Source organism: Opitutales bacterium (genome assembly GCA_013215165.1).
Classification (GTDB): Bacteria; Verrucomicrobiota; Verrucomicrobiia; order Opitutales; family JABSRG01; genus JABSRG01.
Genome location: JABSRG010000008.1, coordinates 1 through 57,382 on the forward strand (window position 1 = coordinate 1; position 57,382 = coordinate 57,382).

Below are 57,382 nucleotides of genomic sequence, written 5' to 3' on the forward strand. Positions count from 1 at the left end.
ATAAGCTTTTCCTTTTCGATCAGGTGGAGGGTGAGCTCTTCGATTTTGGCCATTTGGAGGGTGACGAGTTCGGAGAGTTTGGCGCCGTTTTGCTCGATCTCGGTGGCGGACGGGATGCCGGGGAGGTGGCCGTGGGCGGTGATGTGGGCTTCAACTTCGGCGAGCGGGGCCAGGCGGTAGTCGTCTTCAAAAACGTAGTCGGACCAGCCGGATTCGACGATGACTTCTTTGGCACGGATGGTGCCGTTGACGGATAGTTTGTGAGAAGGCCCCAGTGTTCCAATTCCGACGTTGCCAGAATTATTAATTATCATGCGCTTCGTTAGGTTCGACGCCCCGCCTACCGAGGTTCCTGAACCTGTGGAAAAAACTAAATGCCCTGCGGCATCACCAGAAACAGATGTGGGTCTCGCGCTAGACAAATTTTTCCAAGCGCCTCCTTCATAATATGTTTGGAATCCGATTACTTTATTACCGCCATCGTGAAATGCAAAGCCGTTGCCGACCTGTAGTTTTTCCTTTGGGTTGGTGGTGCCGACACCTACTTTGCCGTCAAAAGTAAAAGCGGCATCGTTTCCTACTTCAAAAAACAGAACTTTAGAGTCTAGGAAGTCGACTCTCATATCTGGATGGCTGAGAAATGATGCTATTTTGTTTCCTTCGTTTGTTCTAATATGGGACCACTTGCTACCTACATGGGAATCTAATGCCAGAGCAGTCCATCCAGAATATCCAAGTTGCTTGAATGACCATGGGCGATCTGTTCCGAATCTTAATAGTTCTTCTCCGTCACCTCTACCCGCAATTTCTAATGGAGCGTTTGGAGAAGTTGTTCCGATACCAATATTGCCGCTACGTTCAATCGTCATTTGCGTTATTGAGCTGCTATCTATCGCACCATCTATATTCGATCCCTGAATTCGTAATTGTTGATCTTCGCCTCTGTATTCAAACCTCATTCCATCATTCGATAATTCCGATCCTAGTGATATTTGAGTAGACGCCGGTGAGACTGACGTAATCTCAGCGACTGGATTCATTGTTCCGATACCTATCCTTTTTTGATCTCCTCTTACCACAAACGCGTCATGTGAGAAATAAGCATCTCTACCTTCGAAAAACAGTGGCCAAGGGGACTCCCCGCTCCAATTGCCGCTATCATCATCATCCCATAGAAAATAGAGCCTGTTCGATTGAGCATGGATCCAATAGTCATCAGCTCCAGAGTCGGAGTCTATAAATCCAATCGTTGGTGAACCTTCTATGATATTGATGTCGGAAGTGAAATTTTGTGCGGATAGGCTCGATGCTAGGACGGTTATGTAGAGTGATATGGAACGTTGTATCTTCATAGCTAAATATAGAAATTCGCGCGGAGGTAATTGCAGGGATAAAAGTTGAGATTAGTATCGGCAATTTGGGGTGCCGAGCTGGGGCTCGGCGTTCCTTGAGCTGAACTTGGCTGCGAAAGACGCAGAATTATTTATTTAAATCGTTGTCGATCTGGGGCTTAGGTTGGTCTGGGAGTTCGGGGTATTTCGATCCGCTAATGGACGCGAATGGACGCGAATGTCTTCTACCTAGGCTGTAAAGGTGGGTGCAGAATGGATCGTGTCTGTGAGCATGCATAGACCTGAAGTGACAGCGTGTTTATTGGGCCGATTGGAATGAACGGGACTGGTTTTGGGGACCGGAGGGAATGGTTTCACCGGAGTGTGAAGACATAAGTCGCAGGCCTTCCCGGGAGTGTTGGCTGTGTGCTTTTCCTCGAGAAGGCAATGCGCTCCGGTTGGTGTGACTCGTGCTCGGGGGTAACATGTTTTGTGAGAATTGTTGGAACTGTATTTAGGAACAGAATTAGGAGAATTGGTGATGAGAAAGCATTCTCGGTAAGGTAGGTCAAGTGTTGTTTGTAAAAATTAAGTAACGCAAATTTCGTGATCTTTTGGCCCGCGAATTTATTCGAATTCATTAGTCCGAGCTGGAGCACAGCGTCCCCAGAAAGAGATGGTGTTTTTGCCGCGGATGGCGCAGAATAGATGCGGAAGGTGATTGTTTTCGTTGTCGTGTTCGAAAGCGACTTTTTTTTTACATTGGGACATTATGATAAAACAAACTGCAGCACCTGTCATTGAAACGCCTCTCGGGGAGAAAATCTATGAGCTTTTGGGCCACGAGACTGGAGCGGATGCTCCAAAACACTCAATTGCCCGCGTTAAGATCGTGCCCGGTGGCATGTCTCTGCGTCATTACCATCCAGTGGTCGAGGAAAGCTACTGGATCACCGCGGGGAATGGGACTCTGGAAGTCGGGGAGGAGACCATGGAGGTCGCCGCGGGCGATATGATTCAAATCCCTATCGGGTCACCGCACAAAATTTCCAATACCGGAAGTGAAGTGTTGGAGATGACGGTCTGTTGTGCACCCGCCTGGACACCCGATTGCAGTGTCTTTTTAGAGGGACCCGACGCGTGAGGGCATTCTACGTCATACTGTGTGTCCTGGGGGTGATTCTGCCTTACTCGGTTATCGTGCCCTGGTCACTTGAGCAGGGCGTCAATTTGGCGCAATTTTGGTCAGAGCTTACTGCGAACAGGATCAGTATCTTCGCGTGGCTTGATGTTTCCTTAGCTGCGGTGGTCTTAGTGGCGTTCATCATCACAGAGGGCCGCCGCCTCGGAATGACTCGACTCTGGCTACCCATCGCCAGCATCTTTACTGTCGGCGTCTGTTTGGGCTTCCCACTCTTTCTGCTCATGAGGCATAAGTATGTGTCTCAAGAAATGAATTTAGCCCGTGAAATTTGACCAAGTAGGGTGATCGCGACAGCGATTGCCCTAGGGTGGGTGGTGATTCAGGGCAGGCAACGGCTGTCACCGTCATCCTACGAAACGGCTCTGTCTCTGGTAGGATCGCCTCGGGGCTGTTTAGTGTAGATTTCTAAAAAAAGGACGTCGGTCCAAGGTGCTGTAAGCCGGATTATGTCGTGGGCATCTATTTATCTAGGCCGCCGAGGCGACCTCCTCGCCGAGGCGAGGTGCGGCTTACCCGAGATCTACTGACGGGCTATCAAGATCTCCTATTTAGCCTTGCACCGCAATGGGTTTATCCTGCCACGCCGGTTACCCGAACGCGCGGTGGGCTCTTACTCCACCTTTTCACCCTTACCCCAAGCGAACTCGGGGCGGTATATTTTCTGTGACACTAGCCGTCACTCCCGAAGGAGTGCCCCTACTTTCGTAAGGAATGCTGCCCTATGGTGTCCGGACTTTCCTCTAATCGACGAGCAATCAGCAGATGCCTACACCTTGGACCGACGAAATTGCATGCTGTCGAAACTACCCGTCATAATCCAGAAAATTCGTTGGAAAGCTGGAAGGCTTTGAGCTGTGACTGACCTATGGAGCCGACTTCTTCTTCCGACACCCAGCCCCCCCATCCTCTGTTGTGGCAGGCTTTGATCCCTGTGGTATTCTTGGTGGCTGTCTTAGCAGTTGTTGTCATTTGGATGGAAGGCGATGTTCGAGTTCCGATCATTTTAGCGACTGTGGTAGCCGCGTTCGTTGGTTTGGCGCAGGGTGTGCGCTGGCTGGATATGCAGCACGGTATTGTGCAGGGAATCGTGATCGGGCTGCCTTCGATTTTGATTTTGATGCTCGTGGGCTCCTTGATTGGGACTTGGATCGCAGGAGGCATTGTGCCGCTTATGATCTACGCGGGCTTGGAGGTATTTTCGCCCCAAGGATTTTTGCCCGCTGCCGCTTTTCTATGCGCGATCGTGTCGTTGGCGACGGGGAGTAGCTGGACAACGGCGGGTTCGGTGGGTGTGGCCCTTGTAGGCGTGGGGACCGGGTTGGGAGTGAATCCTGCGATGACGGCAGGGGCTATTGTATCCGGGGCCTATTTCGGTGATAAAATGTCACCCCTTTCTGACAGCACCAATCTTGCTCCCGCGGTGGCTGGGGCTGACCTCTTTGCACACATTCGGCATATGTTTTTCACGACGGGGCCGAGTTTTCTAATCGCATTGGCTGGATTTGCGATACTCGGATTGGCAGGGGCAGGTGGCGGTGCAGACTTGGCAGAAGTGGCAGCGATCCAATCGGCGCTGAAGGAGAATTTTTCATTGAGTCCCTGGCTATGGTTGGTGCCCATGGCGGTGTTGGTGATGGTGAGTTTTAAAGTGCCGGCTATGCCCGCTCTTTTTGTAGGTTCGGTTCTCGGGGCACTATCGGCCTTGTTTATCGAGGGGCGGTCTTTCGAGTTGGTCATGGGTGTGATCAATTCAGGCTTTGTTTCGGAGACTGGCCAGGCGATGGTGGATAAACTTCTTAGCAATGGCGGTATCGATAGTATGATGTGGACGATCTCGCTTATTTTGTGCGCCTTGAGCTTTGGTGGCGTGATGGAGCGCACGGGGCAACTCCGTGCTATTGGTGTCTCCATTTTGGCGTTCGCGAAAGGGCGCGGGTCTTTAGTTGCTTCGACGGGAGTGACCTCGATTATTACTAACTTCTTGGCTGCCGACCAATATCTCGCCCTCATATTTCCCGGTCGAATGTTCAAGGGTGCCTACGAGAAGATGAAGCTCGCCCCGGTTAATCTTTCTCGGGCGCTTGAAGATATGGGGACGCTCAGCTCTCCTTTGATTCCTTGGAATACCTGCGGTGTAACGATGGCTGGCGTGCTGGGGGTAGCGACGGGAGAATATTGGATCTTTGCACTCTTCAATCTGATCAATCCAGTAGTTTCAATCCTCTACGGGTTCACGGGCTGGACTATGAAGCCTGCAGAAGCACCGAAGGAAAAGCTGCCGGTTTGAACCTGCTTTTGGGTGGGATTTCAAATAATACCCGAAAGTTACCTTCGTTGGTGTCCGTTATTTAAGGGATGTCAGAGTTCGAAGCGAATGCCGCAAAAAAGCCTCTAGTCGCGATGGCGGGGGCGAGTGGTTTTGTAGGAAGCCATTTGAGACATTTTTTGAGTGAGCACTATAGCTTTCGCGCACTAACGCGCAGCGCTGCCGTGGCGTCGACTGCATCGAAAACGGATACCGAATGGCGGGAGTGTGATCTGTATTCGCTGCCCAAGGTGACCGATGCCCTAGAGGGCTGTAAAATTGGGATCTACTTGGTTCACTCGATGGCGCCTTCGAGTCGACTGATGCAAGCGAATTTCGAAGACACGGATGTGCTTTTAGCAGATAATTTCGTGCGCGCAGCTGAAGCTGTGGGCATCGAGCACATCGTCTATCTCAGCGGTTTGATGCCTGAAGGCGTAGAGGACATTTCCCCGCATCTACGCAGTCGACGGGAGGTCGAAGATGTATTGAGGAGCCGCAGTGTGCCGGTGACGGTGTTGCGAGCTGGCTTGATCTTTGGACCGGGTGGGTCGTCTTTTTCGATGCTTATTAACCTGGTGCGACGTTTGCCGGTGATGGTATTACCCGCCTGGGCGACATCTAAAACCCAGGCGATCGATATCGACGACATTTGTCGTGCTTTTCAGCACGTGATGACTGCGCCAGGTTATCGAGGGAATTGTTACGATGTCGCCGGACACGCTGTGATGAGTTACAGCGAATTGATTCGTGAGACTGCTCGGCATTTGAAGACGCGCAGTCGGCATATCAATTTTCCATTGAATTGCTTTGCTCTATCGCGGCGTTGGGTGAGTCTGTTTGGTGGGGTGCCCGAAGAGTTGGTCGGACCGCTCCTGGAAAGTCTCCAATATGATCTTTCTGCGCGCCCCAATGATTTGTTGACTTGGCTAGAGCAAACGGGAACGCGCAACTTTCAGGAGTCTCTGGATCGGTCGGTTGACGCTAATGGTAACCCTAAGCCGAATCCAAGGAGCGAGACGCGTATAGCCGATGCTCAAGCGATTCGAACGGCACGCCGGGTGCGTTCAGTGCAGCGGATGCCTTTGCCTGAGGGGATGGACGCCCAGGATATCGCTAAAGAATATGGGCAATGGGTAACCGAGAATTTGGGCGGAATCGTTCAGGCGCGTCGGGATGATGAGGGTGTATTGCGGTTTCAGCTCTTGAAGCGATGGACACTGCTGGAGCTCACGCCGACCCCTTTCTCAAAGAGACACCCATTTCGCTGTGCGTTCTACATAACTGGAGGTGCCCTGGCACGGGAGGTTTTGCCGCCTGGACGTTTTGAGTTTCGGATTTTCCCTGGCATTCGCTCAGTTATTGCATCGATACATGGGTTTTCTCCGACGTTGCCTTGGTATGTTTACGCGTACACACAAGCGATTGCACACCTTTGGGTGATGCGCTGGTTTTCACGTCATCTCGGAGGGTTGATGCATCGTCCGTCGGACTCTTAGGCGATTTATGCTTACATCGTTTGGAAGCTCGTCGCCACGAAGTTCTGCAACGGGAGTGAGTGAGAGCGACTCACATTCAGAGTAAACCAGGAACTCTCTCTAAAATCGTATGAGCATCCTTGGGATTCCTAAGCATTATTTGCATTCCCGCGCTCAGGCCTTCTTTCAGCAAGATTGGAACGGTCAATACGGGTAGGCCGGCGAGACTGGCTGGAGTAGTTAAATCGAGGAGGTTTGAACGAAATGTGGCGGTGAGTTGCTCTGATCTGGGCGCGCCCGTGTGTGTAGCTGGGAGCGCGATCGCGCCAAATTCTGCGAGCAATTTATGTAAGAAGTTTGTCACCGATACGCGTTTTTGCTGGGCCCACTCGAGATCTTTGTCCGACCAGCGGCGTCCGCGGTCGATAAGGGGCCATACTTTGGGGTCATATTGATCTTTGTGGCTATCGATCCACGATCGATGCACCTGAAAAGCCTCGTAGCTTTGAATGATAGAAAAAGCTCGGGAGGCGTCATGGCACGTCGCTTCAAAGTTACGCTGCGCGTCAGCCTCTAAAACAAAGCCAATGGATTGTGCAGTATTGGTGCAAGCTGTCTGTATTTCCACACTGCATTGCCCGGTCCCAATATAGATACCCGGGGGTGACTTGGGAGGACTTATGGACGTTTCAGATATCAGAGCCTGAATCGCAGTCGCCATGTCGTCGGCGTTCCGCGTCATCCAACCTACTGTGTCGAATGACGGAGATAGGGGGAAGGTCGCTGAGTCGATGAATTCACCGGGTTGTAGGCGCAGGCCATAGAGTCCGCAATATGCCGAAGGCACGCGAATAGAGCCGCCTGTGTCAGTCCCGATAGCGATGGGAAGTAGGCCGCTTCCGACGACCCATGCTGAGCCGCTACTGGAACCGCCACTGAGAAGATTTGGGAAGGTCGGGTGGGGGCAATCGCCGAAGTGGGCATTCTGTCCTGACAACCCATAAGCAAATTCGTTGAGTGTCGTCTTGGCGGCAGGAATGGCGCCGGAATCTATAAAGCGCTGGATGATGTTAGAAGGCTGGTTTTTCGACTTGCGCAATGAAGGCAAGAATTGGCTGCTAGCCGTTGTGGGAGAGCCAGGTAAATCAAACAAGTCTTTGATGCCGAAAGGAATGCCACGCAAGGGACCGTTAGAGACCGCGGCTGCCTCAAAGAATTTTCGAAGCTCTTCCTCCTTTGGAATCCAGCATATTGCAGACGATGGGGCGCGATGGAGAGATCTGTATAAAGTGCGTGCGGCGTGGTCGCTGCCATCTTTAAGGAGAGTTAACCAGTCTGAGAAATTCATGAAAGATTGATCGTCTGTGAAAAGGGATTCACGACTGGGTGAATAAATTATCTTTAAATCGGGACGAGCAGAAATTAATCCCTAGACCGAATCTCACGGCTATTGAAGGCACAAAATATTAAGTACTCATTTGTTACCGCAGTTTACGATTGTCATGATATGACGCGGATCTTTCTGCGTAGTTTCGTGCAGACGGTAGGGTTGCCCCAAGGTAGTTTTGAGATCTTGCTGGTTGATGATTGTAGTCGAGAGTCGGCAGAAATGTTTGTGAAAGAATTTTCAGAATTGCCCATACGCTATTTGCGCAACGATGAGAACTGTGGCTTTGGAGAGTCGAATAATCGAGGGGCGTCAGAGGCCAATGGCGAGTTCCTTATTTTGCTCAACAATGACCTGAAGCTGAAGCCAGGTTGGCTTGAGCCGATGCTAGGTGTCTTCGATAATGCAGAGCATCGCGCGGGCGCTGTGGGGAACATACAGATAAATACCCGGACGCGCTTAATCGATCATGCTGGCGTGGCCTTTGGGTCTGATGGCGTCCCGTTCCACGCGCGAAAAAATCGCTTAATGTACCCCAAGGGAAACATCGCGGAATGGCCTGCCGTTACAGCCGCTTGTATGTTGATCCGTCGGACAGTGTTTTGGGAAGTCGGTGGTTTTGATACTGCTTATCGCAACGGATCGGAAGATATAGATCTCTGTATGCGGCTGCGTGTAGCGGGATATCACAATTACGTGTCAAATAGCAGCCGCGTGTATCACCATATAAGCAGCTCTCCTGGACGTCATGAGTTCAATGAACAAAATCTAGAGATTTTTATGGAGCGCTGGCGTCGGGAGGGGGAGGCGCTTGGATCGGAGATGTGGCCGAGGGAATACCTATTCCGTTATGCACGTCACTGGTGGAAGCTGTCTCCCATTAAATTTTTCCAGGCCTGTGTTTTGCTCTGTTTTCGTCGAACGAAGTTGGGTTCGTAATTTTCCAGAGAATGGCTCACCTGTAATACCATGGGACTCCTATCGTCACTTGTCCGGGGACAACAAAACCCGATTTTAAAGCGCATCCAGAAAGATCAGCTTACCAAGTTGCGTCTGAAATATGATCCCTATTACCGGGTGTTTGATGACCAGCAGGGGTCGCGTGTATTTCATAAAGGTAAAGAGCTCGTGATGCTGGCCAGCAACGATTACCTGGGTCTAAGCGAGCACCCGAAGGTGATTGAAGCGGGTCACCGTGCTTTGGATAAATGGGGAAGTAGCACAACTGGGGCACGTGTGTGTAACGGAAGTCGTTCCTACCATGTCGAGCTAGAGGAGGCTTTAGCGGAGTTTTTGGGTAAAGAGGCCTGTCATGTTCACTCTGCTGGGTATTTGTCATGCGCTTCATCCATTCAGCCCTTTGCTGGGCGTGGAGATGTTATATTGGTCGATAAGAACGTTCATTCCTCGCTGTGGAGTGGTATCATGCTCTCAGGAGCTCGCTATGAAAAGTTTTCCCATAATAACCCAGAAAGCCTAAAGGAGGCCCTCACTTATGAGAAGCCCGAGACACCGAAGTTACTGATTTTCGAGGGCGTCTATTCCATGGAAGGTCATCGAGCTCCGGTCGATGCCTTTGCTCAGGTCGCGGAGGAACATCAACTGTTCTCGATTATGGACGATGCTCATGGCTTCGGCGTGATGGGACCAGGGGGGCGCGGTACGGCTCATCACTTTGGCGTGTCCGACAAAATTGACATTCTCTGCGGTAGTTTCTCTAAGGCACTTTCCAGTTTGGGCGGCTTCGTGGCTGGTAGTCGCGAAGCGATCGATTACTTGCGGACCCATTCAAAACAAACCCTCTTCAGTGCTGCGCTCAGCCCTGTGCAGGCCGCTTGCGCTCTGGCAGCTCTTGAGATATTAAAAACAGACCCCGAGCCGCTGGAGCGTCTATGGGATAATACGCGCTGGTATCGCGGCCTGCTAGAAGACTTAGAAATTGATACTTGGGGCAGCGAGTCGCCCGCGATCCCCGTTGTATTGGGATCAAAGGAACGAACATTCTTCTTCGAGCGCACCCTCTACGAAAACGGTGTGTTCGGATTAATCACCCTGGCTCCAGCGGTGCCCCCAGGCAAGGACCTGATCCGTACATCTATTTCAGCCCGGCATACAGCAGATGACCGTGCGGTAATCGAAAAGGCCTTCCGCAAGGCTGCTAAGAAGAAGTAAGTATACGTGGGTATATACTTGATTATCTTTACGGGGAAAACATATTTAACGTATGCCGCAGTTGAACCTCTATCTCGATCCAGAAACTCAAAAACGAGCAAAGGAAGCAGCGAGTCGTAGTGGACTGTCGCTCTCGGGTTGGGTGCGGAACCAGATCTCAGAGGTGCTTGATTCAGATACCAAATGGCCCGATGGGTATGCAGGACTATTTGGTTCGTTGAAACACCTTGAAGTGGATTCGATCAGACAAGATGCTAAGACAGTGGATATCCCAAGGGAACCGTTGTGAAATTTTGCCTCGATACTAACACAATTATATATGCCCTTAATGGGAGGTATCCGGTCGTTCGTAGACGCATGCTCAGTCTGGAACCTGGACAGATCTTCGTTCCTGAGATTGTGCGAGCCGAGCTCTTATTTGGAGCGTTGAAGAGTAATAACCCCAAAGAGACTACCGAGCGTGTAAATTCTTTTTTGCGTCCGCTCAATTTTTTGGCTTTTCAGGATGAAGTCGTTTCGGCTTATGCCCGGATCAGACACGAACTCGAAAAAATCGGAATGCCCATTGGACCTAATGATCTATTGATTGCAGCAACAGCTTTGGCCCATGATCTGATCTTAGTGACACACAATGTCCGTGAGTTTAGCCGAGTGAGCGGACTAGAAACCGAAGATTGGTGTCAGTAAATCAGTCGTTAGTCGATTGCTTTGATTTGCAGATGTTGAGAAGGCCTTCCTCAAGGCAGCTAAGAAGAAGTAAATTAGAGCTGGTTTGGTTTCAGAAATCCTGATGCTTTTGTCAGAATTATGACTGAATCCGAACATTCCCTTCCCACGCCCTTGCAAGTTTACCCCAACGTATATTATACAGAACAACGGGCTGACAGACAAAATTTTGACCTTTACAGTCCACTTGATTCTGAAGGACCGAGGCCCATCATTCTTTGAATACACGGTGGAGGGTGGCAAAGGGGCGATAAGGGTGCGTTGAATGATAAGATTCAGTATGTTGAAGCAGGTTTCAGTTTCGCGCGTCTCAACTATCGCTACGCTACGGAAGCCCCCTACCCAGCGCAACTCGATGACGTAAAGGCAGCTCTGCTCCTAATTTGTGAAGAGGCTGAATACTTTAACATAGATAAAAATAATATATTTCTCGCGGGCCATTCGGCTGGGGCACACCTTGCGGCATGTTTAGGACATGCCATGGTGGATAGTGCTTTTCCCGTTTCCGCTATCGCTTGCGATGCGGGTCCAATGAATTTTATTTCCTTGTGGGAGTACCGGCTTCTCAGGCTCAACGGTAATCCAGGAGGCATGGAGATATTACTCGGCCATTCCGTTGATGCAGATCCTGAGTCTGCAAAGCGAGCGAGTCCTTATCACCTCATCACGGATCGTTCGCCCGCTCACTTTTTATCCTATGGATCGGAGGACGTGGTCGTTCCACCACAACAAGGCGAAATTTACGCAGAAGCTTTAGATCAAGCGGGTATCGACGCCTCGCTAACAATTTACGAGGGTGCGGGTCATGGATCGCCTTGTTTTTTTGATTCGAGCCACAATGAGGCGGTAATTGAATTCTTCACAAAGCATTTGAGCTGACTCCACGGTTGCGAGGTGCCCTCATTTAGTGCTCCCCTAAATCAGGTCTGGAGAGGATCTAAACGGATGTTTGCCTTCTCACAACAACGTGAGGTTTTTAGGTGAGATTGGCTTGGCTCCCGCAACGCCCCCAGGGAAGGACTTGATCCGCACTTCTATTTCTGCCCGGCATACGGCCGAGGATCGTGTGGTAATAGAAAAGGCCTTCCGCAAGGCGGCTAAGAAGAAGTAGATTAGAGCTGGTTTGGGTTCAGAAATCCTGATGTGCTGATCAGAATGATGACTGATTCCGAACCTTCCCTCCCCAAGCCTTTGCAGGTATTCCCTAATGTATATTATACGGATCAACGGGCCAAGAGACAGAATTTCGACCTTTACAGCCCACGTGATCCTGAAGGACCGAGCCCCATCATTCTCTGGATACACGGTGGAGCGTGGCAAAAAGGCGATAAAGGTGCGCTGAATGATAAGATCCAATTCGTTGAAGCAGGTTTCAGTTTCGCGCGCCTCAACTATCGCTACGCTACGGAAGCCCCCTACCCAGCGCAACTCGATGATGCGAAGGCAGCTCTACTGCTTATTTGCGAAGAGGCTGAGTATTTTAACATAGATACAAACAACATATTTCTTGGCGGTCATTCGGCAGGGGCACACCTTGCGGCATGTTTAGGACATGCGATGGCCGACACCCAGTTTCCCGTCTCTGCCATCGCTTTCAACGCGGGCCCGGTAGAATTTTTCTCTTTGAGTGAATACCGACGAGCTAGAGACAAAGAAAATGGAGGAGCCTTGGAAATATTACTCGGCCATACCGTTGATGCAGATCCTGAGTCTGCAAAGCGAGCGAGTCCTTATCACCTCATCACGGATCGTTCGCCCGCTCACTTTATAGCCTTCGGGGCTGAGGACGTGGTCGTTCCACCACAACAGGGCGAAATCTACGCAGAAGCTTTAGGTAAGGCGGGTGTCGATGCCTCACTAACAATTTATGAGGGTGCGGGTCACGTATCACCCTGTTTCTCTGATCCGAGTCACAATGAGGCGATAATTCAATTCTTCACAAAGCATTTGAGCTGACTCCACTGTTGCGAGCTGTGCCCTCGTTTAGTGCGTCCCAAAATCAGGCCTGGAATTAGAGATGCTGTTAGAATTCAAAAACATAGGCTACACACGGGGAGGGCGTGATATATTGAAAGGGGGTCACCTGGTCACTCCGTGAACGCGCGCACGCGGTGCTTCTCGGTCCCAATGGGTCGGGCAAGACGACGCTACTCTCGATGCTCAATGGCATGGCTGCTCCTTCGCGGGGAAGTCTGATCTGTTTTGGGCAAAAGTATGGGCAGTCGAATTGGAATCGGGTAAAAGAGCAGATCGGAATGGTGAGTGCCCGGGTGCATCATTTTATTGAGCCCAATCAACCCGTGAAGTGGGTGGTGCTCAGTGGTCGCTATGCACAGATAAACTTCTGGGGTGAAGAGCGGCGGGATGAATTAGAAGAAGTGCGTGAGCTTTTGGAAGCTTGGGGGATCGACGGGTATGGAGATGAGCCGTTTGGCCAAATATCACAAGGTGAGCGTCAGCGCTGTTTGATCTGCCGGGCACTCATGGCCAAACCAAGACTCCTTATCTTAGACGAACCGTGCGCTGGATTGGATCCCGTGGCTCGGGAACACTTTTTGAAGGATATTGATGCTTTGGCAAAGGATATAAAGGGGCCAACACTGTTGTTGGTAACTCACCACGTGGAGGAGATTCGAGGGTGTTTTCAGCAGGCGCTTCTGCTCAGCAAGGGGAGACAAATCGCAGCTGGGCCCATTGGAGAGACGGTGACCTCTGCCCCATTGAGCGAGATGTTTGGGCAATCCGTCGAAGTTGAGGGTGTTGCCGGAAACTTAAGGCTGAATGTCGGATGATTGTTTTGACTGCTGTGATATATAGCGAATAGATAGGCATTAGGAGGCTCATTATGATAGACATTTTAAAACGAGGACTACTCGCCGGCATCGGCGCAACTGTGACTACAAAAGAACGCGTGGAAGCCGCGCTCGATGAGTTTGTTGCCAAAGGCAAACTCTCCGCTGAAGAGGCCAAAGCCGCTACGGACAAGATCATCGCAGAGGGTAAAGAGGAATTCGAAAACCAGCGTAATGCCTGGGACGAATTCACTGCTGAGCTCATCAAAAAGGCTAATTTTGCGACACAGGACGACATCCGTAGTCTTGAAGAAAAGATCGAAGCGCTTGAGGCAAAGCTCAAGGAGCCCGAACCGGCAGCAGCTGAGTAGATTAATACTCAGCGTATTGTTGAGCATTTCGCTTGAAGCCTTTTGAAATCTTTTCCAACGCGGTCCGCGCGCAGGAGATTGTGTCGGTGCTTGTCCGGCACGGTTTTGGAGATTTGTTGAGCCAGCTCGGGATTCCCCGTGACTGGCTCAATCATTTTGTGCCCGAGAACATTCGTGCACTCAATGCCTGGCAGCGCATGCGTGTCGCTTGCGAGGCACTGGGTCCGACGTTTGTGAAGTTTGGTCAGGTTCTCAGTACGCGTCCGGACCTATTGCCGGAGCCGATGGTCGAGGAGTTTCGGGAATTGAGGAGTCACGTGTCTGCCTTGCCGTGGGAAAAGATGGAACCGATTCTAGGCAATGAGTTGGGTGAATCGCTTGATGTGATTTTCTCACGCTTCGATAAGGATCCATTGGCGTGCGGATCTATCGGTCAGGTGTATCGCGCTCAGCTCGCATCGAGTGGAGAAGAAGTCGTTGTAAAAGTCCAGCGCCCCGGCATCCGCAAGGCGGTCGCGGCAGATTTGGAAATTCTAGGCTGGCTGGCAAAGCAACTCGATGAGCGTGTGAAGGCTCTCAGGCCCTATGGGTTGCCCGATGTGATTGAAGCGACAAGACGGAGTATCTTTCAAGAGTTGGACTTCTCCATCGAGGCGCGTAATGCCATGCTCTTCAACAAGATGAATCCGCGCCCAGACAAGGTGTTCGCTCCGGTGGTCATCGAAGAGATCTCCAATTCACATGTAATGGTGAGTGAATATGTGGAGGGGGTGGAGCCCGGTCGCGACGCTGGGGATCGCGGCGCCCGCATGGCGTGGGCCCGCGCTGGGGTAGAATCGATCTTCAGCCAGATTATGATCGAAGGGTTCTTTCACGCCGATCCTCACTCTGGAAATATCATCATCAGCAAAGACGGTCGCGTGTGCTTTGTAGATTGGGGAATTGTCGGTCTATTGACACGTGAAATGCGGTTTTTTCTAGCCGATTTTTTCGATGCAGTTTCGAGCCTAAATGCTGAAAAAGTGGTGCATGGCGTCATGCTGATGTCTCTGTCAAAAAAGCGCATCGAGACAGAACCGATGGAACAATCCATCATGTTTATCCTGCGACAGTATCAGACTCGTATCGAGCGTAACGAAGACTGGGGTCAGCTGCTGGTCGAACTCTTCTATACGGTCCGGGCACATGGTGTCATTCTTGCCCGCGATTATACACTGTTGGCGAAGGCAATCATTTCCATTGAAGATGTAGGAAGGGGGCTGAGTTCCTCATTCGATATTCGCGAGGTTGCCGAGCCATATATGAAAAAGCTGGCATGGGAGCGCTGGAACCCAGCGAATCTCGTACGCCATACGGTGTGGTCTTTCCAGACACAATTAAGTCGACTGCGCGAGATTCCCGGAGATCTCCAAAGGTTATTTGCGCGACTCGAAGACGGAGATGTAAAGATCCAGATGGAGCATCGTGGATTAGAGGATGCGGGACGGGGATTTCAGGACGCTATAAATCGTCTCGTAATAGGGTTGATTATCGCGGCCCTCATTATTGGCGCTGGCGAGATAATCGGAAATACCATGGAACCCGGCGATAGTATCTTTCAATATCCGACTGTTCTTGGTACCGCCTGTTATGGCGTCGCAATGGTGCTCATGGTCTGGCTTGTTTTCGATGTTTTTCGGTCGCGGTGAACGTGTGCAAATATTCTCGAAATGGTTCACTGGATGCGCTCTAGGGCGGCCCGGATAGCAGTATCAGCAGATTGAAATTGAGGAATCCCATGTGCCTCCAGAAATGCTGGCCAATCGGGATCTTCCGAGTCTCCAGCTCCACCACGCACGGCGATGACATTGATCTTCGCATGCATGCCGGCCTCCATATCGCTCCGGCTATCACCGATCATGACACAGCGTTCTACATCGAGACGATGGAGCTGGATCATCTCCAAGATATAGCGTGGCGACGGTTTTCTGTAGACTGGCTGCTCAGCGGAAGATTCGGTGCAAATCTTTGTGCCGTCGAATGGTTTTTCTAAATTTAGTAAGCTGAACATTCTGTCGTTGCACGCGATAGCGTCTTCAAGTGTGAAATAGCCTCGTGATACGCCCGACTGATTAGTGTGCAAAAACAGTCTTACGCCTGCATATTGTGCTGATTGCAGAGCGCTTCTTACACCAGAAAAAAGGCGGACTTTTTTAGGGTCATGTAGATAGCGAATGTGCTCGATGAGCGTACCATCGCGGTCAAGAAACAAAGCCGCTGGCTGATCAAAGGAGTCGCTTTCTCCCTCAAGGTGTTGCTTATACAGTTGATCCATCTAGTCCAGGCCTTGAATCATGCTCGAAAGAGAACGCAGGGTTCAACCTCGATATCACACCACGCCTCATATGACCTCAGAAAAACATGTCCAGGAAATGGAATCGGCTCATCCGCAACTTCGCGTTGTACGCGATAGCTTAATGGAGGCCATCCAGGCATTGATCGATACTTATGAGGCTGGGAAGAAACTCTTGCTTTGTGGTAATGGGGGAAGTGCTGCTGACGCAGATCATTTCGCCGCTGAGTTGCTGAAAGGGTTTGCGATGCCGCGGAGACTGCGCAGCTCTGAGCGCGACCGTCTCACCGCTGAAGTTGCTGAAAATCTACAAAACGCCCTGCCTGCGATCCCGCTTTCTGGCTTTTCTGCCTTCAATTCAGCGTTTTTGAACGACTGCGACGCTCGCTTTGCCTTCGGCCAATTGGTGTGGGGACTGGGCAGTCCCGGAGACGCACTCGTAGGATTGAGTACTTCGGGGGCATCCGTTAACGTTATCCGGGCGTTTGAGGTAGCTCGGGCCAAGGAGATGAAGACCATCGCACTCACCGGCGAAGGCGGCGGGGCATTGGCTGAAATCGCCGATGTATGTATTTCTGTTCCTTCAACAGGGACTCATCGTGTGCAGGAGTTTCATCTGCCGGTCTATCACACCATTTGTCTGTGCTTAGAAGAGCACTTTTTTGGGTGAATTTGTTGAATAGGCATTCACCTTGAAAAGAGCCTTCTTTTTAATCCATCCATTCCAGAGGATGGCATTTCTTGGGGTCTGGATCACACGCTTCGGCAAAATAAACTGCCATACGTAAAAAACCGATGCGATCTTTTGGCACTTCGGGTCGAAGCTTGCGCAGGTCTTCAAATAGAATCTCCGGCGAGCGTCCCTCGAGGTCGAAAATATCGTTAAGGCCCAGGTCAATGAGGTCCCGAGCCACCTGAACTTTCATCCGTGGTATACGCATGAACGGGGAGTTGAGCGCTTCGCGGTCGACCTTCCGTTTGGGTTGTTCGAAGAGATCCAAGTCTGTACTGGTTTAAAGAGTCTTATCTGGGCCTTAGAGGAAATGGGACCAGAAAACCAATCCGATCAACAGTGTCAAAGCGCACCCGGTTATTCCTACCAGTAAACCGATTTTCATCAGGGTACGGCCCTCGACCAAGCCACTGCTCATCGCGATGGCGTTGGGGGGTGTGGAAATCGGCAGGAGCATTGAGAAACTGACGGCAATGCTGATGGATATTGCAGCCAGCACGGAGTCAAATCCTTCGCCTGCCGCCCCGGTCACACCCATCGTCAGTGCCATAGGGACTAGCATTGTCGCAGCAACTGTATTGGAGATAAGGTTAGACATGACGTAGGCAACGAGAATGAGGGAGGCGATAACAAGGATGGGACCCATCGATGACCAATTAACTAAAGCGATGAGCCAAGATGCACCGCCCAAATCCATAGTGAGTCCGAGCGATATGCCTCCGGCCACGAGCCATAAGACCTCCCAGGAGAATTTCTTGATATCGTTGCGGTCTATGGTGCCGAATATGGACATAAAGGTGACCGGGATAAAGGCAACGATGGATGAATGGATTCCATGCCAAGAATCACTCATCCAAAAAAAATAGTGAGGCAAAATATTACATAAGTCGCAAGCGCTTTTGGGGAGCGGTCCCAGCCACCACTCATGTCGATACGCAACTGCTCCGTCTGCGTGCGGAACATCCAGAGCAGTCCGCGCCATGCGATGACAATCATAACGACGGCCAGCGGGGTCATAAAGAGCATCCATTGAGAGAATGATATGCTTATCCCTGCACTGTTAAGAGCGCTTAGTGCCACTGCATTGGGGGGCGATCCGATAGGCGTAGCAATGCCGCCAATATTAGCCCCGCAAGGGATGGCTAGGATCAGTGAATGACGCAGTGGATCATCTTTTTTCAGCAATGCCGTGAGCGGGATAACTACGGTGATCATCATCGCCGCTGTCGCCGTGTTGCTCATGAATGAACTGAGGAGAGCTGTAATGCTCATTAAACCTAGAATAATATGTGCTGGTTTGTTGCCAACGACACTCAGAATCATGCGAGTGATGTTTTGATCGAGTCGGTATTTAACTGCGGCGGCGGCCAAGAAAAAACCGCCAAGAAATAACATCAAAATTGGGCTAGCCAGCGAGTTGAAGAAAGTGGAATAGGGGATGCCGTCGTAAGTGAGTTTCCAATCATCTGCATCCACCGCTATGCCCGTCTCACCACTGTAAGACTGCAAATCTTCGAGCGGCACTTGTATCCATTCATTGTTGTTCCACACCCAGGCCTGTGAATCCTCCAATGCGGTATCCGGGCCCAACCAAACGCCATCGGTGTAAGCTTGATCCAGCCGTAGCTGTTCTACCCGTGTATTCGAAATAATCGGGCTCTCGTCGGAAAGTAATACGATCTGCAGGAAGATGACTAGAAGCGACGTCGCCCAGATTGGGACGCACTCGAAGATCCAAAATATGGCAGCAATACCGAAAATGCCCAAACCCACTGCTCCAGGAAACCACAAGCTCTCCATTGGAAACAAAAACGGTGCGATGAGGGCGATCAGGCCAAGGATCAGGCCTGTTATCTTGGCTTTCGACATGTTGATGAATGGCGTAGCTTAGTGTGTTCCAACGATCAAAGCTTTATTCTACCGATACGATCATGGTGTGATTAAGATTATGTGGAACTGAGATAGGCCCAGATTCTATGGGTATAGCAATGGCTAACAGCCATTGCTTGACATGCACTTCATCTGGTTCCACGGCAATCGTTCTCGCAATCGCCCTACAAAACGCCTTCATGCGCGCATGTCCTAAGCACAGGGACAGTAGGCGAAGTTGATAAAATCGACGCAGATGCAGGTAAGTTATATCTCAGACAAGAACATGTCTTGATCCGTCGGAACGCGCGTCTAGAAAGGTTCAATGAACGACGCACAGGACAACTGGACACGTGACAACGAGGGCGAGGTAGGCCTCGTTGAGCCCAGGGATTTTTTGTGCACGGAACCGTTCTATTTTGAAGCCGGTGGGGTGCTTCTTCAGTTTACGATACGCTACGAAACCTATGGACGCCTTAATGAGGCGCGCGACAATGCGATTATCATCGGCCATGCTGTGAGTGGGGATCATCACGTTGCTGGTGTCCACAGCATTACTGACCGAAAAACTGGCTGGTGGAATCATATAGTGGGCCCGGGAAAACCGATCGATACGAACAAGTTCTTTGTCATCTGCTCAAATTGTATCGGTGGGTGTCAGGGGACGACCGGACCGTCGAGTATCAATCCAGAGACGGGTGTAGCCTACGGATTGGATTTTCCTGTGGTTTCGATCGGTGACATGGTGCATGCTCAGAAACGGCTACTCGATCACTTGGAAATCGAAACCCTACATGCAGTAGTCGGCGGTAGTATGGGTGGGATGCAGGCCCTGGCTTGGGCTACGCTGTATCCATCCATCCCTCAACGTATTCTCGGCATGGCGACTACAGCGCGCCAAAATTCCCAAGCGATTGCCTTCAACGAAGTGGGGCGCAGCGCGATCATGCAGGACCCCGATTGGCGCAATGGAAATTATACCATCGGCGAAGGACCGAAGATGGGCTTGGCGATCGCGCGCATGATGGCACACATCACTTATCTATCGGATCGTGGCTTGGAGAGTAAATTTGGACGCAATCGTCGCAATACTACCGATGCTGTCGAAGAACCTGGTGCGCGTGAGATGTTTGAGGTCGAGTTTGAGGTGGAGTCTTATCTCCGGTATCAGGGGCGTTCTTTCGTAAATCGTTTCGATGCGAATACTTATCTGTACTTCACTAAGGCCTTAGACCGTTTCGATTTGTATAAAGGGCATGATAGTCTGGCACCGGCTTTTAAAGATGTGCAGGCGCGATCCTTGATTATTGGATTCACCTCAGACTGGCTTTTTCCGCCGGAGCAGAACCAAGACATTGTCTACGGCCTTCTCGAAGCAAAGAAGGACGCTAGCTACCTGGAGTGCGCCATGGATTTGGGGCACGACTCATTCCTTTTAAAATCACCGGACTTATATCGCATCGTGGAGGGCTTTCTCAATGACCGCTGATAACTATCCGCATCCCAAGGTAGATCGCTCCGTCACATCAAAGCGACAGGTGGATTTTCAGGTGATTGCCGAGTGGGTGCAGCCACAGTCGAGTGTGCTTGATTTGGGGTGTGGGCGCGGTGTCCTTTTGGAATACCTCAAGGTCAGCAAAGATGTCTACGGAGTGGGTGTAGACCTGTCGTTAGACAAAGCGAGTTCTTGTGTAAAGCGCGGCATCCCGGTTTTTCAAGGTGATATCGATACCGTACTGAGTCGTTTTCGACCGAAGTCATTTGATCGCGTTATTTTTTCCCGGACCGTTGAAGAATTGGAGCGTCCTAAGGAAACGCTGCTGCGCGCACTCAAAGTGGGACGCTCAGTGACAGTAGGATTTATTAATAACGGATTCTGGATCAACCGCATGAATATGTTCCTTCATGGCAAGCGTACTATCAATGACGTCTTTCCGCGCCCCTGGTATGAGAGCCGACCGAGTAATCCCTTCTCGATGAGCGAGTTCGAAAGCTTTTGCTCCAGTGAATCGGTAAAAATCGAGCGCCGTATCTGCCTCGGGTCTGATTGGCAAAACACTGTGCAAGTCCTCCCCAATGTGCGCGCAGGCTACGTGATTTTCGACGTGTCGAGAAACAGCTGAAAAGCCCGAATTTTCTTGGTAGGTTATACGAATGCCGAATTTTACAAACTGTCAGCTGGCTCCGTTCATTATTAGAAAAATTCTAAGGTGTCGATCTGGGGCTTGGCTCTTCCGGGTGGGGGTGTCATTGCTTCGGGATTGCTTTTGGGGCGGGGACAGTTGTTTGTTAATTGTATGGAGGCGTCTGGGGATCATGAGAGCTTGTCGGTGACTTTGGATCGTTTGCTGCGCGATCATGTGGCTGAGGACGGGGTGACTTTTGGGGCACTCCTGAAAGCGGTGACGGACCGTGGGTTTGGTCTGGTGTTGATGCTGCTTGCGTTGCCCAGTGCTTTGCCAGTTCCGGCTCCGGGGTATTCCACGCCGTTTGGTATCGCGATCGCGCTGTTGGGGTTGCAGATGGTGGCGGGACGTCATGTCCCGTGGGTGCCGCAGTGGGTTCAAGATCTCAAGCTGAGCGCGGGGTTTGGACAGAAACTGATTGGTGCTGGGCGCGCTTTTATTGAGAGGGTGGAGGTTTTGGTACGGCCTCGTCTGTCCTGGGTAGCGAATCAGCAGGGGCGGCGGTTTTTGGGTGTGGTAGTGATGACCATGGGGGGGCTCATGATTTTTCCGCTGCCAGGGACAAATACGTTTCCGGCTATGGTTATTTTTGTTCTGGGTTTGGCTGTCACAGAAGAGGATGGTTTCGCCGGTTTTTTAGCTGCGGCAGCGGGCGTGGGGGCCGTATTGCTTTATGGTGTAGCAATCTATCTTTTGCTGACAACAGGGTTTGATTTGATCGGCGCTTTGAAGGATTGGGTGAAGGGACTGTGGGCGTAGGCGTTTACGGCACAGGAATGGACGCTAGCTTTCGCAATAGGGTTATGCGAAGGGTGGAATTCAGACGCTGCTAGCTAGCTTTATGCGTCTTTGAAAAAATGCGAATATAGCCTAGCTGGGGCTCGGCGTTCCCGGATAAAAGGAGCAGTTTTTTGCTACGGAATGCGCGGAAATGGCGCTGTGAAGTCCTTATTTACTGTTGTTAGTTCCCCAAAAGGTTCTTTGAGCAAAATATATTGTTCCTTTCATGCCTGCATAGTTCCCAAACAACGCCTTAATCACCGGAAAACTTCACATTCGGACTCATCATTTTCCACGATATACGTTTGAGGGCAGAGACAGATTTCTTCCCGTGCGCACAGAAGAGCATATGGCCTTCGTAGAGAGCTAGTTCGGGGCTGATAATCTCGATTAGACGATGATACATGTCCTCGTATCGAATGTCGTCACAGACAAGAATGTAGTCTGATAATAACAAGGTCTTTATCTTGGGGATGTTCTTCTCTACTTCAGCAAGATCATGGGTGATGTCGCAGAAAACCATCGAGAACTGGGTAGAGCCAAAATCGTAGTGTTCGAAATAGCCCTTGAGGCAATCGACGTAGTTGCTGAGACCTCTCTCTGCCAAATTCTCTTTCAGTGAGGTAAGGGTGCCTTCCTCTTTTACTAAGTGGCGCATGTAGCGCTCACGCCGCCACGCCGGTGTGTTGTCCAAATTTTCATTAAAATACTCCTCGAATGCCTGTCTAGATGAGAAATGAATATCGAGAGACTGTAGCCTCACCTTACTGCGTTTTAGTTTGAGCGCAGAGGCCAGATAGATGGTCGAGCGTCCGATCCAAGGTCCTAATTCCAAGATTGGGCCAGTATTCATGAGGCCGAGTAGGAATAGCCTCGGACTCTGAGCCGGGTTGATCATGCCATCAGGAGGGAAGAAGATAGGGAAAAACAGCTTAAGCAACCGCATAAGCCTTCGATTACTCGGCATGACCCTGGGAGCTGAAAAGCAATTTGAGACGTTGTGCATATGAACGGGCCTAATTGAGGGGACGGGGAGTTCTTTGCACTGGATATACAACGATCACCGTAAAAGAGAGGAGCTATTACTTGCTATCCCTGTTACCCGTCGGTGCCCTTGTTGTGGTTGGGGCGCTCTGTCGGCTCGCGTCTTCGATTTGGATCGAGGTAGGGAGGGTCACGCACAATCGTGATCGTTGTCGAGATCCCGTCGACTACGCCAACGACCACGAGACGAGATACGAAAACCGCTGGAGGGCGGTGCTTTGTCGCCGCCGGTGGCCTGTTGCTTGGGCGGTCGTGCCAATCGATACGCAACCCGCGAGCCGACAGAGCGGCTCAACAACAAAAGAGGCAGTTGGGGACATGTCCCCGCTGTTTCAATTAGGCCTTGAGTCATCCATCCCCTGTAAATCTGCTTGCCTCGCCGGACCATTTCCTTGTCGGATAGTTCGTTTTATGGAGGCTGAACTGAATGCAATCTTGGAGCGTGCACGTGGCGAAATCGCTGATGTGCAGACACGGCCGGAATTTGAGCAATTTAAGGCATCGATATCTGGGCCCAAAGGCGCGATGACCCAAGTGATGAAAGGCATGGGAAAGGTGCCCAAGGAAGACAAACCGAAAGTCGGTAGAGCGATCAATGCGGCCAAGCAGGAACTCGAAGCACTTTTTACATCCGCTCTGGAAAAGATCGACGCTTTAGAAATGGAAAAGGCGATTGGGCCGGCTATCGATCCGACCTTACCCAGCCCGGATTTTGAGCTCGGAAGCCGACATCCGATAAACCAAATCCGTGCCCGCTTGGTAAAGATTCTTCAAAATGTTGGATTTTCAGTTGCCGAAGGCCCGGAAGTGGAAACGGAGTGGTTTTGTTTCGATGCCCTCAACACGGCACCAGATCATCCGGCCCGCGACCTTCAGGATACCCTCTATCTGAAGAAAGATGCCAACCTGTCTAATGTCTCGCGGCACAGCGATGAGCGCTACCTCCTGCGCACACATACGTCGACCGTGCAAATTCGCACCATGTTAAAATACGATCCGCCCATTCGCGTGATTTCGCCAGGGCGGGTGTTTCGACGTGATACTGTCGATGCGACGCATAGCTCCTGTTTTCACCAGATCGAAGCTCTGTATGTAGACAAAAACGTCACCGTAGCAGACCTAAAAGCACTTTTGGATTATATGATGCGGGAGCTGCTCGGCTCTGATGCTGAAACGCGTTTTCGCCCCCACTTTTTTCCTTACACCGAGCCCAGCTTTGAACTCGATTGCAGTTCTGCTCATCTAAAGAAAGTGGGCAAGCGTTGGACTGAGATGGGGGGCTGCGGCATGGTAGACCCATCCGTCTTTGAAGCCGTAGGTTACGATCCTGAAGTCTACTCTGGGTATGCTTTCGGATTCGGCCTCGAGCGTCTTGCCATGATCCTTTATGGAATCGATGACATTCGACATTTCTATCAAAACGACATCCGCTTCCTGTGCCAATTCGCCTGACGGGAAATCTACTGATTATAGACAATGAAAATTTCTCTGAATTGGATTCGCGATTACATTGATTTGCAGGAGCCCATCGATCGTATCGAAGAAGCACTCACTTTAATTGGCTTTGAAGTAGAGGGCGTCGAACAGACGGGTCTTCAGCCCCTGGAAAAGTGTGTCATCGGCAAAATTCTAGCCCGTGACCGACACCCAGATGCAGATCGTTTAGGGGTATGTGCCGTCGATGTGGGCGATGGCGTAAAGCGACAGATCGTTTGTGGGGCGACCAACTACGTCGTCAACGATCTCGTTCCCGTCGCTTTACCTGGGTGCGTCTTGCCGGGTAATTTCAAGATAAAAAAGTCCAAGTTACGTGGCGTCGTGTCGGAGGGTATGATGTGTTCGGCGAAGGAGCTCGGGCAAGGGGAGGATCATGAGGGGCTCATGATTCTTACTGAACATCCTGAGGCCAAGATTGGTATGCCCATCAATGACCTACTGACTGACAACGACGTCGTCTTTGATGTAGAGGTAACGCCGAACCGACCCGATTGCTTGAGTCACGTTGGGATGGCTCGTGAGCTTGCCGCCTATTTTGATTTAGAACTGAGCTACCCTGAAGTAAAGGCGGGAGCCCACGATCCCGAGCTGTCCGAGAGTCAGCCGCTTATCGAAGGAGTCAATATCGAGGCGGAAGAACGCTGTCAGTTGTATCATGCGTTCAGTATTCAAGGCGTGAATATCGGGCCGAGTCCAGAATGGTTGCAGCAGCGTCTTGAGGCGATTGGTTTGCGCCCCATAAACAATGTGGTCGATGTTACCAATTACGTGCTCCACGAGCTCGGCCAGCCGCTCCACGCCTTCGACCGCAAAAAGATTTCCGGGGACAAGCTCATCGTCCGGCTAGCGAAGTCGGGCGAAAAAATCACCACGCTTGATGAAAAAGAACGCACCCTCTCTGAGCGCACTCTAGTCATCGCCGATGCGACTCAGCCATTGGTCATTGCGGGAGTTATGGGTAGCCAAGATGCCGAGGTCGACGACAGCACAGTCGATGTGGTGCTGGAAGCTGCATACTTTGAGCCCTCGGGGATCCGCCGCACTGGCCGTCAGCTCATTCTCTCAACTGACAGTAGCTATCGATATGAACGTGGCGTAGATTCGTTAGGAGTCGAATTCGCGGCGCTACGAGCAATTGATTTAATTCTCGAGACCGCGGGGGGGAGACTCGTTGGACTGCCCATTATAGAGGGGTCGGCTTTAGAAACGATCACTGAGATTGAGCTAAAACCTCAATTTATACGTGAACGCCTTGGCTTTGGCCCAGACGACAAAAGCATTCAAACAATTCTCGAACGCCTCGAGCTGGATGTAGAAGAAGCACCTACAAGCGATGGTGATCCTACGTGGACAGTGCGCCCGCCTTCATTCCGCAGTGACCTCGAACGTCCCGTAGATCTGGTCGAAGAGTTTTTGAGGATTTACGGGACAGATAAGATTCCTCAGCAGGACGTTCAAGCGAGCCGCCCCTTCCAGCCCTTGCATCCGATGGCAGCCTTCGTCGAGCGGGCTACTCAATTACTCATTGGTCAGCAGTTTTCCGAGACAATGTCTTTCTCGCTACGTAGTCAGGAAGAGGTGACACGCTGGCTAGGCCATGCCACGGCAGATGATCTTGAATTGGCCAACCCACTCACCTCGGACCAAAGTCACTTGCGTCCTACACTGATCCCTGGCTTGCTGGAAACGCTCAAATTCAATGCGAGTCGCGGCACGGGAGCGGGACGTTTCTTCGAGATAGGGCGCGTATTCCGCGAAGATGCCGGACGCATTTGGGAAGCGCTTTCTGTGGCTTTTGTGATTTACCAAGACCCGAGGAATAATCAGTGGAAGGAGCTCAGTCCCGTTGATTTCTTCACGGTTAAAGGACAATTTCAACAGATACTCAACCTGGCTGATATCCCAACAGGAAATCACCTCTATCGTCCGACTGCTCCTAGCAAGACCTGGAAACACGGACATGCTGCCGAAGTGGGTGATTTGTCCAAAAGAATGTGGCAAGGTAAAGTGGGTCTGATCGATCCGCGTCTCACAAAAGACCTGGGGATCGAAGGCTTAGTCTATGCCGGCTCTTTAGTTGTCAGACCCGAGTTCCTAGATAATGAAACGGCCACGGTGCGTTTTAAACAAATGAGTCAGTTCCCAGCGGCCACGAAGGATTTAGCGCTGATTGTCGACGAGACAACACTCGCAGAGGCTGTCCGTCTCGACCTTCACAAGATCGCCAAAGCATCCATCGATAACAGCTTCGTCGCCGAATCTGTCGACGTATTCGATGTTTACACGGGCGAGGGGGTAGAAGCTGGGAAAAAGAGCCTGGCGTTTTCGATTTCATTTCGTGCCCCCGATCGCACACTGGGAGATAAAGAGATCTCACGCGCTTTCGACGCGATACAAAAACAAATCAATGAGGAAACACCTTACGCGGTGCGCTCTTAAGTTTAGCCCGCAATTTTATCATGTCTGACGATCCTACTTCCATCGATATTGAATACGTTGCCAAGCTTGCACGCATCGAATTGAGCGACGACGAAAAATCTAAATTCTCCACCCAGCTGCATGACGTGCTGGAGCACTTTAAGCAGCTGAACGCGGTGAATGTCGAGGGCATCGAACCCACCGCTCACGCCTTCCCCTTATACAACGTATGGCAGGAGGACGTGCCCCAAACTGGTTTCACTCCGGATGAGGCTCTCAAGAATGCCCCAGCCAAGCGTGCCAACCAGTTGATCGTGCCCAAGGTGATCGAAGACGCATAAACCCATATTGCACTACCGTATGTCTGCACCGATTTATTATGCCACGGCTGCCGAGCTTTCCGACAAGCTCGCTCAAGGCGAAATTTCCTCTCGCGAGCTCACTCAAGCGTTCATCGACCGCACTGCGACTGTCGAGGACCAAGTCGGCTCTTTTCTACATCTCAATACTGAGGATGCGCTCGCCCAGGCCGATGCCTCTGACAAGCGCAGATCTGCAGGTGATGTACGTGGGCCGCTCGATGGTATACCGCTATCGCTCAAAGACGTTATCAGCCGTAAGGGTGATCCTCTGACTGCGGCTTCGAAGATACTTGAGAACTACGTCAGCCCTTACGACGCACATGTGACTGAGTCCCTGGGACAAGCGGGTGTCGTCTTTTGGGGCCGGCTCAATATGGATGAGTTTGCCATGGGTTCTTCCACGGAGAATTCAGCTTTTAAACCTACCAATAATCCGTGGAATTTGGACTGTATTCCTGGTGGAAGCTCTGGGGGAAGTGCGGCTAGTGTGGCAGCTGGGGAAACGCCGCTGACCTTGGGGTCCGATACCGGAGGCTCCATTCGGCAGCCGGCCGCATTGTGTGGGGTCGTGGGGATGAAGCCTACTTATGGGCTGGTATCACGCTATGGGTTGGCAGCGTTTGCTTCTTCGCTCGATCAGATCGGCCCCTTCGGCCGAACCGTCGAAGATGTGGCACTCGTGCTCCAAGCGATAGCCGGCCACGATGAGCGCGACTCGACTTCTTTCAAAACCGACGTCCCAGATTACCGTAAAGCGTTAAAGACTGATTCAGGTCCGTGGAAATTGGGCATCCCCAAAGAATACTTTTCTGAAGGCCTCGATCCAGAAGTCCGCGAGGCAGTCGAAAAGGCCGTGAAATTTTACGAAGGGCAGGGGTGCAGCATCCGAGAAATCAGCTTGCCGCATACGGAGCTAGCCGTGCCTGTCTACTATATTATCGCGACTGCTGAGTGTTCATCCAATCTAGCCCGTTACGATGGTATTCGCTACACCCATCGAGCCCCGAATCCCAAGGACGGCATTGATCTCTATGCACAGAGCCGTGGCTATGGTTTTGGCGAAGAAGTGAAACGTCGCGTGATTCTCGGAACATTCGTCCTCAGCTCGGGATACTACGATGCCTATTACTCCCGTGCCCAGAAGGTCAGAACTTTGATCCGCAACGACTTTATGTCGGCCTTTGAAGATGTCGATGCCGTCATAACACCGACGAGCCCGACTGTGGCGTTCAAACGCGGAGAACGCAGCGACGATCCGCTCGCCATGTATCTGAGCGACATCTACACTATATCTACCAATTTAGCGGGACTGCCCGGAATTTCTGTTCCTTGTGGATTTAGCTCAACCGATTTGCCCATCGGGCTACAATTAATCGGGAAGCCCTTCGGCGAAGCGCAGCTTATGTCCATCGCTCACGCCTTCGATTCCGCTCACGACTATAACCGAGCGACACCTAAGCTCTAATTTCAAAGAAAATGGCTGAATACGAACCTGTCATCGGTCTTGAGGTGCATGTCCAACTCAAGACAAAGTCAAAAATGTTTACGCGGGCAGCCTACCAGTATGGTGAAGCGCCCAATGTGTTCACAAATCCGGTCGTTATGGGATTGCCCGGCGCGTTGCCTGTGCTGAACAAAGAGGCCATTGAGCAAACCGTGCGTGTTGGCCTCATGTTTGGAAGCAAGATCGCCGACATCTGCAAATGGGACCGAAAGAACTATTTTTATCCAGACAACCCTAAGAACTACCAAATCTCCCAATACGACCAGCCGCTCTGCGAGGGAGGTGAGGTGGAGATCGAACTACCCGGTTCGGCCCGTAACATCATGGGCGAACACCGTACGGTAAAGCTTACCCGAGCCCATTTGGAAGAAGATGTGGGCAAGCTGACACACTTCGAAAATGACAGTCTGGTCGATTACAACCGCGCCGGAGTCCCGTTGCTCGAGATCGTTTCAGAACCAGATCTCTTTAACACAGACGAAGTAGTTGCCTTTCTTAACGCCCTGCGTGTCGCATTGAGCAATGCAGGCGTTTCCGACTGTGATATGGAAAAGGGCCAGCTCCGCTGCGATGCGAATGTCAGTCTGAAGCTAAAAGGTTCCGACAAACTCGGCACCCGCACTGAAATGAAAAACCTCAATTCAGTCAGCAACGTCAAAAACGCCATCGAATACGAAATCAAACGCCAGACTGAAGTGCTCGATAGCGGAGGTAGTGTCACCCAGGAAACCCGTCGCTGGAACGTTGAAGGCGGTTTTTCCACACCTTTACGCGGCAAAGAAGAAGCTCATGATTATCGCTACTTCCCAGATCCCGATTTGATGCCCGTGAAAGTGCCTGCAGAGGTGATTGAGCGGATCACCAGTGAACTGCCCGAAATGCCCTTCGACATGCAGCGTCGTTACATCGATGATATGGGCCTTCCTTATACGATCACCTCCGTGATTTGCCTGGACAAGCCTCTGAGCGATTACTTCGAAGCTGCACTCAAAATCTGCAATAAGCCTAAACAGGTCGCCAATTACATCGCCAACGATTTGTTACGTGAGCTCTCTGCCGCCGAGGGAGAGGGAGAGGGGTCTCTACCGATCAGCGAAAGCCCGATAAAGCCCAAACATATCGGCGAGTTAGCTAAGCTCGTGGACGACGGCACCATCTCTAGTCAGGTTGCTAAAGAGATCTTTCCCGAGATGTTTACTACCGGAAAAGCGCCCACAGCGATCGTGGAAGAGAAGGGCCTGAAGCAAGACAACGACATGGGTGCCATCGAGGGGATTTGCATCGAAATCATCGCGAAAAACCCGAAGCCCGTCGCTCAATACAAAGAAGGCAAGCAGCAAGCGATCAACCCACTCATGGGCCAGGTCATGAAGGCGACTCAAGGCAAGGCTAATCCCAAAGCCGTCAGCGAGCTTTTACGCAAGCTCATCGACGCAGGGTAAGCAGTTATATTATTGAAACGACCGCCCAGGCAATAGGCCAGCGGCGCTGACAAAGCACCGCCCTCCAGCGGTAGGTGTATCTTGTCTCGTTGTCCGCCGGACCTCGATCACGACCACGATCAGGATTTTACAGACTTTACTGACAAAAACCAGCTCCAGCTCGGCATCGATCGCCCCATACAACTTGATTCTGGATATTCCTGAGTCACCCTCAAATATCATTATGAGGAACAGAACAGCCTTCCCAATAGGGTAGACCACCCCCAGCTTCCCGGTTCCAGAAATTAGCGTCCATTCGCGTTTATTGGCGGATCAAAACGAACCCCTCGAATTGGTCGGAACCACAGATCGACAACGATCACGATAGCGAAAACGAATCAAAACTGACAACCGGAGATCAGGACTTCACATGTGAGACGATTGATTAAACCCCTATGAAATAGATAAATACCGGCAGCGTGATAACCAAAAACAAAACCGTGCTCACCAAAAAGACACTGTTGGTCATATCTTTATCCAAGTCATAGAATTCGGCTATCATATTGGCGAAGACGGCTGAAGGGACGACGCCGAAGAGGATGAGTACATTACGGTCGAGCTCGCTTAAGCCTGCCAATGTGGCCATGAGAACAAACCACAGGGGATAGAGGGTAGAGCGATAAGCGAAGGAAAATAGGTTCTCTTTAAAAAACCTGCCGATCTCCGATGCTTTCATCCCGATTCCTATCGCGACGCAGCTCGACAGACAGCCTCCGTAGACTAGAGGGCGTAGCGTGAGCTTAGCCCAATCAGGCTGTGGAATTTCGGCGAGATTCAGCGCAAGTCCAACAAGCATCGCGACCAGGACGAGATTTCGCGAATCGAACAAGCTTGCACGCGCTGTTACCCAGAATGATACCGGCGCTTCATTGCGCCCGAAGCGGCGAGCTGCCGGAAAGCAGAAGAAGACGAGAAACGGGATGATAAAAAACTGGGCATACGTCGCTTGGGCCAGCCCTTGCTCCCCGAATAAAACCAATGCAACAATCCCGAGTAGGGTGAATCCATGATTCGACAAGCATACCGTAAATAGGAATGAACCCTGTTGCTTACGGCTATGGTTAAAAAATCGGCCCGCACTGCGCGCCACAAAGACTGACAAAATCCATCCACTGAGCACCAGAAAGGGAAGGGTCCATGAGTCGTTTGCCAAGTCTGCTTTCCATACGGCAAGAACTGTAATGCCCGTGTTGAAAAAGAAATAGGCTACGTTGAAAAGCAGTCCAGACAGTCGCGGCCCAGCACCTTTGTGCGCCAAGAAAACACCCAGAGCAGTTGGAAAGATAAGGAGTGCGAAGAGCTGAAGGTAGAGCGAAAGAAAATGCATGCTCCGTCAACGTGAGAGATCTTCAGACACTTGAACAACATTTTATAGGCCAATGCTTGATTAGCCAAATTGCATGGGCAGGATACGAAATTTCCTATGTTCCTTCTTCGCAAACTTGGCAAACTCCTCCGCGGTAACGCGACTGCTTTCCAGATCATCTCGGCTTGTATGCTCGGGTTCATTATGGCTTTTGCCGTGTCACCCGAAAAGGCTCCAGGATTCTACCTTCTGATGTTTTTCCTGGTGCTCATATTGAACTGCAACCTAATCCTTTTTGGTCTCAGCCTGATCATGGGACACACGCTATCACTGATCCTAACGCCCCTCACGTTTAAGCTCGGGGTGATATTGCTGAACAGCCCCTTGGGCGAGCTACTCGGCTTTTTGATTAGCGCACCGGTGACGGCATGGATGGGCTTTGAGTACTATCTAATGCCGGGCGCCTGGGTGCTGGGTGGGATCTTCGGACTGATCGTAGGCGTCGGCATCACACGAATGCTCAAAGGTTACATCAACACCATGGCTAATCTGGAGGCAGGGTCGGAGAAATTTGGAAAGGTCGTAAACAATCCCTTTTTCAAACTCTTTGCCTTTGTATTTCTCGGAGGGCTCTCAGGTAAGCAGACGTTCAACGAACTCCGTGATTCTGATCACAAAAGCTCGCCGATCCGCCTTATCGGCGTCGTGGCTGTAGTCCTCGGCATTCTCACCGCATTTCTTTCGGCGAATATGTTCGATACGGCCTTCTTTACGACACGAGCGCGAGAGGTTTTGACGGATCTTAATGGCGCGTCGGTTGATATAGAACGAATCTCAGTGAACGCGTTTTCCGGATCAGTGGAGGTAAACAAAGTCGCTGCGGCTAATCCCGACGATCTCAGCCGCAACCGTTTGTCTGCGCTCCGTATCACAGCCGATGTCGACACCATGGGGCTCCTGAGCAAGCGAATCGTGCTGAACGAGTTAGCCATCGTCGATGTGATCGCCGATGGCGAGCGCTCCACGACAGGTTGGATAGAAACCCCGGAACCTCCAAGCGAAGAAGAAGCCCGACCGCTGATCCCCACCGACATTAATCAGGAGCAGGTGCTCGCGCTCATAGAATTGTGGAAACTTCGCTTAGAGGGGGCGCAAAAAGCATGGGAGCAAGTCCAAGAACACTTTCCTAAAAGTGACGAGCCAGCACCCACTGTTGAAGAAGTTGAGACCTGGCAGGATGTGCTCGAGCGCGATATTGAGCGCCTCGGATATCGTGCCGTTGTTGCAAAACATCTGTTGCCTGAGCGTCCGTCATTCGAAATCGAGAAAATCGTCGTTGATGGCATCCGGGCGGGAGATGATCCTCTCACCGTATTCGATATTGAATTGGCTCATGTGTCCTCCGACGTGACTTTGCAGGAGTCGTCACCCACCGGTGCGATAGCAAGCAGATCCGGTCAGATAAAAATCGGTTTTGAAGGCCACCAACTGCGCAATGAAACGGAAGCAAACGTTATCAGTTTTCAAGCTTCTGAGATTCCTGTGGCCCTGGTACAACGCTGACTCCCGGAAAACGTCCGCCCTTATGTAAAAAACGGTGTGTTCAGCCTGAGCGGGAAGGGCGCTCTAACCCAGGACTCAATGGAGATCCCCCTAAGCCTGACTTTCGAAGAGCTCACTTTCGAAATCCCCAAAGTCGGCCCCTGGACGCTCAACGAGCTAACCATTCCCGGAAACATTTCAGGCAGTCCAACGCAACCCGCGTTCTCCTTAGATCAACGCGCACTCGCCCAAATGGCTGAGAATGCAATCAAGGACGCCGCTCAAGACGCAATCGAGGGCCGTCTGATGGACGAAGTAGAAAAACGCGCCGGCGACCTCTTGAAAGACGAGAAGATCGGCAACGCCCTAAAAGGACTCTTTGGAAACTGATGATTACGATCTATACCTACTCCGGCTGCTCTACCTGCAAGAAAGCTACACGCTGGCTCAAAGACAATGGAGTTGAGTTTACAGAAAAACCGATCCGCGACACACCACCGAGCGTCGCGGAGCTCAAAAAAATGCTCGAGCATGTCGGGGAGTTGAAGCGCCTCTTCAACACCGCAGGCGGCGATTATCGAGAGCTGAATATGAAGGAAAAGCTCCCGACCCTATCAGAAGAGGAGACGCTCCGGCTCCTGGCCAGCCGGGGGAACCTCATCAAACGACCATTCGTTATTGGCGACGGCGTGGGCACAATCGGTTTCAAAGAAACAGATTGGGCTCAACTCTTCAAATAGGCTGAGGGCTCGGCCTCAGCTCTAATACGTGGTGCCGTGGTGGAGTGCTACCACGCAGCCTGTAAGACGCCGCGCTCTTACGTTTTGAAAGCGGGCTGATTCCAACTCTTTCTGTATCCCTTCGACCGTGGGGAATTGCTCGATAGATCCTGCAAGGTAGTCGTAGGCGCTTTTGTCTTGGGTGAGGCTCGAAGCCAAGTGCGGCAAAATATATTTTAGATAGAAGTAATAAAAGGGGCGTAGGATTTTGTAGGGTTGTGAAAACTCGAGGATGAACAGGTGGCCGCCGGGACGGAGCACGCGATGAAACTCAGCGAGGCCGGTAGCGCGTTTTTCTAAGTTTCGATAGCCAAAGCTGATGGTGATCACATCGACAGAATTGTCCTCGAGGGGCAAATTAAGGCAGTCGCCGAATTCGAAGGGGATCGACTTGCCGTCTACACGCTTGATCTGTTTGCGGCGGGCCTCTTCGAGCATAGGCTCGCAAAAGTCGAGGCCGCGCACTTCGACACCTTCTCCCAGGCCATCTTGAAGCGCGAAGGCGACATCGCCACTGCCCGTAGCCAGGTCGACTACAACCTGGGGCTGTGTCTTCGCCACTTCTCGCACTAATGCCTTGCGCCAGCCGATGTCCATGCCACCTGACAAGACGCGGTTCGCCAAATCATAACGCCCTGCGATGTTGGCAAACATCGCTCTTACGCCTTCTGCCTCAGGCATCGTCTTTAGCGTCCAATTCTGCGTTGCGCTCTTCAGCCTCTTTGAAGCTCGCTACAATCCATTTACTCAAGGCTCCGTCGGGATCGCGAATGATGGCTTCGTCTAGGACAAAATTCTCCAGTCCGGTATTGCGCCGTATGATTGCTAAGCCGTGCGGAAAATCTTTGAGCTGTTCCTCAAGGTAAGTGTAGAGAGTCGTGTCCTCGTCGGGAAGACCATCGATAAGGATATTCTCTGCCTCCTCTGTGAATGAAATCCGATGGCCGTGTTTTTTCGAGAAGTCATCAGCAAAACGCTGGATGTCCTGCTTGTATACGTCGCGTTGAAGGTGGCGGTTGGCTGCTTTCAAAGCTTCCAGAGTCTCTACTGGATTTGAGACTGTCTGGTCGCTGACCTCAAAGTTGCGAATCGCCGTTGAGGGTAGGGCATACTTGAAGTCACGGAATACGCGCTCGAGCACCGTCAGCAGTCCGCGCGCCCCGGTATTTTGCTCAGAGGCGAGGTGGGCCACCTTTTCAATCGCCTCATCTGTTATGGCGAAATCGATCGCATAGCCTGCAAAATCCCGCCGATATTGATCCAAAATAGATCCCTCTGAGGTCGTCAAAATTTTCGCCAAGTCGCCCGCTTTCAAAGACTCACAAGCGACACGCACGGGGACACGGCCGATAAACTCAGGCTCGAAGCCATAATCAATAAAGTCCCTGGTTTCGGCCAAGGGTAAGTATGTGTCGGCCTCTGCGTCGGTACTATTCGATTCCAAGGCAATCGCTCCAAAGCCCAGAGAGCCTGTGTCGACGCGTTTTTTGATCATTGGCGCCAAGCCATCAAAAGCTCCAGAGACGATGAATAAGATGTGCTTTGTGCTGATGGAACGTGCATTTTTCTTGTTTGAGCCCATCGACATCATCGCCTGCATCTGCGCCATCATATCTGTAGGAGAAAAGAGGCTGACTTCAGTCTCTTCCATCATCTTGAGGAGGTTGATTTGAACACCGCGGCCGGAGACATCTTTACCGCCATTCTCACGTCCTGCACCGGCAATCTTGTCGATTTCGTCGATGTAGACGATGCCGTATTGGGCGAGTTCCGTATCGCCGTCCGCTACCTTATTGAGGTCGCGGATCATATCTTCGACATCACTTCCCACATAGCCGGTCTCCGAAAATTTCGTCGCGTCGGCTTTAACGAAAGGCACACCGATTAGTTTGGCGATGTTTCGGATCAGGTAGGTCTTGCCCACACCTGTGGGACCCAAGAGTAGTATGTTGGGCTTGTTGTAGTCCTGTGCCGCGTAATTTTTATCTGCGAGGCAACGTTTTACGTGATTGTAGTGGTCGCACACCGCGACAGACAGGACCTTCTTTGCATCCGTTTGCCGAATGACATAACGGTTCAGGTATGCATGGATCTCCCGCGGCTTGAGCGAGAAATTCTCAATGCGCTCTAACGCTTCACTGCGTGAGTCAGAAGCTTCGGGAGACTCGCCCTCGCCAGGCTCATCGGGTTGCGCCGTAGGCGTTCCAGGCTGCATCGGTCCAAACCCCAATCGTATGTTGGATGAGCCCATTGCTTTTTGGAGTTGTTTTTGGAGTTCTTCGAGAGGATTGGGTGGGTCTTTGTCACTCATGGAGTTCGGGGATTGACACGCTATTTTGATTTCAGAGGTTATTCATCGACCGAGACTTTCAGATCTGCCTAAAAACTAGACCGACATTCAAATTCCGATGGCTGACAACCTCACAAAACGCGACATTGTATTACAAATTTACGAAAAGACTGGGTTTCCGCAAAAGGAAGTGCGCGAAACAGTCCAACTTACGCTCGATGCCATCGCCGATGCTCTCAGTCAAGGGCGCAACGTCGAGCTGCGCAACTTCGGCGTTTTTGAGCTTCAGATTCGAAAACAACGTGTCGGGCGAAATCCCAACCAGCCTGAGACAGATGTCATGATCCCTAAGCGTGCTGTAATAAAGTTCAAGGCGGGCAAGGAATTGAAGGCACATTTGGGCGATCTCGATGTCGACCGAGTCGAGTCAGAGAAGTAGGTAGTTTAGCGCCGAATTCTCTCTCACGCATCCATCGTCCATAATCTTCTTCTATTCTCTCACGGGATGTTTGATTCTCTTCCTGGTTTTCGCGAGTTTTTGCCAGATTCTTGCGGCGTGCGTAATACCATCTTCAACGTGCTGCGGAGCACTGCGGAGCGCTATAATTTTCTAGAGTATGACGCGCCGCTTTTGGAGCCACTCGAACTCTATATCGAAAAATCGGGTCCAGAGATCGTCTCTCAATTGTTCAACTTCGAAGACAAAGGGGGCAGGGCAGTTGCGCTGCGTCCAGAGATGACTCCTACACTGGCCCGCCTTGTCGGAGCGCGGGCAAACTCCATGAAGCGACCGATCAAATGGTTTTCGATCGTTGAAAATTTTCGCTACGAAAAGCCACAAAAAGGCCGGACGCGTTCCTTTTATCAATATAACGCTGATATTTTGGGCGATGCTTCTCCTGGAGCTGATGCTGAACTGATTCTTTTACTCATCGCATCGCTAAAACGGTTTGGGCTGAACGAAACCGATTTTGTTGTCCGCCTGAGCGACCGACAAATGTGGGTGGCGTTCCTCAAGTCTTGGGACCTCAGTGACACGGCCGTCGCGGAGGTTTTGGGCATTGTCGACAAGATGCAACGTGTCGAGCGTCAGGTTACGCTTGAAAAACTGGGTAAGTGCGTGAGTGAGCCTGAGGCCTTATTGAGTGATATCGAAAAACTGATCCAAGTTCGCTCGATCGATGCTCTCGAATCGTTTCTGGCTGCAACGGATTACAAATTTTCCGAAAGACTGGAGGATCTGCGCATCTTGGTTCAGCGGCTGAGTGCAGCAGGGATGGATGGATTTGTTCAACTCGATTTCGGGATCGTGCGGGGGTTAGCTTACTACACCGGTTTTGTTTATGAGGCCTTCGAACGCAGCGGCGAAAGTCGGGCACTGGCTGGAGGCGGCCGCTATGACGAGCTCGTGAAAAAGATGGGGGGGCCAGATCTCCCGGCAGCGGGATTTGCCATGGGCGATGTCACACTACGCGACTGCCTTGAGGAAAAAGGTTTGATCGGTCCGTCCACACCAGAGCCCTCCGTTTATATGGTCGTGGGTGGCGAAGCAGAGATGGCTGCATGCTTGAAGGACGTTACTCGCTTGAGGGAACAGGGATTTCGAGTCGAATATCCGTTCAAACCCGCGGGATTTGGGAAGCAATTCAAGAATGCTGAGAAGTCCGGCGCTAAATACGCGGTAGTCTACGGTGAGGATGAAATTAAGTCGGGCGCTTTAACCGTAAAGGTATTGGCTAGTGGTGACTCAGTCACCGTTCCGCGTGACACATTGATTCGTTGGTTGAGTGATCAAGGCGTTAGAGATTTGTAATTGGCAAAAATCTGACTGAAGTTGGCATTATGAAGTCCTTCCTGTTCGACATCATAAAGAAAGTATTCGCTTACTTGATTGCTTCGGTGCTCACCTTTTTAATCATTATTGGCGTATACGCGGCAATAATCGGGGGTGTGTCACAGGGGCCAACCGTTCAGGTGAATGAGCGCTCATTCTTGATCCTTTCACTAGATCGAAATATCTCCGACCAGCCGCGCCAGCTAACAACCTCCGATGCGCTCGGCCAGCTCTTGAGCGGAGCACCTGAGCCCCTACATCTCTATGAAATTATCACTGCGATTGATGAGGCGAAACAGGACTCTCGGATTGCAGGTATTTTTCTCGTCGGTAATTTGGTAAGCGAAAACTATGGTAGTAGCTACAGTGCAATAGGGGAAATTCGCGAGGCCTTGATTGATTTTCAGGACGAAGGGAAATCTGTCTTGGGCTACATCGAAAATGCCTCCCAGATTGACTATTATCTGTATTCAGTCTGCACCGAGATTTTGGCGAATCCTTTTGGAAGTATACAGCTCAATGGACTCGCTACGTTGAATCCATATTTTGCAGGTGCGATGGATAAATTCGGAATCGAAGCGCAGGTAGTTCGCGTCGGTGATTATAAATCCGCAATCGAACCCTATATACGCGCCGACATGAGTGAAGAGAGCCGTGCACAGACCCAAGAGCTCTTGGCCTCAATTTGGGAAACAATTGCTCTCGAAATGGGAGACTCTCGAGGGGTGCCGGTTGAGCTACTCGACAAATGGGCTAACCAGCATGGCGTATTCGAGGCTCGCAAAGCACTTGATTATGGTCTTGTAGACCAACTGCTATACTACGACGAAGCCCTCCAATATGTGGGAGGATACGGCGAAACTATCCAGGAAGGTCGCACTTTCGAACAGGTAGAAATCGACGATTACATACTGACCCAATCAGAACGGTATGATAATTTCTCGGACGAGCCGTATGTTGCGGTTATTTACGCAGAGGGAGACATTGTCGACGCTACTGAGCCCGCAAACGACATCGCTGGAGATTGGTTGGCGAGACAGATTCGAGACATTCGCTATGCCGACGAACTGCCAGCCGCTGTTGTATTACGCATAAACAGCCCAGGAGGGAGCGCCTATGCGTCTGAAGTCATTCGTCGCGAAATGGAACTGCTCAATGCGGAAGTTCCGGTCATTGTTTCGATGGGAGGCCTGGGTGCTTCGGGCGGCTATTGGATAGCGACGGCGAATGATGGCATTTTCGTAGACGAGGCTACAATTACCGGATCGATCGGTGTTTTTGGATTGTTGCTAAATGTCAAAGAAGCAGGGGGTAAACTCGGTGTGACGTTTGACGGTGTAAAAACACATGACCTCGGATATCTTTATTCCGGTGTGACTCGAAAGAATGAAACTGAAATGGCGGTCTTCCAGGAATCTGTTGATCAGTTGTATGGAGAGTTTATTGACCGTGTAATCGGTAGCCGCCGCGATCTTAGCAGAGAGTCCCTAGAAAAAATCGCGGGCGGGCGTGTATGGTCCGGTGCGCAAGCGATCGAACTTGGACTAGCTGACCAAGCAGGGGGACTTATGGCAGCGATCGAACATGCCGCTGACATATCCGGACTGCTCAGTGGATATCGTGTGGAAGAGTATCCAAAGAAACAAACCCCCGAGTCTTTCTTGTCTGGTCTGTTCACTGAAGGTGTAAATGTGGACTTTCATACTGGAGTGACCATCCCCAAAGAACTTCAAGAAATCGAAACACTGTTAAAGAGTCTCAAGCGACAAGGGAAGATTCTCGCCAAGTCTCCTATAACTGGGTTGGAATAGCTGAGACAGGTCGCCATCAGCGACGAATAGTGCTGCATCCCAGAGTCTAAAATCACCTTTCGCAGGACAGTCTTAAAGATGCAAAATAATGCATGAATAAGCACTAAATACGTTGACATTGGTTTTTTAAATGCAAAATACTGCATGATGTCTTCAGTTCCTAGAGATCTCCTTTTGCAGATGTCGCAAGCTATAACGGCGGAGAAAAAACGACAGAAACTGACTCAGGGCGATTTAGCGAAAATGGCTGGGGTCTCTGTGAGGACGGTAGCCTCTATTGAAGCGGGTAGTATGAGTGTAGCCGCGGGAAGCTATGTATTACTACTGTTTACTTTGGGATTGAGCGTGGTCGTGGAAAGGACTGAGCCGTGACTCGGGTTCGTGTTGTTTTTGGGGGACGGAATGTCGGGATACTCAGTCGAAAGAAAGGTCGGCCCGATTACAGCTTCGCCTACGATCCTGATTGGATCGATACAGGTGTAGAGCTTTCGCCGATCCATCTTCCACTTTCTGGTGACCCCTTTGAGTTTAGCATCCCGTATTTTCGAGATTTGCCAGGACTGGTCTTCGACAGTTTGCCAGATGCCTATGGCCAGAAGATATTACGTCAGCAGATGCAGAGGATGCCAGAGGAAGATCGAGGACCCTTGGGGATGCTGGCTTTGGTCGGAGAGGATGGCGTTGGCGCATTGGAGTACCATCCAAGTGATGACGCTACCGATGAGCTGTCATCAATAGCCGCAGCGGAACAGTTTGCGGAAGCAATTGAGGCGCTCGAACCGGGAGCGGTGTATGCTATCGAAGAGAGGGAGCGGGCATTCGTGGCCTCGGCAGGAAATATTGGAGGAAAGCACCCCAAGTCGACCGGCTTCTGGAACCCCGGCACCGGAGAGGTCGTCGTGGGTCGGGCTTGGCCTGGAGCTGGGTGGAGATCGGTCGTCATAAAGTATAACCTCAACGAAGCGGCACCTCTGGATCGCATTGAGCAAGTCTACATGGAGATGGCAGCTCTATCAGGGATCGCCTGCGCCAAGTCATTTGTATTACCAACAAAGCGATTCAGTCATTTTGTTTCAGTCCGTTTCGATAGAGGTGGGCCAGAGAACGAAAAAGTCCACATGCACTCCTATGCTGGCATCCAGCATCTAGACTTCAATCAGAGGGGAAGCACCTATGAGGATTTCCTGGGGACTGTCCTTCGTGTGTCCAAAAGTCAGGAACAGGTTTTTGAGGCCTTCAGAAGGGCGGTTTTCAATGTCATGGCGCACAATCAGGATGATCACCCTCGAAATTTTTCTTTCTTAATGGGAGCCGACGCTCGATTCTCTCTAGCTCCGTCTTACGACTTGACGTTGACACAGCCCAACGACGGTGAAGGAAACTGGATGTCGATCAATGGCAAAACTCTTGGGATCACTTTTCGAGACATAGATCGAGACATAGAGTATCTAGGCGAGAGCTTCGGTATTCGCCGTGATGCTATACGAGACGTCGTGGACCAGGTTCAGGCTGGAATTGCTGCCTTCGATCGGTTAGCCCGAAGCTATTGCATCGGCGACGGCTACAGGTCTTATGTGCGACAGGCCCTTCGAGCGAACCAAATTGGAGTTAAGGTCTCTTGAAATGCCTAGTAAATGTTCAGACCAATAGTCATATATAAGATCAGGCACGGAGCCTGAATTACGCACAATATATATTATGTCTAATTATTATATTTAGACATCATGTTTGAAGTTCGACGTGAACCGTCCTCTTTAACTAGACGATTTTTAATCTAGGAATATGAAACTTCCTCCCCAAAAAACGCAGATAAAGACAACGCACAGTTTGGATTATATGTCCAGACTCTCAGGAGAAAGCTGTAAGTCATCAACGCGATGCCAAACGTTCTGTTCAAAGTCGAACATCCATGAAGTATAATCGGAATCGGTCCAAATGAAAATCCATCGTTCTTGATCAGCTTGGAAGAAGTATCCTGAATGTGACTCGTTCCACCAGATTTCGCCCAAAATAGGATGATGAAGCCACACATCAGTAGCTCCAAAATGAGTCCTTTCGAGCAGATAGAGATAACCTAGGCCAAAATGGTATATCCAATTGCCATTCTTTGAATTTGCTTCCCAGAACCTATAAATTCCCAGTCCTTCTGCGACACCATAAACTTCCTCGCCATTCAACAACTCACCCATGGGCAAATCATAATAGTCGTCCACATAAGCATCTATTCCGTAATAAAATCCTGCTTCGAAACCAGTATCGTAGGTTTCAAAGCTACCATCATAACATACAAAACCAGGGTTCTGATAACTATAATAATCCGAAGGGTAACCGCCATATTGGAACTCACCATCTCTATCGCCCTCAACGATACTGTAGCCAACATCAAATCCATCCTCAATCCCTCTCTCATATTCCTCACGCTGGAGAGCACAATCAATAGGATCCGAAAACAGAGTATCAGGAAGCGGTTCTGGTAAACCCAGAGTTGGAGGCGGGGCCGGGGAGCTCAAAGCAGACTTCAGAAACAGAACCAATCCCAAATTAACGCTCCAATGAGCTTTGCGGAGACATCTCGTATTCATTTTAGTTAAACCAATTGTGCCCTGGACAGCGCCAGCTGACGCTGGGACCACCTACAAGATTCGAGTAGCCGGCGGACTGGGATTCAGTGAAAGGTTGGTGCGTCATATTACTTATTGCTGAAACAAAGAGATGAAACACTCGTGAGAGTGTTAGATAAGGGCTCCTGGCAAATTTTTCTGTTCCCTTCTGAGGACTTTCTTACTTATCGTCTCATTGAGCTGATTCTCTATCGCTGTGCTAAACCGCTCTCTCACTCCTGAAATACTCGATTCGCTTCCCGAAGATCATAGCGATGCGATTCAAAGCCGGCGTGATATCCAGAAGTTTAATTTCATTCAGGGAAACCATCGATGGTTTTTGAAGCAGATTCGCCTGCTCCCGAAACTACGATCAGGAGATCATATCGTTGAAATTGGCTCGGGTAACGGGACTCTGGGACGCTACCTCAAGTCTAAGAATTTCATTCCAGATGATGTCGCAGTCACGGGACTCGATCTTGCACCCCGGCCAAAATACTGGCCTGAAGACTGGAATTGGATACAAGGCTGTGCTTTTTCTGAGAGCCATCTTTCTAGACCAGCAACACACGTTCTGGCAAACCTAACACTGCACCACTTCACTGAAGAACAATTGGGTAGTCTCTCGCGTCATATTTCCAAAGAGACACGTGCCGTTCTCGCATCAGAAACGCTTCGCTCGCGAATATCTTTAGCACTGCTCCCTTTGGCCCGACTGATGATGATCAATCATGTCACGCGCCACGACGCTCGTGTGAGTCTCGAAGGCGGCTTCCGCGGCGATGAACTTCCAAAGGCTGTAAGACTGTCGAACTCGGAATGGTTCACCGAAATACGCACCCATCCATTGGGAAGCTATCGTCTCAGAGCGGTGCGAACTCTGGACCAATAAAAAGCGCACACCTCGAAAAGAAGTATGCGCTCATAAATAAGGGAATTAACCGGGCCTTATCAAGAACCGCTCTTGGCAAGCTCCTGAAAGACTGCAAAGCGTGCTACGGACTCGAGACGTTCGAGCTCGGCAGGATCGATGTTTTCATCCGCGTTTTCGATTGCCTCTTGAGCGCGCTTCTTTGCCTCTGCAACTGCAGTCAGATCGATTTCTTCCACGTCGATTGCGGCTTCAGTGAGGATCGCGACGGTATCGCTATGAACTTCTGCAAAGCCTTTGTCTATAGCGAGATGCTCTTGCTTGCCGTCATCATGAGTAACATGAAGTGCCCCACCCTCAATCTCTGTTAATAAAGGAATGTGACCTGAAAGGATACCCATCTGACCTTGAGCGGTGGGTAAGACCACCTGCTCAATGGTTTGATCAAAAGCCACCTTCTCAGGGGTGACGATTCTGAGCGTGAGTGACATGGCTTGTTTACTTTGCTGCCTCGAGCACGCTGTCGATTCCGGCTTTATACGCGAAGTCGTTCTCGGCTACATTGTCGAGCTCACCATCTAGGATCATTTTGAAGCCTTTAACGGTATCTTTTACTGGAACATAGACACCTGGAATCCCCGTGAATACCTCACCCACGAAAAATGGCTGTGAGAGGAATTTTTGGATTTTTCGGGCTCTGAATACGGTCTGCTTATCTTCTGGAGACAGCTCATCCAGGCCAAGAATCGCAATGATGTCCTGAAGGTCTTTGTAGCGCTGAAGAACGGATTGCACGCCTCGTGCCACGTCAAAGTGCTCTTGGCCGACAATTGCTGGATCTAGCGCATTAGAAACTGAAGACAGCGGATCTACCGCGGGGTAAATACCCAACTCCGCAATGGAGCGCTCCAGAACGATCGTCGAATCCAAGTGAGCAAACGTATTCGCTGGAGCAGGGTCAGTTAAATCGTCGGCAGGTACATAAACCGCTTGGAATGAGGTAATGGATCCCTTCTTGGTCGATGTGATGCGTTCCTGTAGGATACCCATTTCCTGTGAGAGCGTGGGTTGATACCCTACCGCAGAGGGTGAACGGCCTAGAAGCGCAGATACCTCAGAACCAGCCTGAGAAAAGCGGAAGATGTTATCGACGAACAGAAGAACGTCTTGGTTCTTCTCGTCGCGGAAATACTCAGCCATAGTAAGGCCAGAAAGCGCAACACGCATACGGGCACCTGGAGGCTCATTCATCTGACCATAAACCAGGGCTACCTTTGACTTTGAAATGTCCTCTTGGTCGATGACACCCGCGTCGCTCATTTCCCAATAGAGGTCGTTACCCTCACGAGAACGTTCTCCAACGCCTGCAAATACTGAGTAACCACCGTGCGCTTTGGCGATGTTGTTGATCAGCTCCATGATGACGACAGTCTTTCCGACTCCGGCACCACCGAAAGCCCCCACCTTACCTCCCTTGATGAAGGGACAAATGAGATCTATGACCTTGATTCCTGTTTCGAGGATTTCAGCCTCAGTGCTTTGATCTACCAATGAAGGAGGATTCCGATGGATACTCCAGCGTTCGTCAGCGTCGCATGGACCGCGTTCATCCACGGTGTCACCAGTCACGTTGAAAATTCTGCCGAGTACCTTCTCGCCGACAGGAACAGAGATAGCAGCTCCCGTATCGACAATATCCATGCCGCGGACAAGACCCTCGGTCGAAGACATAGCGACGGCGCGCACAACGCCTTCTCCCAGGTGTTGCTGTACCTCTAGGACTAATCGATTCTCTTGGCCTGAAAGTGTGTAAGTCACTTCTAGGGCTTGGTAGATATCTGGCACCTGCGACTCGTCGAAGCGGGCGTCCACAACCGCACCGATGACTTGGATTATTTTTCCGACGTTACTCATGGATTTGTTATATATAAATGGGATTATTGCGAAGAGGCGGCGGCGATCTCGAGAATTTCCTGGGTGATCGCAGCCTGGCGGGCTTTGTTATATTGAAGAGTCAGGGTATCTGTAAGCTTAGAAGCATTGTCGGTCGCAGATTTCATCGCAACCATGCGCGCGCTGTGTTCCGAAGCCTTACATTCGAGGAGGATTTGATAAATCTGCTGCCTTACAAATAGGCGGGGAAGCTCGGAGAAGATTGCGTCCACTGTCGGCTCAAACTTCATTTCTCGCTTATCTTCAGGAAGATCTTCAAGTGCACGTGCACCCCCACTCTTTTTCAAGCGTTCTAGCATCTCGTGAATGCTGACGAACGGGGCTATGGTCACGAGTGTCGCCTCTTGTTTGAGTGTATTGATGAAAGCTGGATAGAGCACTTCTACGCTATCGATCACGCCTTCATCAAAATCCTTGAGAAGCATCTCCAATATTGGTCGCACTTCCGAGTAGACGATGTCATCTGAGAGAGTGAAATCAGCTACTATATTACGTTGGGTTCGGGCCATGAACTGACGGCCTTTGCGTCCCACGGAGTAGTAGCGTACATCTCCCTCGTGCGACGAAAGCGTACGGAGGATATTGGAATTGAGCGGACCACACAGGCCCTTATCCGTAGAAAATACGAGGATGCCGCGCGTTTTAACTTCGCGTTCTTCAAACAGCGGGTGATGAAGCTCTTCCGCATAGGGAAGAATCGTCTCCAACATGTTCGCTAAGAGTTGGCTGTAAGAACGACCGGCCGTCGCCGACTGCTGAGCACGCCGCATCTTCGAGGCCGCGACCATCTGCATCGCCTTGGTAATCTGGCGGGTGTTTTTGACCGACTTAATACGTCGGCGAATATCTCTAAGGCTGGCCATGGATTAAGAGTTAGATCTCGTTAATGCCCGAGCTTAAGCCTCGAACGAAGCCTTCCAGTTTGTAACAGCCTTGCGAAGGTTTGCGTCAGTCTCATCGGAAATCGCTTTTTCGGTGCGAATGGTGTCCATGAGCTTGGTTTCCGCCGTCTCAAAGAATTCGCGCAGACTGATCGAGGCTTCAACGACTTTTTCCACGGGAATGCTGTCGAAGAAATCGTTTTGCATCGCCCAAATCAATCCGACCTGGATTTCAACCGAAAGTGGGTTGAATTGCTTCTGCTTAAAGAGCTCCACAACACGCTGACCGCGATCGATCTGAGCCTTCGTCTTGGGGTCGAGGTCTGATCCGAATTGCGCGAAGGCCTGAAGTTCGCGGAATTGCGCCAACTGGAGCTTGATCTTTCCTGCTACCTTTTTAATCGCCTTAATTTGGGCGGCAGACCCCACACGGGAAACTGAAAGCCCTACACTGATCGCGGGTCGGATACCCTTGTTAAACAGATCTGTCTCAAGGAATACCTGCCCGTCGGTAATGGAGATCACATTCGTCGGAATATAAGCTGAAACATCGCCAGCCTGAGTTTCGATAATGGGCAGCGCGGTCAAGGAACCATTTCCGTTATCCTCGTTGACACGAGCAGAGCGCTCAAGGAGGCGGGAATGTAAATAGAAGACATCACCAGGATACGCCTCGCGGCCTGATGGTCGCTTGAGAACAAGAGACATCTGACGATAAGCGACCGCTTGCTTTGACAAATCGTCATAAATAATGAGCGCGTCTTTGCCATTGAACATGAACCACTCGCCCATGGATGCACCAGAGAATGGAGCTAGGTATTGGTTGGCCGGATTGTCTGCTGCTGGCGCGGCAACAATGATCGTAAATTCAAGCGCACCGGCGGCTTCTAGAGCCTTGATGGTGCGAGAAATGTTGGACTGCTTTTGACCTACGGCGACGTAAATAGAGTAAACGGGGCGGAACTCCGGGTCTCCACTGGCGAGTCCGACCCTATTCGCGCGAGCCTGGTTGATGATCGTATCGATCGCTACAGTCGTTTTGCCGGTGGCTCGGTCACCGATGATCAGCTCACGCTGGCCTCGCCCAATAGGCACCATCGCATCGATCGCCATGATGCCCGTTTGAAGAGGCTGGTCTACTGACTTGCGCGGGATAATTCCGGGAGCAATTCGCTCGACTGGATAAGATTCGTCTGAGGCGATGGGGCCCTTCCCGTCGACAGGAGCTCCGAGAGCATCCACGACACGTCCCAGCAGGCCCATGCCTACAGGAACGGAAAGTAGCTTTCCAGTCGCCTTCACTTCGTCGCCTTCACGGACACCTGCGGTATCGCCCATGATAACACAACCCACCGCGTTTTCCTCAAGGTTGAGTGCCAAGCCTGTGAGGCCACCAGGGAATTCGATCATCTCCATGTACATGGCTGATGAGAGTCCGTCTACCTTGGCAACGCCGTCTGCGAGGCTGGTGATCGAGCCTACATTTTTCTTGTCAGCCGCCGTGGTCAGGCTGGCGATTTCCTTTTCAATCTGTTCGACGATGGAGCTCATTATAAAAAATCAATTGTTGGGTAAATGTGAGGTGCGCACTATTTTACTTTGTTTGATAGCGCATTGAGGCGGCCAAGTGCTGAAGCGTCTATGACGTCGTCGCCTACACGCAGGCGAAAACCGGCTAAAAGTGATTTGTTGGTAGTCTGTGACACAAGTAGTGGCCGGTTGTACTGTGCCTCCATGGACTTTTTGATATCGAGCACAACAGCCTCGCTCAGTTCGCTTGCGCTCTCGATGAGAATAGTCTGTTCGCGTTCAGCGCGTTTGATTCGGGCCAAATAGGCACGCACCACTTCGATGTGGTTATTGAGCCCCATATTGCGCAGTGCCTCAAGGGCTCCGCTGACCTTTTCTGCGTCAAGGAGTCCGTCCGTCTTGGAAAGATCCAAAAGCTTCCGGGCTAAATCATCTGGTTTAAAACTGGCCACAATGAGTAAAGATTCTAATTCGAACCGTGAAGGAGTTCAGTCGCTGTGTCATTGTAGCGGCTGCGGTCAGAATCTGTGAGTTCTTTGTCGAGCACCTTAGCTGAAGTCGCCACCACGAGCTGTGCAATCTCCTGCCGTACCTCTGATAGCATTTTCTCACGATCCAATTCGTTAGCCTGCTTGGCAGAGCGGATCATTTCCTCAACTTTGCCAGAAGTCTGTTGCACCTGTTGATCGTAATAAGTCTTCGCTTGGTCGCGTGCCTCTTTGACTATGCCTTGTGCCTCTTCAGATGCCCTTTTCAAAAGCTCTGCCTGTTCACGCTCGGACTCAGCAAGTTTGGACTTCATCTCTTCGGCATACTGAAGACCATCCGCGATCTTCTTCTGGCGCTCGTCCATAGTCGACAATACCGGCTTTATCGCAAACCAGTAGAGCGCTCCGACAACGATAAGAAAATTAATGGCCTGTGCCACGATGATGGCGCCATCAATCCCAAAGGTCCCGAGTAGGTTGTCGCCTTCTGCACCGGCAGCTGCAACAAAAGTCAGAGTTTCGATCATTTTAAAGGGCTTTTCTAGAAATTACTAAAAGTCGGAAAGTAACGAGCGAGGGCTTTTCTAGCCCTCGCCGCGTAATGGATTATCCTTGATAAAGGAATAGAGAGTAGAAAGCGACCGCTTCCGCGAGCGCCATACCGATAATGCTCTGAACCAGGATCGGTGTCGCTGCACCAGGATTGCGTCCAACGGACTCAACGGCCTTCGTGCCGATCAAGCCTACACCGATAGCAGCTGCGAAACAGCCAAGACCAGCAGTGAATCCAGCGCCATCTATTGCCGCGATTGTTTGAATGATGTCTGTCATAATGAGTTTGATTTAGGGTTGTTCTCAACCGCACACGATCGCCGCTTTGTGGCGTCATGATCACGGCCGTGAAATTGAAATTAATGGTGGTCGCCGTCCCCGTGGTTACAGATAAGTCCGATATATACGGCAGTGAGCAGCGTGAATACGAGTGCCTGAACGAGACCGATCAAGACCTCGAGAAAGTAGAAAGGCACAGGTACGATGTATGAGGCTAGGCTAGTCATGTTTGTTAGGAGATTTTCACCCCCAAAAACATTGCCAAAGAGTCGGAAGGATAAAGATACGGTTCTAAAAATCCAGGATACGACCTCGATGATCCCCACAGCGAAGAATATTGGGAAAAGCATGACGTAAATCGCGATTGGCATGGTGGACTTGTCCGCCTTGTTGCCGAACCAATCGAAAAGCAAGACTTTCGGCCCAGCATAGCGCATTACGTAATAAAACCATGAGATCTGAACGACAATGGCTAGTGCCAAGGTCATGTTTAGGTCTGCATTTCCAGGGCGTTGCCAGTATTTCAAGTGGCCTTCTTCATCATAAAGACCGTAAGCGCCAACTCCAGGGAGCATACCACTCCAGTTGTGTAGTAAGATATATATAAACAGGCCGATGAGCAGCCAGAAGACATGTCCCACCATTTGCTTTCCGACAATAGGCTCAACAATACCGCGGATGCCACCAACAAAACCTTCTATGATTGCCTGCCCCTTAGAAGGTATCAATGCCGGCTTTCCGACCAGAATTTTGACGAAAAGAATGATGATCAGGGATATCACCCAACTCGTCACCATAGAGTTAGTGATTGGCAGCCCAAAAAATTCGAAAAGTTTGTAGGGTGACGGACTAACTTCTTCGCCACCGGCGGCGAAGATGACTGAGGGCGCCAAAGAAAAAGCGCCTACCATGGTAGGTAGTCTGAAAGCAGAGAGCATTGTTGGGTTTGAAGGGTTTTCGACTATCGGTGAGACAGCGACAAAATGAGATGGGGTCGTGCCAGCCTGTCGTCAATACATCATTCATAAATATTTCTGAATATGGAAGATTTTGGATGTCCAGAATTAGATATTCTTATGGATTGGGTGTTTCAACTGGGCTGGAATGAGTGCCCTGAGATATTCGAGGGGCGCTATTCTGATCTTTAGAGTTGCCCTGTTTGATGTAAGTTTCACCGTAATTTTCGCGCTCCCCCCTGGAGATCGGAAAAATTGATATATGGCAAGAAACGTCGCTACACTGGAGTTCCACAATCGGCTCCTGACCTTTCAACTTTTCACCGACGCTCTTGTTGCTTTCGCGGGCTTGGCGATCGGCTATTTTGTGCGTTTCGATACGCCGATCAGGCAGATTGGTAAGCAAGTATCGGAGGGGCCTGGATTAGTAAACTATCTGCCACTGATGCTCTTTGGTGCTCTATTGCTCGTGTTTTCATTTGCGTTCCTGGGTCTCTACAACTGGAGAAATTTCCTGAGACTGCGCCGCACGCTCCCTATCATTTTTAAGGGAACCATATTTTGGTTTTTTGTTTTTGTTTTCTTCTCTCTTTTCCTGAAATTCGATCCGGCAATTTCGCGGATTTATGCGGCTTGCTGTTTATTGACGTGTCTCGGCGTCATGACCCTCTGGAGAGTCGGCTTATACCGTGTCATCTCCAAAATTGACTGGAAGATCCGCCTGAACCAACGGGTGGCCATTTTGGGCTGGAATGACGAAGCTTCCAAGCTTGCCGATCAGGTTCACAAGGATGAAACCCATCCCTATGAGATCGCGGGCGTCATCATGAGCACGGTGCAATCTGAGACGAACACCCGCTGCTTATTTCCGGTCTTAGGCGACATGCATGACCTGGAGCATATTCTCAGGGAAAATGAAATCGACATTCTCATAAACACAGATCTGGACCTCCAGCGGAGTGAATTGATCAATGTGGTGCACACCTGCGAACGGTCTTATGTGGACCTCAAGCTGAATCCTTCCATCTTCCAAGTCTTTGTCTCAAATCTATACCTTGAGACTGTGTCTGGTGTTCCAGTGATCGGATTGGAAACGCCGCGAATAAACAAAATCTGGCACCAGATGGGAAAGCGCATTGTCGACATCTGCGGCGGGTTGTTTGGTCTGATCATTTTCGCTCCAGCGATCGCTGCTTTTGCATATCTCATAAAAAAACAGGATTCTGCGGGTCCTGTCTTTTTTAAACAGACCCGCATTGGCAAAAACGGCATGCCTTTCACTATCTATAAACTCGGCTCGATGAAGGTGAATGCAGAGGCCGAAACGGGCGCGGTGTGGGCGATAAAGGATGACCCGCGCCGTTTGCCCATTGGACGTTTTATGCGGGAATGGAATATCGACGAGTTACCTCAATTTTGGAACGTCTTAAAGGGTGACATGAGTCTGGTAGGTCCCCGGCCAGAAAGACCCGAATTGATCGAGAAGTTCGAACGTGAGATAGATCACTACAATCCACGACACACGGTTAAGCCGGGGATGACGGGCTGGGCTCAGGTGAATGGATTGCGCGGAGATACCAGCCTGACTGAACGTATAAGGTATGACCTTTACTATATCGAAAATTGGTCACTCTATTTTGATTTTCAGATCATGGTCATGACATTTTTTACTCGGGATAATGCCTACTAGATCATTCACTTTATCTCATGCCCAATCTCCTTATCCAAGGCGGACAGCCTCTCAATGGCACGATACGCCCGCACGGCAATAAGAACGCCGCTCTGCCCACACTCTGCGCCTCTTTGCTGACCGATGAGCTGGTTGTCTTAGACAATATTCCACACATCACAGATGTGGAGAAACTTGTTAGTTACTTCAAGGACATGGGCTCTAAGGTATATTGGGATAAAGGAGCGAAGCGCATTGAGCTCAGTCACCGAGATTTCGGAAAAGCTGGCAACGCTGCGTTACCGGTGGGCATGCGCTCTTCAGTTTTATTATTTGCTCCGCTGCTTCACCGCATTGGCCAGGTGCCTCTCGCAGTAAATGCAAAAGGGTGTGCACTCGGCGTGCGCGAGCTAGATCCGCATATAGAAATCATGCATCATTTCGGAGCCGAAATGATCCAGAGCGCTTCGGCGATCGATCTTAAAATCGCAAAGCCTATGCAAGGCTGTCGGCACTGGGCAGACTACATGTCAGTTACTGCTACTGAGAATTTCGTGATGGCTGCTGTATTGGCAAAAGGGAATTCCATTCTTCTCAATGCCGCCAGCGAACCCCACGTCCAGGACGTGTGCCGTTTTCTGGTTCAGCTGGGAGCAAAAATTAGCGGTATTGGCACCAGTCGTATTGAGATTGAAGGAGTAGACTCTCTGTCTAGCGGGGCCTTTCAGATCTCTTCCGATTTCCATGAGGTCGTGACATTCCTTGCTCTCGGAGCCATGACAGATGGTCACGTTGAGGTACATGACGTGCAAACCGAACATTTTGACCTCATTATTCGTAGTTTTGCCAAGCTGGGCGTGAGTGTAGAAAACGATGGCGAAACCCTTTCTGTCTTTCCGGGCCAAACTCGCGTTATCCAAAAGCCGCTTACTTCAAATATTTTACCAAAAATTGAGGCCGCTCCCTGGCCCTACTTTCCCGTCGATTTGTTGCCATTGATGATCGCCTTATCGGTTAGAGCTCAAGGGGAGGTTCAGTTTTGGAACAAGGTCTACGAAAATGGGTTTTCCTGGATTCCGGAACTGACTAAATTCGGAGCGCACGTAGTAACCTCCGATCCACACCGAATCGTCGTATTTGGAAACCGCCCGCTGCGCCCTGCCACGGTTGAGGCGCCCTATATTATCCGAGCCGCCGTGGCGCTTTATATGGTGGCCGCAACCATCGAAGGCGAGAGCCGTGTCATCCATGCCGACCCGATTCGTCGTGCCCATCCAGGCTTCGTAGAGAATCTTCAAAGGTTGGGTGCAGTTGTTCACTGGGATTGATGCATTAAGGCTGCCAGGTATTCTCTTTAGACATGGACAACGACCTCCCCACAGGGACTGATTTTTTGCAACAATCTGCCCAATCGCCATCACATCAAGATGCTGCGCTCAGACCTCTTTCGTTTTCTGACTTTCGTGGGCAACCACGCACAGTGGAGCGACTTGAAATAATGGTCGGCGCTGCGTCTCAGAGAAACGAAGCACTCAACCACATCCTGCTCAGCGGACCTCCTGGGTTGGGCAAAACTACCCTAGCCCACATTCTCGGATCTGAACTCGGCGTCACAGTCCGTGTTACCGCAGGACCCGTTTTGGAAAAACCAGGGGATTTAGCGGGACTGCTTACAAACCTCGAAGAGCGCGATATCCTCTTTGTCGATGAAATACACCGCATGCCCAAAACAGTGGAGGAATATCTCTACTCTGCGATGGAAGACTTCTGCATCGATATCATGATCGATCAAGGGCCCAACGCGCGCAGTGTACGGCTCAATGTGCCTCGTTTTACTCTGGTTGGAGCCACCACGCGCGTCGGAATGTTGACAGCTCCTTTGCGCAGTCGTTTCACCCTGCAAACACGCCTCAATTATTACCAGCGCGAAGACCTGATACGCATTGTGAATCGGAGCTGCAAGCTGCTTGGAGTGACTGTTGAGCCTGAAGGAGCTGAGGAAATCGCCCAGCGTGCTCGTGGCACTCCCCGCATCACAAATAACCTCGTGAATTTTGTCCGCGATTTTGCCCAGCAACGAGCCGATGGGGTGATCACTAAACAAATTGCCGCAGACGCCCTGGAGTTATTGGACATTGACCAAAACGGACTCGATGAACTGGACAAGCGCATTTTGTCCACCCTAGCCAACCATTATAAAGGTGGGCCGGCTGGTTTAGCGACAATTGCTGTGGCGGTCGGTGAAGAGACCGATACCATCGAGGACGTTCATGAGCCTTACTTAATTCAAGAAGGCTACTTGCAAAGGACGCCGCAAGGTCGGGTGCTCACTCCGAAGGCTTGGCAGTTGGTCGGCCTAGACCCAGAAGCCGGCAGCGAACAAACCAATCTTTTTTAAAGGAGATTAGCATCGCTTCAGATGCATTAGGTACCCGGATACTCTACCGTTTTATTTGCGCCCTTGCGGACCGAATACATAGTTAACTGTTTCCGTTTTTTTCACGTAACCTCATTCACTTGTCTACGCCCAGTTCAGAAGTCGATATCGCCCGGATGCGTCGTCACGCACGTATTCGCAGTGTGAAGCGCGTCCTGCGTTATCTCCCCCGCCGTGCGTCGTTACAACGTTATCCTGTCCTTAAATGGTTCCACAAATCAGCCAGAAAGCGCGACTACCTCTGGTCCTTTCGCACGCTTTATGTTCAGCGGGCCCTCTTCTATGGCTGCATTATCGCATTTTTGCCGATCATGGGTATTCAAATCTTTTTGGCTTCATTACTGGCATTGCGGATTAAGGCAAATCTAGCGGTTATCGTCGCACTTCAGTGGATCTCGAATCCGGGAACGGTCGTTCCGCTTTACTTAGCTAAATTCAAAATCGGCAGCTGGATACTCGCGCCTATCTCTGATTCGAAAAAAGATGCTGCCAGTGTCGACGAATTCGCAGCGGCAGCGACGTCAACAGATCAGCTTATAAATTTCTATAAATCAACTAGTTGGGATCAGATTGGGCATGTCCTGGGTTCAACTTTTTTGGGTGGCCTCATTCTAGGCCTGTTCTTCGCGATCCTGTCCACGACTATTTTCACGACCATTGTAAATCGGACCACTGGTCGGCTTTATGCAGATAAACGGTCTCCATGTGAGAGCCGAACTATGTCGGAAGACCAGGATTAGAAAAGGTCAGCAATTTCTGGAACGACCTTTTCTCTCCGTCCACTTACCATTCGGGCAAAATAGGGATCCACTTCACCGACTAAATCGGGTTCCTCCTCGATATCTGGATCGTCCTCAAACATTGGATCCGCCATATCAAATGCTAGAGATGCACGCCGAGCGACCGGCTCCAAAATGAGCGCAGGATTATCAAAACCCTTTTTCTTAACTGGAAAGAAAAGACAGGGTAAATGCTGTTTTTTATAACGATCTTCTATTTCCTGAATTTGCTTACCGGGTATACCATCGCGGCGGGACAGCATCACGCAGTCAGAAAAATGCACACACGCATCGAGCCACTTTTCAAGCTCCTTGGTATGGGCGACCGCTCGCCTACAATCGATCCATGTAAAGATACGGCCAATCCTAAATTGCATGCGTTCCGCAAATCCGACGATCGCTTCGAGTTGGTCTACAGGATTGCGCAACGGCTCTGTGATTAAAAATATCCGGTCGCGTGCACTTCCCGCTCCGGCAGATAGAGCGTTGCATTGGATTACCCCATCGTCCCAGGACCATGGCACCAATTGGACCGCATGCGAAGCATCGAGACTACGTGCCGCTTCGGTCACCCCATCAGCACGAGACATCAGTACGACATTTGATCCAACGTCCGTGGGATCATTCTCAATCAAATCCAATAGCCCAGCACGCCGCCCCGAATCGGGTATACCCAATATAACGAATAGCCATGGACGATTAAAATCCGGATTCATCAATCCGCTTTTGAAGCTGGAAATGTTCTGCACTGAGCCTGGAAACGCATCCAGTGATCAATGACCACCAGTGCCGCCATGCTCTCCACGATCGGCACTGCACGTGGGACCACACACGGATCGTGTCGCCCCTTACCTTCGATCTCTACCGCTTGACCAGACTCATCGACCGTCTGCTGCGCTGAACGCACGGTAGCGGTAGGTTTGAAAGCTACCCGAAAGTGTAAGTCTTCCCCATTTGATATACCGCCTTGGACCCCACCTGAACGATTTGTCTGTGTACCCACCTGACCGTCCTCCTTCGTTACAAATACATCATTGTGCTGCAAACCCGTGAGGCGCGTTCCCTCGAAGCCGGAGCCCACCTCAAAGCCCTTTGTCGCTGGCAGCGATAACATCGCCTTGGCCAAATCAGCCTCCAAACGATCAAAAACCGGTTCACCCAACCCAACAGGAAGTCCACGAAGCCGGCATTCGATACGACCACCCACACTATTTCCCTGGTTTCGCATCTCTTTTATGCGCTCGATCATCTGATCTGCCACGGATGCATCGGGGCAACGGACTGGAGTGGCTTCCACTGACTCAAGAGAGGGAAAACTCAGGTTGGGATCCGCGTCAATGTCGTGGATGCTCGACACAAAGGCGCGTATTTCTACGCCAGCCACATTCAAGATCTTCTTTGCCAGGGCGCCTGCTGCCACCCTTCCAATTGTCTCTCGAGCTGAAGAGCGCCCTCCTCCCTCGGGATTGCGGATCCCATATTTAGTCTGGTAAGTGAAATCTGCATGGCTTGGACGAAACTTGTCTCGCATTTCATCATAGGCAGAGGGGTTGTGGTCCTTATTGCCAACAAACATAGCTATGGGTGTCCCCAATGTCCGGTCCTCGTAAATTCCCGACAAGATGGACACTGCATCCGCCTCCTTGCGTGGAGTCGAAATCCTGCTCTGACCTGGCTTCCGCCGATCGAGCTCCATTTGAATTTCTTCAGGTGTGATCGCGATTCCCGGCGGACAGCCGTCGATGACGACCCCCACTCCCCCTCCATGGCTTTCCCCAAAGGTTGAAATGCGAAATAGCTTACCAAATACGTTTCCCATAAATCAGTAGATTCGTTCGAAAGCCTTCCAACATTCGCCCCCCTCACTCAGGGTCAATGTTTTAGACGTCAGCAAAACTAGGCTTCACACGGAGCAAACCCGCAGATTAATTACAATTGACCAAGATTTTGCCGACCTAGAAGACAGTCTTAACCTTATTCGAATCCACTTCCACGTGTTTGCCCTTTCTGACGACAGGATCGCCATTTTCAGTGACGTGCATTCCAATGTTTATGCCCTGAAAGCAGTATTGGAAGATGCGTTCCTACTGGATATTGAACGCCATATTTGTTTGGGAGACATCGTTGGCTATGGGGCGCACCCGTCGGAGTGCCTCGAAATGATTCGCGAGTTGGAGTGCCCGGTCGTTCAGGGAAATCACGACTACATGGCTGCAGAGAGCGTGCCCGACACTGACCTGATGACAGGCGCTTCGGCCGGAGCCGTTTTCTCGAAAGAAGCTCTCAATGAAGAGCAACTCGGCTATCTACGGGACTTGCCACGCAAACGGGTCATCGGTGATGCTACTTACTCGCACGCGTCCCTTGAAGAGCCAGAACAGTGGGGCTACGTGTTTTCAACAATTGCTGCTGAAGGCCACCTTCAATCGATTGACACCCCCGTTTCGTTCATGGGTCACACCCACGTCCCTGTGTGTTACAGCCTCTCGGAACTGGATATTGGAGAGACGTTCTTAAATTGGGAAAACGTTATAGAATCCTCCCTCATTGATGGTATCCAAATCGATCATGATACGCCCTCGATGATTAACGTTGGATCGGTAGGACAACCCCGCGATGGCGACCCAAGAGCAAGCTATGTTATTTACTCACCATCACAAAAGATGGCCCTACTCCGTCGCGTTATCTATGACGTTCAAGCTGCCCAAAAAGCCATCCTAGATGTAAAGCTTCCCCTCTTCTCCGCGCAAAGGCTCGAAATCGGAGAATAGCAGCTTTGAGCAATCATGGAGTAGGCCCATGATGAATTTGTTCGCCAACATATCTAGGCCTAACGAGATTTGAGTGATGGCT

The 57,382-nt window shown here is 50.8% G+C and carries 58 protein-coding genes and 1 other RNA gene; 37 read left to right on the plus strand and 22 right to left on the minus strand.

Annotated elements, in window-relative coordinates; translation table 11 throughout:
- Positions 1-1,352: hypothetical protein (locus tag HRU10_02185; GenBank protein NRA26038.1), on the minus strand; the 1,352-nt coding region annotated here is incomplete at its 3' end.
- A gap of 751 nt (positions 1,353-2,103) precedes the next feature.
- On the opposite strand from HRU10_02185, the gene HRU10_02190 reads away from it, so the two are divergent.
- Together HRU10_02190 and HRU10_02195 are read left to right on the plus strand one after the other, a co-directional pair.
- Positions 2,104-2,475: a cupin domain-containing protein gene (locus tag HRU10_02190; protein ID NRA26039.1), complete on the plus strand. Its 372-nt coding sequence runs from the start codon at positions 2,104-2,106 to the stop codon at positions 2,473-2,475.
- Positions 2,472-2,807 carry a DUF2834 domain-containing protein gene (locus HRU10_02195; protein ID NRA26040.1) on the plus strand — a complete coding sequence of 112 codons (336 nt, stop codon included), beginning with the start codon at positions 2,472-2,474 and terminating at the stop codon, positions 2,805-2,807. Before HRU10_02190 ends, HRU10_02195 begins: the two co-directional genes overlap by 4 nt.
- Positions 2,808-2,954: 147 nt before the next feature.
- Here the strand turns inward: HRU10_02195 and rnpB are convergent.
- An RNA gene (rnpB, locus tag HRU10_02200) (RNase P RNA component class A) lies at positions 2,955-3,313 on the minus strand.
- A gap of 87 nt (positions 3,314-3,400) precedes the next feature.
- Between rnpB and nhaC the strand changes: the two genes are divergently transcribed.
- Together nhaC and HRU10_02210 are read left to right on the plus strand one after the other, a co-directional pair.
- The gene (gene nhaC / locus HRU10_02205; protein ID NRA26041.1) at positions 3,401-4,822 is read left to right on the plus strand and encodes a Na+/H+ antiporter NhaC; all 1,422 of its coding nucleotides are present in this window, start codon (positions 3,401-3,403) and stop codon (positions 4,820-4,822) included.
- A gap of 68 nt (positions 4,823-4,890) precedes the next feature.
- Positions 4,891-6,339: an NAD(P)H-binding protein gene (locus tag HRU10_02210; protein ID NRA26042.1), complete on the plus strand. Its 1,449-nt coding sequence runs from the start codon at positions 4,891-4,893 to the stop codon at positions 6,337-6,339.
- A 76-nt stretch (positions 6,340-6,415) separates the two neighbouring features.
- Here HRU10_02210 and HRU10_02215 read toward each other — a convergent pair whose 3' ends face one another.
- Positions 6,416-7,666, minus strand: a complete 1,251-nt coding sequence (locus HRU10_02215) for an amidase (protein ID NRA26043.1) — start codon at positions 7,664-7,666, stop codon at positions 6,416-6,418.
- Positions 7,667-7,825: 159 nt separating this feature from the next.
- Here HRU10_02215 and HRU10_02220 point away from each other — a divergent pair, with 159 nt between their 5' ends.
- The 10 genes from HRU10_02220 to HRU10_02265 all read left to right on the plus strand — a co-directional run bounded on the left by HRU10_02220 (position 7,826) and on the right by HRU10_02265 (position 15,454).
- Positions 7,826-8,644, plus strand: a complete 819-nt coding sequence (locus HRU10_02220) for a glycosyltransferase (GenBank protein ID NRA26044.1) — start codon at positions 7,826-7,828, stop codon at positions 8,642-8,644.
- Between the two features lie 30 nt (positions 8,645-8,674).
- Positions 8,675-9,877: an aminotransferase class I/II-fold pyridoxal phosphate-dependent enzyme gene (locus HRU10_02225; GenBank protein NRA26045.1), complete on the plus strand. Its 1,203-nt coding sequence runs from the start codon at positions 8,675-8,677 to the stop codon at positions 9,875-9,877.
- Between the two features lie 52 nt (positions 9,878-9,929).
- Complete coding sequence (locus HRU10_02230) at positions 9,930-10,166, plus strand: toxin-antitoxin system, antitoxin component (protein NRA26046.1); 237 nt, start codon at positions 9,930-9,932, stop codon at positions 10,164-10,166.
- A complete protein-coding gene (locus tag HRU10_02235; protein ID NRA26047.1) occupies positions 10,163-10,564 on the plus strand; it encodes a type II toxin-antitoxin system VapC family toxin in 402 nt (133 codons plus the stop codon). Before HRU10_02230 ends, HRU10_02235 begins: the two co-directional genes overlap by 4 nt.
- Before the next feature lie 300 nt (positions 10,565-10,864).
- The gene (locus tag HRU10_02240) at positions 10,865-11,482 is read left to right on the plus strand and encodes an alpha/beta hydrolase (protein NRA26048.1); all 618 of its coding nucleotides are present in this window, start codon (positions 10,865-10,867) and stop codon (positions 11,480-11,482) included.
- Positions 11,483-11,570: 88 nt separating this feature from the next.
- The gene (locus HRU10_02245) at positions 11,571-11,714 is read left to right on the plus strand and encodes a hypothetical protein (GenBank protein NRA26049.1); all 144 of its coding nucleotides are present in this window, start codon (positions 11,571-11,573) and stop codon (positions 11,712-11,714) included.
- A 44-nt stretch (positions 11,715-11,758) separates the two neighbouring features.
- A complete protein-coding gene (locus HRU10_02250; GenBank protein ID NRA26050.1) occupies positions 11,759-12,559 on the plus strand; it encodes an alpha/beta hydrolase in 801 nt (266 codons plus the stop codon).
- A gap of 155 nt (positions 12,560-12,714) precedes the next feature.
- A complete protein-coding gene (locus HRU10_02255) occupies positions 12,715-13,395 on the plus strand; it encodes an ATP-binding cassette domain-containing protein (GenBank protein ID NRA26051.1) in 681 nt (226 codons plus the stop codon).
- A gap of 53 nt (positions 13,396-13,448) precedes the next feature.
- Positions 13,449-13,766: a hypothetical protein gene (locus HRU10_02260; GenBank protein NRA26052.1), complete on the plus strand. Its 318-nt coding sequence runs from the start codon at positions 13,449-13,451 to the stop codon at positions 13,764-13,766.
- 32 nt (positions 13,767-13,798) lie between these two features.
- Positions 13,799-15,454: an AarF/ABC1/UbiB kinase family protein gene (locus tag HRU10_02265; GenBank protein NRA26053.1), complete on the plus strand. Its 1,656-nt coding sequence runs from the start codon at positions 13,799-13,801 to the stop codon at positions 15,452-15,454.
- Positions 15,455-15,480: 26 nt separating this feature from the next.
- Here the strand turns inward: HRU10_02265 and HRU10_02270 are convergent, their stop codons facing one another.
- Positions 15,481-16,080, minus strand: a complete 600-nt coding sequence (locus HRU10_02270) for an HAD-IIIA family hydrolase (protein ID NRA26054.1) — start codon at positions 16,078-16,080, stop codon at positions 15,481-15,483.
- 97 nt (positions 16,081-16,177) lie between these two features.
- Here HRU10_02270 and HRU10_02275 point away from each other — a divergent pair, with 97 nt between their 5' ends.
- The gene (locus HRU10_02275; protein ID NRA26055.1) at positions 16,178-16,768 is read left to right on the plus strand and encodes an SIS domain-containing protein; all 591 of its coding nucleotides are present in this window, start codon (positions 16,178-16,180) and stop codon (positions 16,766-16,768) included.
- A gap of 40 nt (positions 16,769-16,808) precedes the next feature.
- Here HRU10_02275 and HRU10_02280 read toward each other — a convergent pair whose 3' ends face one another.
- From HRU10_02280 to HRU10_02290, 3 genes are read right to left on the minus strand one after another with little or no spacing between them, the layout of a single operon-like run.
- Entirely contained in the window at positions 16,809-17,099 is a 291-nt protein-coding gene (locus HRU10_02280) for a hypothetical protein (protein NRA26056.1), read from the minus strand.
- A gap of 33 nt (positions 17,100-17,132) precedes the next feature.
- Positions 17,133-17,684 (minus strand): anion permease, encoded by a 552-nt coding sequence (locus tag HRU10_02285; protein ID NRA26057.1) that lies wholly within the window; start codon positions 17,682-17,684, stop codon positions 17,133-17,135.
- Positions 17,681-18,700, minus strand: a complete 1,020-nt coding sequence (locus HRU10_02290; protein NRA26058.1) for an anion permease — start codon at positions 18,698-18,700, stop codon at positions 17,681-17,683. The genes HRU10_02285 and HRU10_02290 overlap by 4 nt, the downstream gene beginning before the upstream one ends.
- Before the next feature lie 325 nt (positions 18,701-19,025).
- Here HRU10_02290 and HRU10_02295 point away from each other — a divergent pair, with 325 nt between their 5' ends.
- The 3 genes from HRU10_02295 (at position 19,026) to HRU10_02305 (ending at position 21,645) form a co-directional block, all read left to right on the plus strand.
- The gene (locus HRU10_02295) at positions 19,026-20,189 is read left to right on the plus strand and encodes a homoserine O-acetyltransferase (protein NRA26059.1); all 1,164 of its coding nucleotides are present in this window, start codon (positions 19,026-19,028) and stop codon (positions 20,187-20,189) included.
- Complete coding sequence (locus tag HRU10_02300) at positions 20,179-20,823, plus strand: methyltransferase domain-containing protein (GenBank protein NRA26060.1); 645 nt, start codon at positions 20,179-20,181, stop codon at positions 20,821-20,823. Before HRU10_02295 ends, HRU10_02300 begins: the two co-directional genes overlap by 11 nt.
- Before the next feature lie 87 nt (positions 20,824-20,910).
- Positions 20,911-21,645, plus strand: a complete 735-nt coding sequence (locus tag HRU10_02305; GenBank protein NRA26061.1) for an exopolysaccharide biosynthesis protein — start codon at positions 20,911-20,913, stop codon at positions 21,643-21,645.
- A gap of 274 nt (positions 21,646-21,919) precedes the next feature.
- Here HRU10_02305 and HRU10_02310 read toward each other — a convergent pair whose 3' ends face one another.
- Positions 21,920-22,612, minus strand: a complete 693-nt coding sequence (locus HRU10_02310) for a class I SAM-dependent methyltransferase (protein NRA26062.1) — start codon at positions 22,610-22,612, stop codon at positions 21,920-21,922.
- 509 nt (positions 22,613-23,121) lie between these two features.
- Here HRU10_02310 and pheS point away from each other — a divergent pair.
- Genes pheS through gatB form a run of 5 tightly spaced genes read left to right on the plus strand, consistent with a single transcriptional unit; the run spans position 23,122 to position 29,933 of the window.
- Positions 23,122-24,162, plus strand: coding sequence for a phenylalanine--tRNA ligase subunit alpha (pheS, locus tag HRU10_02315; protein NRA26063.1), 1,041 nt, complete (start codon positions 23,122-23,124; stop codon positions 24,160-24,162).
- Between the two features lie 24 nt (positions 24,163-24,186).
- Complete coding sequence (locus tag HRU10_02320) at positions 24,187-26,646, plus strand: phenylalanine--tRNA ligase subunit beta (protein NRA26064.1); 2,460 nt, start codon at positions 24,187-24,189, stop codon at positions 26,644-26,646.
- Positions 26,647-26,666: 20 nt separating this feature from the next.
- Positions 26,667-26,966 carry an Asp-tRNA(Asn)/Glu-tRNA(Gln) amidotransferase subunit GatC gene (gene gatC, locus HRU10_02325; protein NRA26065.1) on the plus strand — a complete coding sequence of 100 codons (300 nt, stop codon included), beginning with the start codon at positions 26,667-26,669 and terminating at the stop codon, positions 26,964-26,966.
- Positions 26,967-26,985: 19 nt separating this feature from the next.
- Positions 26,986-28,452: an Asp-tRNA(Asn)/Glu-tRNA(Gln) amidotransferase subunit GatA gene (gene gatA, locus HRU10_02330; GenBank protein ID NRA26066.1), complete on the plus strand. Its 1,467-nt coding sequence runs from the start codon at positions 26,986-26,988 to the stop codon at positions 28,450-28,452.
- An 11-nt stretch (positions 28,453-28,463) separates the two neighbouring features.
- The gene (gatB, locus tag HRU10_02335; GenBank protein NRA26067.1) at positions 28,464-29,933 is read left to right on the plus strand and encodes an Asp-tRNA(Asn)/Glu-tRNA(Gln) amidotransferase subunit GatB; all 1,470 of its coding nucleotides are present in this window, start codon (positions 28,464-28,466) and stop codon (positions 29,931-29,933) included.
- Positions 29,934-30,357: 424 nt separating this feature from the next.
- Here gatB and HRU10_02340 read toward each other — a convergent pair whose 3' ends face one another.
- On the minus strand, positions 30,358-31,299 hold the full coding sequence (locus tag HRU10_02340) for an AEC family transporter (protein NRA26068.1): 942 nt from the start codon (positions 31,297-31,299) through the stop codon (positions 30,358-30,360).
- Between the two features lie 96 nt (positions 31,300-31,395).
- Here HRU10_02340 and HRU10_02345 point away from each other — a divergent pair, with 96 nt between their 5' ends.
- The 3 genes from HRU10_02345 (at position 31,396) to HRU10_02355 (ending at position 33,560) form a co-directional block, all read left to right on the plus strand.
- Positions 31,396-32,841 carry a hypothetical protein gene (locus HRU10_02345; protein ID NRA26069.1) on the plus strand — a complete coding sequence of 482 codons (1,446 nt, stop codon included), beginning with the start codon at positions 31,396-31,398 and terminating at the stop codon, positions 32,839-32,841.
- A 78-nt stretch (positions 32,842-32,919) separates the two neighbouring features.
- Positions 32,920-33,210: a hypothetical protein gene (locus HRU10_02350; protein ID NRA26070.1), complete on the plus strand. Its 291-nt coding sequence runs from the start codon at positions 32,920-32,922 to the stop codon at positions 33,208-33,210.
- A complete protein-coding gene (locus HRU10_02355) occupies positions 33,210-33,560 on the plus strand; it encodes an arsenate reductase family protein (GenBank protein NRA26071.1) in 351 nt (116 codons plus the stop codon). Before HRU10_02350 ends, HRU10_02355 begins: the two co-directional genes overlap by 1 nt.
- Positions 33,561-33,581: 21 nt before the next feature.
- On the opposite strand, the gene ubiE is transcribed toward HRU10_02355, so the two are convergent.
- Together ubiE and HRU10_02365 are read right to left on the minus strand one after the other, a co-directional pair.
- Complete coding sequence (gene ubiE, locus HRU10_02360) at positions 33,582-34,280, minus strand: bifunctional demethylmenaquinone methyltransferase/2-methoxy-6-polyprenyl-1,4-benzoquinol methylase UbiE (GenBank protein ID NRA26072.1); 699 nt, start codon at positions 34,278-34,280, stop codon at positions 33,582-33,584.
- Entirely contained in the window at positions 34,273-35,910 is a 1,638-nt protein-coding gene (locus HRU10_02365; protein NRA26073.1) for an AAA family ATPase, read from the minus strand. Before HRU10_02365 ends, ubiE begins: the two co-directional genes overlap by 8 nt.
- Before the next feature lie 97 nt (positions 35,911-36,007).
- On the opposite strand from HRU10_02365, the gene HRU10_02370 reads away from it, so the two are divergent.
- The 5 genes from HRU10_02370 (at position 36,008) to HRU10_02390 (ending at position 41,156) form a co-directional block, all read left to right on the plus strand.
- The gene (locus HRU10_02370) at positions 36,008-36,328 is read left to right on the plus strand and encodes an integration host factor subunit beta (protein NRA26074.1); all 321 of its coding nucleotides are present in this window, start codon (positions 36,008-36,010) and stop codon (positions 36,326-36,328) included.
- A 66-nt stretch (positions 36,329-36,394) separates the two neighbouring features.
- Positions 36,395-37,702: a histidine--tRNA ligase gene (locus tag HRU10_02375; GenBank protein NRA26075.1), complete on the plus strand. Its 1,308-nt coding sequence runs from the start codon at positions 36,395-36,397 to the stop codon at positions 37,700-37,702.
- Between the two features lie 29 nt (positions 37,703-37,731).
- Complete coding sequence (gene sppA / locus HRU10_02380) at positions 37,732-39,534, plus strand: signal peptide peptidase SppA (GenBank protein ID NRA26076.1); 1,803 nt, start codon at positions 37,732-37,734, stop codon at positions 39,532-39,534.
- A 180-nt stretch (positions 39,535-39,714) separates the two neighbouring features.
- Positions 39,715-39,906, plus strand: a complete 192-nt coding sequence (locus tag HRU10_02385; protein NRA26077.1) for a helix-turn-helix domain-containing protein — start codon at positions 39,715-39,717, stop codon at positions 39,904-39,906.
- Positions 39,903-41,156: a type II toxin-antitoxin system HipA family toxin gene (locus tag HRU10_02390; protein NRA26078.1), complete on the plus strand. Its 1,254-nt coding sequence runs from the start codon at positions 39,903-39,905 to the stop codon at positions 41,154-41,156. The genes HRU10_02385 and HRU10_02390 overlap by 4 nt, the downstream gene beginning before the upstream one ends.
- 210 nt (positions 41,157-41,366) lie before the next feature.
- Here the strand turns inward: HRU10_02390 and HRU10_02395 are convergent, their stop codons facing one another.
- Positions 41,367-42,116: a hypothetical protein gene (locus HRU10_02395; protein NRA26079.1), complete on the minus strand. Its 750-nt coding sequence runs from the start codon at positions 42,114-42,116 to the stop codon at positions 41,367-41,369.
- A 235-nt stretch (positions 42,117-42,351) separates the two neighbouring features.
- On the opposite strand from HRU10_02395, the gene HRU10_02400 reads away from it, so the two are divergent.
- Positions 42,352-43,026, plus strand: coding sequence for a hypothetical protein (locus tag HRU10_02400; protein NRA26080.1), 675 nt, complete (start codon positions 42,352-42,354; stop codon positions 43,024-43,026).
- A 59-nt stretch (positions 43,027-43,085) separates the two neighbouring features.
- Here the strand turns inward: HRU10_02400 and atpC are convergent, their stop codons facing one another.
- The 8 genes from atpC to HRU10_02440 all read right to left on the minus strand — a co-directional run bounded on the left by atpC (position 43,086) and on the right by HRU10_02440 (position 49,485).
- Complete coding sequence (gene atpC, locus HRU10_02405) at positions 43,086-43,496, minus strand: ATP synthase F1 subunit epsilon (GenBank protein NRA26081.1); 411 nt, start codon at positions 43,494-43,496, stop codon at positions 43,086-43,088.
- Between the two features lie 7 nt (positions 43,497-43,503).
- Positions 43,504-44,919, minus strand: a complete 1,416-nt coding sequence (gene atpD / locus HRU10_02410) for a F0F1 ATP synthase subunit beta (GenBank protein ID NRA26082.1) — start codon at positions 44,917-44,919, stop codon at positions 43,504-43,506.
- Positions 44,920-44,942: 23 nt separating this feature from the next.
- Positions 44,943-45,821: an ATP synthase F1 subunit gamma gene (gene atpG / locus HRU10_02415; protein NRA26083.1), complete on the minus strand. Its 879-nt coding sequence runs from the start codon at positions 45,819-45,821 to the stop codon at positions 44,943-44,945.
- A 33-nt stretch (positions 45,822-45,854) separates the two neighbouring features.
- Entirely contained in the window at positions 45,855-47,390 is a 1,536-nt protein-coding gene (locus HRU10_02420; protein NRA26084.1) for a F0F1 ATP synthase subunit alpha, read from the minus strand.
- A gap of 38 nt (positions 47,391-47,428) precedes the next feature.
- Positions 47,429-47,821, minus strand: a complete 393-nt coding sequence (locus tag HRU10_02425) for a F0F1 ATP synthase subunit delta (protein ID NRA26085.1) — start codon at positions 47,819-47,821, stop codon at positions 47,429-47,431.
- Positions 47,822-47,835: 14 nt separating this feature from the next.
- Positions 47,836-48,384 (minus strand): F0F1 ATP synthase subunit B, encoded by a 549-nt coding sequence (gene atpF, locus HRU10_02430; protein NRA26086.1) that lies wholly within the window; start codon positions 48,382-48,384, stop codon positions 47,836-47,838.
- Between the two features lie 79 nt (positions 48,385-48,463).
- Entirely contained in the window at positions 48,464-48,688 is a 225-nt protein-coding gene (locus HRU10_02435) for an ATP synthase F0 subunit C (protein ID NRA26087.1), read from the minus strand.
- Positions 48,689-48,768: 80 nt separating this feature from the next.
- Positions 48,769-49,485, minus strand: a complete 717-nt coding sequence (locus HRU10_02440) for a F0F1 ATP synthase subunit A (protein NRA26088.1) — start codon at positions 49,483-49,485, stop codon at positions 48,769-48,771.
- Positions 49,486-49,906: 421 nt separating this feature from the next.
- On the opposite strand from HRU10_02440, the gene HRU10_02445 reads away from it, so the two are divergent.
- The 4 genes from HRU10_02445 (at position 49,907) to HRU10_02460 (ending at position 54,490) form a co-directional block, all read left to right on the plus strand.
- Positions 49,907-51,334, plus strand: a complete 1,428-nt coding sequence (locus tag HRU10_02445; protein ID NRA26089.1) for a sugar transferase — start codon at positions 49,907-49,909, stop codon at positions 51,332-51,334.
- A gap of 17 nt (positions 51,335-51,351) precedes the next feature.
- A complete protein-coding gene (locus HRU10_02450) occupies positions 51,352-52,641 on the plus strand; it encodes a UDP-N-acetylglucosamine 1-carboxyvinyltransferase (protein NRA26090.1) in 1,290 nt (429 codons plus the stop codon).
- A 32-nt stretch (positions 52,642-52,673) separates the two neighbouring features.
- A complete protein-coding gene (gene ruvB / locus HRU10_02455) occupies positions 52,674-53,711 on the plus strand; it encodes a Holliday junction branch migration DNA helicase RuvB (GenBank protein ID NRA26091.1) in 1,038 nt (345 codons plus the stop codon).
- Positions 53,712-53,830: 119 nt separating this feature from the next.
- Positions 53,831-54,490 carry a DUF2062 domain-containing protein gene (locus HRU10_02460; GenBank protein ID NRA26092.1) on the plus strand — a complete coding sequence of 220 codons (660 nt, stop codon included), beginning with the start codon at positions 53,831-53,833 and terminating at the stop codon, positions 54,488-54,490.
- Here the strand turns inward: HRU10_02460 and HRU10_02465 are convergent.
- Entirely contained in the window at positions 54,487-55,245 is a 759-nt protein-coding gene (locus tag HRU10_02465; protein NRA26093.1) for a hypothetical protein, read from the minus strand. The two genes, HRU10_02460 and HRU10_02465, sit on opposite strands and share 4 nt — an antisense overlap.
- Positions 55,245-56,348: a chorismate synthase gene (aroC, locus tag HRU10_02470; GenBank protein ID NRA26094.1), complete on the minus strand. Its 1,104-nt coding sequence runs from the start codon at positions 56,346-56,348 to the stop codon at positions 55,245-55,247. Before aroC ends, HRU10_02465 begins: the two co-directional genes overlap by 1 nt.
- 175 nt (positions 56,349-56,523) lie before the next feature.
- Between aroC and HRU10_02475 the strand changes: the two genes are divergently transcribed.
- Positions 56,524-57,300 (plus strand): metallophosphoesterase family protein, encoded by a 777-nt coding sequence (locus HRU10_02475; protein NRA26095.1) that lies wholly within the window; start codon positions 56,524-56,526, stop codon positions 57,298-57,300.
- Positions 57,301-57,382 lie beyond the last annotated feature (82 nt).

What these genes read in the sequence shown, in the direction of transcription:
- HRU10_02385 (NRA26077.1), top strand. Translation starts at nt 39,715, where the DNA reads ATGTCGCAAGCTATAACGGCGGAGAAAAAACGACAGAAACTGACTCAG.
- HRU10_02370 (NRA26074.1), top strand. Translation starts at nt 36,008, where the DNA reads ATGGCTGACAACCTCACAAAACGCGACATTGTATTACAAATTTACGAA.
- gatA (NRA26066.1), top strand. Translation starts at nt 26,986, where the DNA reads ATGTCTGCACCGATTTATTATGCCACGGCTGCCGAGCTTTCCGACAAG.
- HRU10_02345 (NRA26069.1), top strand. Translation starts at nt 31,396, where the DNA reads ATGTTCCTTCTTCGCAAACTTGGCAAACTCCTCCGCGGTAACGCGACT.
- HRU10_02375 (NRA26075.1), top strand. Translation starts at nt 36,395, where the DNA reads ATGTTTGATTCTCTTCCTGGTTTTCGCGAGTTTTTGCCAGATTCTTGC.
- nhaC (NRA26041.1), top strand. Translation starts at nt 3,401, where the DNA reads ATGGAGCCGACTTCTTCTTCCGACACCCAGCCCCCCCATCCTCTGTTG.
- HRU10_02300 (NRA26060.1), top strand. Translation starts at nt 20,179, where the DNA reads ATGACCGCTGATAACTATCCGCATCCCAAGGTAGATCGCTCCGTCACA.
- HRU10_02260 (NRA26052.1), top strand. Translation starts at nt 13,449, where the DNA reads ATGATAGACATTTTAAAACGAGGACTACTCGCCGGCATCGGCGCAACT.
- HRU10_02320 (NRA26064.1), top strand. Translation starts at nt 24,187, where the DNA reads ATGAAAATTTCTCTGAATTGGATTCGCGATTACATTGATTTGCAGGAG.
- HRU10_02295 (NRA26059.1), top strand. Translation starts at nt 19,026, where the DNA reads ATGAACGACGCACAGGACAACTGGACACGTGACAACGAGGGCGAGGTA.
- HRU10_02395 (NRA26079.1), bottom strand. Translation starts at nt 42,116, where the DNA reads ATGAATACGAGATGTCTCCGCAAAGCTCATTGGAGCGTTAATTTGGGA.
- HRU10_02340 (NRA26068.1), bottom strand. Translation starts at nt 31,299, where the DNA reads ATGCATTTTCTTTCGCTCTACCTTCAGCTCTTCGCACTCCTTATCTTT.
- HRU10_02435 (NRA26087.1), bottom strand. Translation starts at nt 48,688, where the DNA reads ATGACAGACATCATTCAAACAATCGCGGCAATAGATGGCGCTGGATTC.
- HRU10_02285 (NRA26057.1), bottom strand. Translation starts at nt 17,684, where the DNA reads ATGAGTGATTCTTGGCATGGAATCCATTCATCCATCGTTGCCTTTATC.
- HRU10_02420 (NRA26084.1), bottom strand. Translation starts at nt 47,390, where the DNA reads ATGAGCTCCATCGTCGAACAGATTGAAAAGGAAATCGCCAGCCTGACC.
- HRU10_02445 (NRA26089.1), top strand. Translation starts at nt 49,907, where the DNA reads ATGGCAAGAAACGTCGCTACACTGGAGTTCCACAATCGGCTCCTGACC.
- HRU10_02350 (NRA26070.1), top strand. Translation starts at nt 32,920, where the DNA reads ATGGAGATCCCCCTAAGCCTGACTTTCGAAGAGCTCACTTTCGAAATC.
- pheS (NRA26063.1), top strand. Translation starts at nt 23,122, where the DNA reads ATGGAGGCTGAACTGAATGCAATCTTGGAGCGTGCACGTGGCGAAATC.
- HRU10_02450 (NRA26090.1), top strand. Translation starts at nt 51,352, where the DNA reads ATGCCCAATCTCCTTATCCAAGGCGGACAGCCTCTCAATGGCACGATA.
- atpC (NRA26081.1), bottom strand. Translation starts at nt 43,496, where the DNA reads ATGTCACTCACGCTCAGAATCGTCACCCCTGAGAAGGTGGCTTTTGAT.
- atpG (NRA26083.1), bottom strand. Translation starts at nt 45,821, where the DNA reads ATGGCCAGCCTTAGAGATATTCGCCGACGTATTAAGTCGGTCAAAAAC.
- HRU10_02220 (NRA26044.1), top strand. Translation starts at nt 7,826, where the DNA reads ATGACGCGGATCTTTCTGCGTAGTTTCGTGCAGACGGTAGGGTTGCCC.
- HRU10_02355 (NRA26071.1), top strand. Translation starts at nt 33,210, where the DNA reads ATGATTACGATCTATACCTACTCCGGCTGCTCTACCTGCAAGAAAGCT.
- ubiE (NRA26072.1), bottom strand. Translation starts at nt 34,280, where the DNA reads ATGCCTGAGGCAGAAGGCGTAAGAGCGATGTTTGCCAACATCGCAGGG.
- HRU10_02230 (NRA26046.1), top strand. Translation starts at nt 9,930, where the DNA reads ATGCCGCAGTTGAACCTCTATCTCGATCCAGAAACTCAAAAACGAGCA.
- HRU10_02275 (NRA26055.1), top strand. Translation starts at nt 16,178, where the DNA reads ATGGAATCGGCTCATCCGCAACTTCGCGTTGTACGCGATAGCTTAATG.
- aroC (NRA26094.1), bottom strand. Translation starts at nt 56,348, where the DNA reads ATGGGAAACGTATTTGGTAAGCTATTTCGCATTTCAACCTTTGGGGAA.
- HRU10_02250 (NRA26050.1), top strand. Translation starts at nt 11,759, where the DNA reads ATGATGACTGATTCCGAACCTTCCCTCCCCAAGCCTTTGCAGGTATTC.
- atpD (NRA26082.1), bottom strand. Translation starts at nt 44,919, where the DNA reads ATGAGTAACGTCGGAAAAATAATCCAAGTCATCGGTGCGGTTGTGGAC.
- HRU10_02310 (NRA26062.1), bottom strand. Translation starts at nt 22,612, where the DNA reads ATGCGGTTGCTTAAGCTGTTTTTCCCTATCTTCTTCCCTCCTGATGGC.
- atpF (NRA26086.1), bottom strand. Translation starts at nt 48,384, where the DNA reads ATGATCGAAACTCTGACTTTTGTTGCAGCTGCCGGTGCAGAAGGCGAC.
- HRU10_02225 (NRA26045.1), top strand. Translation starts at nt 8,675, where the DNA reads ATGGGACTCCTATCGTCACTTGTCCGGGGACAACAAAACCCGATTTTA.
- HRU10_02190 (NRA26039.1), top strand. Translation starts at nt 2,104, where the DNA reads ATGATAAAACAAACTGCAGCACCTGTCATTGAAACGCCTCTCGGGGAG.
- HRU10_02215 (NRA26043.1), bottom strand. Translation starts at nt 7,666, where the DNA reads ATGAATTTCTCAGACTGGTTAACTCTCCTTAAAGATGGCAGCGACCAC.
- HRU10_02365 (NRA26073.1), bottom strand. Translation starts at nt 35,910, where the DNA reads ATGAGTGACAAAGACCCACCCAATCCTCTCGAAGAACTCCAAAAACAA.
- gatC (NRA26065.1), top strand. Translation starts at nt 26,667, where the DNA reads ATGTCTGACGATCCTACTTCCATCGATATTGAATACGTTGCCAAGCTT.
- HRU10_02465 (NRA26093.1), bottom strand. Translation starts at nt 55,245, where the DNA reads ATGAATCCGGATTTTAATCGTCCATGGCTATTCGTTATATTGGGTATA.
- HRU10_02210 (NRA26042.1), top strand. Translation starts at nt 4,891, where the DNA reads ATGTCAGAGTTCGAAGCGAATGCCGCAAAAAAGCCTCTAGTCGCGATG.
- HRU10_02440 (NRA26088.1), bottom strand. Translation starts at nt 49,485, where the DNA reads ATGGTGACGAGTTGGGTGATATCCCTGATCATCATTCTTTTCGTCAAA.
- ruvB (NRA26091.1), top strand. Translation starts at nt 52,674, where the DNA reads ATGGACAACGACCTCCCCACAGGGACTGATTTTTTGCAACAATCTGCC.
- HRU10_02270 (NRA26054.1), bottom strand. Translation starts at nt 16,080, where the DNA reads ATGGATCAACTGTATAAGCAACACCTTGAGGGAGAAAGCGACTCCTTT.
- HRU10_02290 (NRA26058.1), bottom strand. Translation starts at nt 18,700, where the DNA reads ATGTCGAAAGCCAAGATAACAGGCCTGATCCTTGGCCTGATCGCCCTC.
- sppA (NRA26076.1), top strand. Translation starts at nt 37,732, where the DNA reads ATGAAGTCCTTCCTGTTCGACATCATAAAGAAAGTATTCGCTTACTTG.
- gatB (NRA26067.1), top strand. Translation starts at nt 28,464, where the DNA reads ATGGCTGAATACGAACCTGTCATCGGTCTTGAGGTGCATGTCCAACTC.